Below are 55,421 nucleotides of genomic sequence, written 5' to 3' on the forward strand. Positions count from 1 at the left end.
GCTCGGGCCGCGGCCCCCCGCCGCCCCGGGGCGCCCCGGGGGGGGCGCTGCCCCCACACCCCCGAGGTATTTGGGCCAAGATGAGGGGGGCGGGTTGAGGGCGGGGGGCGCCGGGATTACGCGGGCCGCATGTTCAACACGTTCGGCCGCCTCTTCACCGTCACCACTTGGGGCGAGAGCCACGGGCCCGCCTTGGGCGCGACCGTGGACGGGGTGCCGCCGGGCGTGGCCGTGTCGGAGGCGGACCTCCAGGTCTGGCTCGACCGCCGCAAGCCCGGCCAGTCCAAGCACACCACCCAGCGCAAGGAGCCGGACGCCGTCCGCATCCTGTCGGGGGTGTTCGAGGGGCGCACGACCGGCACGCCGATCCAGCTGATGATCGAGAACACCGACCAGCGGTCCAAGGACTATGGCGACATCGCCGAGAAGTTCCGGCCCGGTCACGCCGACATCGCCTACTGGCAGAAATACGGCATCCGCGACCATCGCGGCGGGGGCCGCTCCAGCGCCCGCGAGACGGCGGCGCGGGTCGCGGCGGGCGGCATCGCGCGCGCCGTGCTGCGCGACCTCGTGCCGGGGCTGGAGGTTACGGGCTACATGACCCGGATGGGCGAGCTGGCCATCGACCGGTCGCGGTTCGACTGGGACGAGATCGCGCGCAACGACTTCTGGACGCCCGACCCGGTGGCGGCGGAGGAGTTCGCGGCGCACTTGGATTGGCTCCGCAAGGACGACCACAACTCCGTCGGCGCCGAGATCGAGGTGGTCGCGCGCGGCGTCCCCGCGGGCCTCGGCGCGCCGGTCTACGCCAAGCTCGACACCGACCTCGCAGCGGCCATGATGTCGATCAATGCCGTCAAGGGCGTCGAGATCGGCGAGGGCATGGCCGCCGCCCGCCTCACGGGCCGCGACAACGCCGACGAGATCGTCATGGGCGCGGATGGGCCCGAATACACCTCCAACCACGCGGGCGGCGTCCTCGGCGGCATCTCCACGGGGCAGGACGTCGTCGTCCGCTTCGCCGTGAAGCCCACCTCCTCGATCCTGTCGGAGCGGCGCACCATCACCAAGGCGGGCGAGGAGACGACGCTCGTCACCAAGGGCCGTCACGACCCCTGCGTCGGCATCCGCGCGGTCCCGGTGGGCGAGGCGATGATGACCTGCGTCCTCCTCGACCACCTGCTTCTGGACCGCGGCCAGACCGGCGGCATGCGCGGCCCGATCGGCGGCTGACGGCGCACGGGGCGCGCGACGGCCTGGCCCCCTTGGCTTCGGATGCGCGGTTGCCGACCCTCCCGGCGACCGCCACCACCGGACCCGGCCCCATGCTCCTCCGCACGCTCCTCGCCGCCCTCCTCCTCGCGCCGCCGCTCCACGCCGCGCCCGAGCAGATCGCCGAGGGCCGCGCCACCGCCGCCGCCTACGCCGACCTGCGCGACGCGCGGCGCGACGGCTGGCGCAAGTTCGGCGGCCCCGCCGCGCTGATGGGGCAGCACTACTACAACGGCGCCAATCCCGACTACGTCGCGGGCGAGCCGCTCGATCCCGCCCGCCTCTCCAACCTGCTCTACGCCGAGATCGGCGGACGCCAGACGCTGGTGGGCGTGGCCTATAACTACCGCATCGGCGACGGCGACCTGCTGCCCGAGGGGTTCCGTGGAGGCGCCGACGTCTGGCACGTCCACGACGTCGCCAAGTTCGCCGCCGCCGTCACCACCGACCGCCCCCTCCTGCGCTGGGCCGCCGACCGCTTCCTGACGCCCGAGTTCACCGCCGCCGACGGCACCCGGCGCGACCGGCTGGCGATGGTCCACCTCTGGACGATCCCGAACCCCGACGGCCCCTTCGCCTCCCACAACCGGGCGCTGGCCTACCTGCAGCTCGGCCTGCCCGGCGACTGGGCCGACGGCGCGTCCAAGGAGGCGGCGCTGGGCCTGTCGCTCGCGCGGCCCGAGGGCTGCGCCGAGATGATCGACACCGACGCGTGGATCGCCAACCTGCCCCGCGCCACCACCCGCCGCCTCCACTCCGCCTGTCGGCAGGTGGCCGACCACGTGCGCGCGCGGCTGGGATCGAAGGCGCAGGCCAACGCGGCGGGCGAGGGGGCGTGGGCCGCCTTCGACCGGGTCCGCGACGAGAGCCTGACGCCCGTCCAGAAGCTCCGCATCGCCTCGATCGTCGAGGACGGGCCGGGCCTGCTCTGCCGCTAGGTCAGGTCGCCCGCGCCGCCCGCATCCGGCTGACCTGCACGGCAAGGATGCCGCCCGCGATCACCACCACCCCCACCGCGTCGAGCGGGCCCAGCCGCTCGCCCAAGAGCGCCCACGCGATCACCACCCCGAAGAACGGGTTGAGGAAGTGGAACGTCGCCGCCGGCGTCGCGCCGATCCGGCGCACCAGCAGGAACCAGATCCACGTCGCCAAGAGCCCCGGCACCACCGTCGTGTAGGCGAAGGCCGCCGTGAGCGTCGGGGTCCACGTCACCTCCCACGTCTCCAAGGCCAGCCCGAGCGGCAGAAGCGCCAGCGACCCCACCAGCATCTGCAGCCCCACTACCGACAGGATGCCGCCGCCGCCGGTCGCGCCCTTGACCGTCAGCGTCGCGACCGTGAGCGCGACGACCCCCGCCACGCACATCGCCACCGCCGCCACGTCCGCCCCGCCCGACAGGCGCGTCCCCATGATCAGCAGCACGCCCGCCGTCCCCGCCGCCAGCCCCGCGACGCCCAAGGGGCGGGTCCGCTCCGAGAACGCCACCCAGTTCACCAGCGCCACCAAGAGCGGCAGCGTCGAGGCCACGATCGCCGCCAGCGACGCCTCGATCCGCTGCATCGCCACGAAGTTCAGCCCGAGGTAGAGCGCGTTCTGGCACAGCCCGAACACCACGATGGCGGCCCACGCCCGCCGGTCCAGCGTCAGCCGCTCGCCCGCCAGCCGCCCGAGAGCCAAGCCCAGCGCCCCCGACAGCGCGAAGCGCAACGACAGCGACAGCAGCGGCGGCGCCTCGGCCACGATGATCCGCGCCGAGGTGAAGGCCGACGACCACGCCAGCGCGAAGAGCAGGCCGAGGAGGAGCGCGCGCGGATCCATGCCCGGCGGGTGCCATGCCCGTCCCCGCACCGCAATCACCCCGCCGCGCGGCGCTTCTTGATCCGGCTGAAGGCCTGCGGCGTGATCCCGATCCACGCCGCGATGTCGGACTGCGGGAAGGCGCCCTCGAACGCCGCCGCCTGCTCCAGCGCGCGGGCCTGGCGCGCCTCGGCGGACAGGCACAGCAGCTCGAACTCCCGACGCTCCTTGCGCCGGGCGTAGCCGGCGAGGAACCCGATCATCGCCAAGGCCGCCGCGTGGTCCCGCTCGGCCGCCGCCGTCAGGTCCGCGAAGGGGATCGAGCGCACCCGCGCCTCGGACACCGCCACCAGCGAGAACGTGCAGCCCACGCCCTCCGTCAGCGCGGCCATCGACCCGATCAGGTCGCCCGGCGCCAGCAGGGACTTCACCCGCTCGCGGCCCTCCGGGTCGAGGTAGTAGGCCTTCAGATGCCCTTCCCGGATCAGGTGCACCTCCCCGGACGGGTCGCCTTGCCGGAACAGGTGCGCCCCCGCCGCGACGGCGCGGTCGCGGCCCAGTCCTCCCGCGAGGCGCTCGATCCCCATCCCATGAACCTCGATCAATCCGATCCCGTCCCTCTGGGCCTATCAGGTTTCCACCGGACGCGCAGCAGAAGGGGCGGGCGATGGAACTCGAAGGACGGCGGATCGCGATCACCGGGGGCACCTCCGGCATCGGGCGGAGGATCGTGGACCGCCTCGCCCCGCGCGCGGAGGTCGTCGTGGTGGCCCGGCCCGGGCCGTCCGCCGACGCCCTCCGCGCGGACCACCCGGGCGTGGAGATCCTCGTCGCCGACCTGTCCCGCCCGGCGGAGGTCGACGCGGCGGGGGCCGCGCTCGCCCGGCGGGACGACGTGGACGGTCTGATCCACTGCGCGGCCGTGCAGCGCACCGCGCACGTCGCCGACGCCGACCCGGCGACGATCCGCCCCGAGATCGAGGTGAACCTGACGGCGCTCTGCGTGCTCGCGGGGCACCTCCTGCCGGGGATGCGGCGGCGCGGCGGCTTCGTCCACGGGGTGAACTCGGGCCTCGGCCTCGTGCCCAAAACCGGGTCGGCCGTCTACTGCGCCACCAAGGGCGGGATGAACCTCTACCTGCAGGCGCTCGAGAACCAGTCGCGCGGCAGCAGCGTCCAGGTCATGCAGGCGTTCCTCCCGCTCGTGGACACGTCCATGAGCGCCGGGCGCGGGCGCGCCAAGATGGACCCGGACGCGGCGGCGGCGGCCATCGTGGACGGGATCGAGCGCGGGATCGCGGCCCACGACATCGGCCGCGTCCGCATCCTGCGCGCGCTCGCCCGGATCGCGCCCTCGGCGGCGCGGCGCATCATGAGGGCGGACGCATGAGGCCGCTCCTGCGCGTGATGCTGCTCCTCGGAGGGGGCTTCGCGGCCACCTTCGTGATCGCCCGCCTGACCGGCGTCCTGACCGAGGAGGCGGTGCGCGGCTGGCTGGCGGCCGCATCCGCCGTGTCGCCCGCGTGGATCGCCGCGATCGTGGTCGCGCTGCTCTTCGCGGACCTGTTCGTCGCGGTGCCCACGCTCACGATCACGATCCTCGCCGGTCACTTCCTCGGGGCGCCCGCCGGGACCGCCGCCGCCCTCGCGGGGACCTCGGCGGCCGCGGCGGCTGGCTACGGGCTGTCGCGGCGCTGGGGCGAGGGGGTGCTGCGCCGCGTCGTCGGCGACCCGGCGCAGCGCGTGGAGTTGCGTGACGCCTTCGCCCGGACGGGGCCCGCGATGATCGTGCTGTCGCGCGCCATGCCGATCCTGCCCGAGGTGACCGCCTGCATGGCCGGGGCCACGCGGATGCCGCCGTGGCGCTACGTCCCGCTCTTCGCCCTCGGTACGGTGCCCTACGTCGCGATCGCCGCGTGGGCCGGGTCCGTCAGCACGCTGCGGGATCCCATGCCCGCCATCTACGCCGTGCTGGGCCTCTACGCGGTCCTCTGGACGGCATGGGCCGCCCTGCGGTGGCGGGGCCGGTCGGCGCCCTGAACGACGGAGGGGCCGCCCCTGCCGGGACGGCCCCTCGATCACGTGCCATGGCCCGAAGGCCCGCGGATCACTCGTTGACGGAGTCCTTGAGCGCCTTGGCGATGGTGAACTTCACCACCTTGTCGGCGTCCTTCTTGAACTGCTCGCCCGTGGCGGGGTTGCGGACCATGCGCTCGGGGCGCTCGCGGCAGGCCATCTTGCCGATGCCCGGCAGGGTCACGGCGCCGCCGTCCTTGACCTCGTCGCTGATGATCTCGGCCAGCGCGTCGAGCGCGGCGGAGGCGGACTTCTTGTCGGAGTCCATCTTCTCGGCCAGAGCCGAGACCAGTTGCGTCTTGGTCATCGCTTTCGTCGCCATGTGTCACCCCTTTGGCAGGCAGGTTGCGAATTTGACGCGACCCTAGACAGGGAATGCGCCCGCCTACAACAGGTTTCCCATATTTTCATAGGAATGCGGTTTCCTCGAACGACCTGAGCTTGCGCGAATGGAGCCGCTCCAGCGGCATCTCGCGCAGGGTCTCCATCGCCCGGATGCCGATTAGGAGGTGGCGCGACACCTGCGTGCGGTAGAACTCCGAGGCCATGCCCGGCAGCTTCAGCTCCCCGTGGAGCGGCTTGTCGCTGACGCACAGCAGCGTGCCGTAGGGCACGCGGAAGCGGAACCCGTTGGCCGCGATCGTCGCGCTCTCCATGTCCAAGGCCACCGCGCGGGACTGTGACAGGCGCTGCACCGGCCCCGCCTGCTCGCGCAGCTCCCAGTTGCGGTTGTCGATGGTCGCCACCGTGCCCGTCCGCATGATCCGCTTGAGCTCGTAGCCCTCCAGCTGCGTGACGTCGGCGACCGCCTCCTCCAACGCGACCTGCACCTCGGCCAGCGCGGGCACCGGCACCCAGACCGGCAGGTCGTCGTCCAGCACGTGGTCCTCGCGCAGGTAGGCGTGGGCCAGCACGAAGTCGCCGAGCGACTGGCTGTTGCGCAGCCCCGCGCAGTGCCCCACCATCAGCCATACGTGCGGGCGCAGCACCGCGATGTGGTCCGTCGCCGTCTTGGCGTTGGACGGCCCCACCCCGATGTTCACCAGCGTGATGCCCGCGTTGCCCTCCCGCTCGAGGTGGTAGGTCGGCATCTGCGGCATCTTGGGCGGGTCGGCCATCGGCGCGTCCGGGTCGTCCGGCGTCACCGTCTGCCCCATCGGCCCCACCAGCGCCGTGTAGCCCGAGGCCGGGTCGCGCAGCGCCTCGCGGGCGTAGGCCACGAACTCGTCCATGTAGAACTGGTAGTTCGTGAACAGCACGTGGTTCTGGAAGCAGGCCGGGTCCGTCGCCGTGTAATGGGCCAGCCGGGCCAGCGAGTAGTCGACCCGCTGCGCCGTGAACGGCGCCAAGGGCCGCGCCCCGTCCTCGTAGGTGAACCCCACCCCGTTGACGATGTCGTCGTTCGTCGTCTCGAGGTCCGGCACGTCGAACACGTCGCGCATCAGGAAGGGCAGCACCCCGTCCTGCGGCACGGTCAGCGCCCCGTCCTCGTCCGATCCGCCCAGCACCGCGAAGTGGATCGGGATCGGGGTCCTGGACCAGCCCACGGTGACGGGGACGCCGTGCGAGCGGACCAAGAGTTCGATCTGCTGCGTCAGGTAGCCCTCGAACAGGTCGGGCTGCGTGATCGTCGCCGCGTAGTGCCCCGGCTCGGCCACGTGCCCGAAGGACAGGCGCGAATCCGCCCGCCCGTAGGACGTCGTCGTGAACCGGATCTCGGGGTAGAACGCGCGCACCCGGTGGTCCGGCTCCCCCTCGGCCACCGCCTTGGAGAAGCGCGACCGCAGGAAGCCCGTCGCCTCCGCGTAGAGGCGCTGCAGCTCCGCCACCGCGTCCGCCGCGTCCATGAACGCGCGCCGCTCCACCGCCTCCGGCGAGCGGATCGAGGACTTCTTCGCGGACTTCGCGGGCGTCGGGATCTTGGGCGGCGCGTTCATGCCAGCACCTCCGTCAGTTCGAACTTCGTCACGTCCACCAAGCCCAGGTCGCCGATCCGCAACTCCGGGATCACCACCAGCGCCAGCAAGGAATGCTGCATGAACGCCTCGTTCATCGTGCAGCCCGCGTCCCGCATCGCCGCCGCCAAGCCCTCGGCCTTCGCCGCCACGGCGGGCGCCGGGTCGTCGGACATCAGCCCCGCCACCGGCAGCTCCACCATCGCCCGCTCCACCCCGTCCGAGAACAGGCAGGCCCCGCCGCCCACGTCGGCCAGCCGGTTCGCCGCCGCCGCCATGTCCGCCCGCGAGGTGCCCACGACGATCATGTGGTGGCTGTCATGCGCCACCGTCGAGGCCAGCGCCATGTCGCCCGCATATCCGAACCCCTCCACGAAGGCGTTCACCACGCCCCCCGTCGCGCGGTGCCGCTCGACCAAGGCGATCATGCAGGTCGGCCCTTCTCCGTCGACCACCCCGTCCCGCACCGGCAGCGTCCGCGTCAGCGCGCGCGTCGGTGCTTGGTTCTCCACCACCCCAATCACCCGCGCCTCGACCGTCTCGGCCCCCGCGGGCGCGGCCAACGCGAAGTCCCCCGCGGTGAGCGCGCGGCCCAGCCTCACCGTCCCCTTCGCCGCCGCCCAGTCGGCATGGTCCATCCCGGCGGCCAGATCCCCGTCCCGCGCGACGACCGCGCCCAGCGCGACCACGACCTTCGCCTCGAACCCCTCCAGCGTCTCGGTCAGCACCACGTCCGCCCGCCGCCCCGGCGCGATGGACCCCAACTCCCGCTCCAGCCCGAAATGCGTCGCCGCGTTGACCGTGCACATCTGCAAGGCGACCAGCGGGTCGCAGCCGCAGGCGATCGCGTGGCGCAGCACCCGGTCCATGTGCCCGTCCCGCACCAGCGTCGCCGCGTAGCAGTCGTCGGTGCACAGGATCACGCCGCGCGGGTCCAAGCCCCGCTTCGTCACGGCGGTGATCTGCGCCGCCACGTCGTGCCACGCGCTGCCCAGCCGCAGCATGGCCCGCATCCCCTGCCGCATCCGCGCCACCGCGTCGGCCTCGCTCGTGCCCTCGTGGTCGTCCGCAGGCCCCCCCGCCGCGTAGGCGTGGAAGGCCGGCCCGAGGTCGGGCGAGGCATAGTGCCCCCCGATCGTCCGCCCCGCCGCCGCCGTCGCCGCCATCTCGGCCAGCATCTGCTGCGAGCCATGGACCACGCCGGGGAAGTTCATCATCTCCCCCAGCCCCACGATCCCGTCCCAGCCCATCGCCTCGGCCACCTCGTCGGGGCCCAGCTCCACGCCCGTGGTCTCCAGCCCCGGCGCCGAGGGCGCGCAGGACGGCATCTGCATGAACATCGAGCAGGGCAGCCCCATCGCCTCGTCCAGCATCATCCGCACGCCCGGCAGGCCCAAGACGTTCGCGATCTCGTGCGGGTCGGCCATCATCGCGGTCGTGCCGCGCGGCACCACGGCCTCGGCGAAGCGCGCGGGCGTCAGCATCCCCGACTCGACGTGCATGTGCGCGTCGATCAGGCCGGGCGCGGCGACCATCCCCTCGCCCTCGATCACCTCGGTCGCCTCGCCCACGCAGTGCGAGGCGTCCGGCCCGACATAGGCGAAGCGCCCCCGCCGGATGGCGATCTCCCAGTCGAGCGTCTCGCGGGTGTGGACATTGGCCAGCCGGACGTCGCGGATCACGAGGTCGGCGCGGGCGCGCCCGGCGGCCACGGCGATTAGGTCGGCGGCGGCCTCGGGCCATGTGGGGAGGGTGCGGTGGGTGAACGGCGTCATCCCCCAAGGTTTCACGCCGCGCGACCCCCCGCAAGGCCGCGCGCGCGACGGTTGCGTGACGTCGCCGGGCGCGCTCGGGCGCCCCGGCCTCCGTAGGGTGGGCACCACCATGCCCACCGCCCTCCGACCCGCCTCCTTCTCAACGAAATCAATCCCTCACCCCCGCATGACGCCTCATCGGAGCACCATCGTCTTGGTCTCGCCGGACGCACCCTCGGGCGGCGCGCCCGCGCGATACGGCCGCGCAGCGGCCCGCGCATCGCCGGGCCGTCCCCCGGCCCGGCGATTGGTCTGGCCTCGGCGCGCCGCTTGGGCGTCGTACGGGGGTGAGGGATAAACCGCCTCGCGGACAGGTCGCATCGCCGCGCCACGGCCCTGCGATGCGCTCGGGTGGCGCTTGGCTCCCACCCTGCTAGATGCCCCCTCCGACCATCGGAGGACCCCGCCCATGACCGACATCGTCCTGCTCGACGGGGGCATGGGGCAGGAGCTCATCGCCCGCTCCCAGCACCCGCCCACCCCCCGCTGGTCCTCCGAGATTCTCGAGCGCGAGCCCGACCTCGTCCGCGCCGTCCACGACGACTTCCTCGACGCGGGCGCCACCGTCACCACCGTCAACAGCTACGCCGTCACGCCCGAGCGCCTCGCCCGCCTGATGCCCGCGCCCGAGGCCGAGGCCCTGTTCGAGACCCTCCAGCGCGCCGCCCTCGACATCGCCGAGGGCGCCCGCCGCCCCGGCACCGCGCTGGCCGGCTGCCTCCCCCCGCTGGGCGGCTCCTACCACCCCGAGGGCGCGCCCGACGACGACGAGATGGCGCGCACCTACGCCCGCATCGTCGCCCATCAGGCGCCCCGCTGCGACATCCTGCTGGCCGAGACGATGTCCTCCGTCCGCGAGGCCCGCGCCGCGACCCGCGCCATCCGCGACGCGGACGCCCGCGCGTGGATCGCGCTCTCGGTGCGGGACACCGACGGCACCCGCCTCCGCTCCGGCGAGCCGCTGGCCGAGGGCGTGGCCGCCGTCGTGGACGCGGGCGCCGAGGCGATCCTGCTCAACTGCTCCCGCCCCGGCGCCATCGACGCCGGCCTGCCCGCGCTCGCCGCCACCGGCCTGCCCTTCGGCGCCTACGCCAACGGGTTCGAGGACGCCGCCGAACTGGAACTGGGCACCACCGTCGCGGGCATGGCCGTGCGCGACGACCTCGGCCCCGAGGCCTATGCCGCCCGCGCGCTCGCATGGGTGGACCGGGGCGCCACGATCGTCGGCGGCTGCTGCGAGGTGGGACCGGCCCACATCGCGGCGCTCGCCCGCGCGCTGCGCGCGGCCGGGCACCGCATCGTCGCCCCTTGACGCGCCGGACGCGCATTATTGCGTGATCCGCCGAAACGGTGGTTAACGCGGGGGGCGTATGTACGCGCGTATGTACGGGGGGTGTACGGGGGATGCACGGGGGGTGCACGGGGGCGCCCCCCACCGTATGGTGGGTGCGAATCGGGTCAACGCCCTGATCCCGCACCCCTTTCCCGTATCCGGCGAGATGCCGTTAACCTTTGCCTCCGCCCGGCCCGGCGGAACCCCCCGGCCCGACAGCCCGTTCCCGCCGCATGGCTGGCGCCCCCGACCTCGTCTACTACCCCGACTCCCGCCCCGGCATCTCCCGCCGCCGGGCCGGTCGCGGCTGGTCCTACGCCGCGCCCGACGGCACCACCATCGACGACGCCGAGGAGCGCAAGCGCCTGAACGGCTTGGCGGTCCCCCCCGCCTATGCCGACGTCTGGATCAGCCCGCGCCGCCGCGGCCACCTGCAGGCCACGGGCTACGACGACCGCAAGCGCAAGCAGTACCGCTACCACGACCTCTGGGCCGAATGGCGCGCCGCCAAGAAGTTCGACGGCCTCGCGGAGTTCGGCGAGGCCCTGCCCCGCCTCCGCGCCCGCGTCGCCAAGGGCCTCGGGGACGAACCCGGCACCGAGGCCTTCGCCTTGGCCGCGATCACCCGCCTCATCGACCGAACCTCCGCGCGCGTCGGCTCGGAGAGCAACCTGCGCGAGAACGGGACGGAGGGGGCCACCACGCTCCGCACCCGCAACCTCGCGCTCGACGGCGACCGGATCGAGCTGGGATGGCGCGCCAAGGGCGGCAAGCGTGTCAGGAAGCACCTGACCGACGCCACCCTCGCCCGCGCGCTGCACCGGCTGCAGGACCTGCCCGGCGCCCCGCTCTTCGAATGGCTCGACGGGGGCGAGGTCCGCCGGATCGAGGCGCAGCGCCTCAACGACTGGCTGCGCGAGGCGACGGGCGTGGAGGGGGCCACGGCGAAGACCTTCCGCACGTGGAACGGCTCGGTCGCGGCCCTCGACGCCGCTCTGGCCGAGGGGGCGGGCGTCACCGTCCGCCGGATGTCCGAGGCGGCGGCCGACGCGCTGCACAACACCCCAAGCATCGCGCGCACCTCCTACGTCCATCCCGACGTGATCGGCTTGGCCGAGGAATGGCGCGACGTGGCGGTGCCCGACGCGCCCAGCGGCCTGCGGCGCACGGAGCGCGCCCTGCTCGGCCGGCTCGCCTGACCCGCGGTTTTGCCAAGCCCGCCCCGCCCGTTAAGGTGGACCCCCGCCCACCAGCCGGAGACGCCAATGTCCTGTGCCCATGTCGACCAGATCGCCCTCGAACTGCCGCAGGAGGGGGCTAAGGCCGACGCGGTCTGTCCCGCCTGCGTCGCGCAGGGATCGACATGGGTCCATCTGCGCCAGTGCCGGACCTGCGGCGCGGTGGGCTGTTGCGACTCCTCGCCCAACCGCCACGCCCGCGCCCACGCCCGCGCCGAGGACCATCCGGTCATCGCCTCCTTCGAGCCGGGCGAGTCGTGGTCCTACTGCTACGTCGACGCCGAGATGATCGACCGCTGAGGCGCGCCCGCGTCCGCGCGGGGGTGCACGCGTGACCCGGGCATCCTAGGGTGCCGGCGAGACCGCCCCGAGGACCCGTCCCATGCACTGCATCTTCGTCCAGATCCGCTGCCGCCCCGGCACGACCTATGCCGTCGCCGACGCGCTCGTCCTCAAGGAGCTGCACTCGGAGCTCTACTCCACGTCGGGGGACTGGGACCTCCTGCTCAAGGCCTACGTCCCCGAGGAGCGCGACATCGGACGCTTCGTCGCCGAGATGGTGGGCGACGTGGCGGACATCGAGCGCACGCTCACCACGATGACGTTCAAGACCCTCGGCTGACGCCCAGCATCCAATCGGCGCACATCAGGTCCAGATGCGCGCCACCGCCGTTCTTCCACAGGGTGACCTCCTGCTCCGAGGTCCGCCGCACCGCGTCGCCGTCGTAGAGATCGGCCACCACGTCCTCGCGTCGGATCACCCCCTCGGCGAGCGGAATCCTCAACTCTCCGATGTGGTCCAAGGTCGTCTCGCGGCTGTCGACGAAGAGCGTCGCCCGCCGCAGCGTCGCGTCGTCCGCCTCGCGCATGTCCGGCCGGTAGGCGCCGATCAGGTCCACGTGGGTGCCCGGCGACAGCCATTCGCCGCGCAGGACGGGGTCGGTGGACATCGTGGCGCAGGACACGATGTCCGCGGCTGCGACGGCGGCCGCGAGGTCGTCGGCGACCTCACATCCCGTCTCCGCCGCGAGCCGGGCCGCGGAGCGGGAGCGCGACCAGATCGAGACGGCGATGCCGGGGAACGCGGCGCGGTAGGCCTCGGTCAGGGAGCGGGCGACGGTGCCCGCGCCGACGATGAGCAGGCGTCGCGAGTCGGGCCGCGCGAGGAGGCGCGCGCCGAGCAGCGAGTCGCCCGCCGTCTTCCACTTGGTCAGCAGGCGGAAGTCGATCAGGGCCTGCGGGCTGCCGTCCGCGTCGGAGAACAGGGTCGCCGCCCCGCCGATCGCCGGGTCGGGCGCGTTGCCGGGGAAGATGGTGGCGGTCTTCACCAAGAGGCCCAGCCCGTCGATCCACGCCGCGCGCGACAGCATCGTGTCGGGGTCGCGGTAGAGGAAGGTGTCGCCGATCTCGGCCCTCGGGCGGCGGTGCCCGGCGAGGAACGCGTCGCAGAGCGAGAGCCAGTCGAGCTTCGGCTCCACCTCCCAGCCCAGTTGGATCATGCGGCCTCCTCCTCGGTCAGCAGCCCCTCGGCCACGAGGCGGTCGGCCCAGCCCTCCGGGCCGTCGAACAGGTGCGTGCGCCAGCCCCTCTCCGCCGCCGCCGCGATGTTGTCGGCCCGGTCGTCCGCGAAGAGCAGCGCGCCGCCGGAGAGGCCGGTGGAGCGCTCGACCGCCTCGTAGATGGCGGGGTCGGGCTTGATCACACCCAGATGCCCCGAGATGTGGTCGCGGTCGAAGTCGGACAGGAAGGGCCAGACGGGGCGGGCCATCTCATAGGTCTGGATGCCGAAGTTGGTCAGCGAGACGACGGGCATCCCCTTGGCCTGCAGCGCGCGCATCAGGCGGACGGACCGGGGGATCTCCGGCCCCGCCAACGCGGTCCAGTTGTCGCGCCAGAGCGCGATCTCGCGGTCGAAGGCGGGATGGGCGGCGCGCGTCTCCTCCAGCACGTCGTGGAACGCCTCGCCCGCATCCACCCGGTCGTTCATGGCGTGCAGGTCGACGGCGTCGAAGAGGTCGCGGCGGCGGGCCTCGCCGACGCGGTGGTCGAAGAACCGCTCGGGCCGCCACTCGATCAGGACGTTGCCGATGTCGAGCACGACGGTCCGGACCGTTACCACAGGTGCTCCGCGTGGAAGGCCACGTGGTCGCCCGCGAAGGTCGAGACGAAGAAGTAGCTGTGGTCGTAGCCGGGGCGCAGGTTGACTTGGACGTCCGCGCGGGCCGCGATGGCGGCCGCCGCGAAGTCCTCCGTCCGAAGCAGGTCGCCGAACTGGTCCGCCGCGCCCGTGTCGATCAGGCAGGGCGGCAGGGTCGCGCCGCCCCCGAGCAGCCGCGTCGCGTCGTGGGCCGCCGGGTCGCCTGTGTAGGCGGCGAGCTGCGGCGTCCCCCAATCCGAGGACGCGGGCGCGCAGATCGGCGCGAAGGCGGAGACCGAGCGGAAGCGCCCCGGCGCCTTCATCGCCAGCGTCAGCGCGCCGTGCCCGCCCATTGAGTGGCCGGTGATGCCTTGGGCCTCGCGGTCCAGCGGATACGCCCCGAACACCGCCTCGGGCAGGTCGTCCAGCACGTAGGACTGCATCCTGAAGTGCCCGGTCCAAGGTTCCTCGGTCGCGTCGACGTAGAACCCCGCCCCCTGCCCCATGTCGTAGGCGTCGTCGTCGGGCACGCCCTCGCCGCGGGGGGAGGTGTCGGGGAACACCAACGCGACCCCCGCCTCGGCGGCCCAGCCCTGCAGACCCGCCTTGGTCATCGCGTTCTCGTGGGTGCAGGTCAGGCCCGACAGGTACCACAGGACCGGCGCGCCCTGAGGCTCGGACGGGAGGAACAGGCCGAAGGTCATGTCGGTGCCGGTGGCCTTCGACGCATGGCGGAGCACCAGCTGGCGCCCCCCGAAGCAGGCGTTGTCCGAGAGCGTCTCCATCTATCCCCCCGTCAGTAGGCCGATCACCACCGACACCGTGACGATGGAGATCGCGGTCGAGACGAGGATCGACGCCGACACGCGCTGCGCGGCCACCCCGTAATGCGCGGCCAGCATGTAGACGTTGCCCGCGACCGGCAAGGCGCTCGCGGCGATCATCACCGTGGCTTGGTAGGGGTCGGCGACGGGGAAGATGTAGAAGGCGGAGACCGCGACCGCGGCCGGGTGCAGGACCAGCTTGCCGAAGGAGAGCCACCCGGCGACGACGACGCGCTCGGTCGACTTGCCCGCCAGCGAGGCCCCGATCGCGAAGAGCGCGCCCGGCGTGGCGGCCGCGCCGAGGATGGCGAGGAACTCGTTCAGGGGCGCCCACAGGTCGCGGCCCGTCGCCGACCATGCGATCCCGGCGGCAATCGAGACGATCATCGGGTTCTTCGCCAACCCGAGGCCGACGGTCCTCGCGGTGGCCCATCCCACCTCGCCCCGCGATCCGGTGATGAGGATCACGATCAGCGACGAGAACACGATCAGGTCGACCGCGAGGACCATCAGCATAGGCCCCGCGCTCTCCGGCCCGAGCAGGAGGACGAACATCGGGATCCCGAGGAAGCCCACGTTGCCGATGACGGCGCACTGCGCCTCGACCGCGCCCTCGGCCACGGAGATGCCGCGCAGCAGGGCGACCGCCGTGAACACGAGGTAGATGAACAGCGTGCCCCAGAGGTAGGCGGCGATGAAGCGACCGTCGAGGATGTCGGCCAGCGTCAGGTTGGCGGCGAAGTTGAACAGCATCGCCGACAGGGCGAAGTAGAAGACGAACTTCGTCAGGTAGGCGGTCGCCTCGGCGGTGAAGAACTTGGTCCGCCCCGCGAAGTACCCCAGCGCGATCAGCGCGAAGAAGGGCAGGGTCTTGAGGAAGATCGCGAGCACCCGGACCTGCTAGCCCCCCCTCCCCCGGCTGTCCATGAAGCGACGTGCCGGACGTGAAGACGCCCGCCCCCTCGTCGGGGACGGGCGTCGCGCGATCACGCGGATGCCGCGTCGATCAGTTGGTCGCCTCTTCCTCGTCGAACTGCGCGAGGAAGGCGTAGAGGTTCACCGCGTCCTCTTCCTTGCGGACCTTGTAGGACATCTTGCCCCGCCCGCTCTCGCCCGTGATCTCCTGCAGGTGGCCCGTCGGGTCCTGCACATAGGCGACGAAGTTCTCCTCGGTGTACATGTGGCCCTGTTCGCCGGCGGTCGACATGATTTCCGAGTAGCGGAAGCCCTCGACCTGGCCGTAGACGTCGCCGGCCACGCCGTAGAGGTTCGGGCCGGTCTTGGCCGCGCGTCCGGCGAGGACCTCGCCGTCGGGGCTCTCGACGACGTGGCAGGACTGGCACTGGCGGAACGCGGCCTCGCCGGCCTCGGCGTCGCCCGAGGCGGGCAGGTGGGCGTCGGCGAAGGCGGGGCCGGCCAGCAGGGCCAGCGCGGCGGCGGTGGTGCGGATCATGTTCGTCTCCCTTTCGTATCCTTGGTCCTGGCCTTCGGTGGCCAGGCGTCGCGTGCGCAGGTAGCCCAGCGCGCGCGGGCGTCCACGGTCAACGCACGATGACATGGGGCGCCATGCGGCGGGACGCCACGCGTATCAGATAGCGGCGTCAGGCGGTGGCCCGGGCGATGGCGCACTGCTTCCACAGGACGGTCAGCGCGTCGACGAGGTGGTCGATGTCCGCGTCCGTGTGGTTCGGCCCCGGCGTGAAGCGCAGCCGCTCGGTCCCCTTGGGCACGGTCGGGTAGTTGATGGGCTGCACGTAGATGCCCCACTGCTCCATCAGGTAGTCCGATAGCATCCGCGTCTTGACCGGATCCTTGATGAGCACGGGGACGATGTGGCTGGGGTTGGGGACGTGGGGGATGCCCGCGCGGTCCAGCCCGGCGCGCAGGCGCGCCACTTGGCGGCGCTGCATCGCGCGCTCGGCGGGGCTGTGCTTTAGGTGGCGGATCGAGGTCGTCGCCGCCGCCGCGATGGCGGGGGGGAGCGCCGTCGTGAAGATGAAGCCCGAGGCGAAGCTGCGGATGAAGTCGCACAGCGCGGTTGAGGCGGCGATGTAGCCGCCCATGCAGCCGTAGGCCTTGCCCAACGTGCCCTCGATCACGGTCAGGCGGTCCATCACGCCCATCTCCTCGGCCACGCCGCCGCCGCGGGGGCCGTACATGCCGACCGCGTGGACCTCGTCGAGATAGGTCAGCGCGCCGTGCCGGTCGGCGACGTCGCAGATCTCGTCAATGGGGGCGATGTCGCCGTCCATGGAGTAGACGCTCTCGAAGGCCACGATCTTGGTCGCGTTGGCGGGGCATTCCGACAGCTTGCGGTCAAGGTCGGCGGGGTCGTTGTGCGCCCAGATCTTCTTGTCGCAGCGGGCGTGGCGGATGCCCTCGATCATGGAGGCGTGGTTGAGCGCGTCCGACAGGATCACCGCGTTGGGCAGGCGCGCGCCCAGCGTGGACAGCGTGGCCCAGTTGCTGACGTAGCCCGACGAGAAGACGAGCGCCGCCTCCTTGCCGTGCAGGTCGGCCAGTTCGGCCTCCAACTCGAGGTGCTGGTGCTGCGTACCCGAGATGTTGCGCGTGCCCCCCGCGCCGGTGCCGCACTGCATCGCGGTCGCGGCCATCGCGTTCACGACGTCCGGATGGTGGCCCATCCCGAGGTAGTCGTTGGAGCACCAGACGGTGACCTCGCGCTCCTGCCCCTCGGGGCAGGTGTTGAGCGCGCGGGGATGCTCGCCGCACTTGCGCGTCAGGTCCGCGAAGTACCGGTAGTTCCCCTCCTCCTTGAGCGCGTCGAGTTGCGTCTGGAACAGCCTATCGAACGGCATGGGCGTCCTCCCCCGTCGGTGTCGTCTTCGTGTCGTTTGCGGGCAGCATCCACCGCCACAGCTTCTCGTCCGGCAGGCGGACGACCATGAACCAGTGCTCCAGGAGCGCGAGGCCCGTGAGCGCGGTCAGCAGCGCGAAGCCCACGGCCTCGAACGCCGTCCCCGCGCCTGCCACGCGCTCGGCCCAGCAGGCGGCGGCGAAACTCAGCGCGGTCACGGAGGTCGGGAAGAGCCAGTTCATCCGCGCCTCGCGGAAATGGCTGGGCAGGTGCGTCAGCGGGCGGGGGATGAACTCCACGTTCACCTTCGCCACGCCGAGGTAGAGGTTGAGCTTGGCGCTGATCCGCGCCGCCCAGAGGACCGCGAAGGTCCAGAACCCGAACGGGTTCGCCGCGTCCGCCGTCAGCGCCCAGACCGCCCCGAGGCCCACGGTCAGCGCGATCTCGTGATAGGCGACCGTGCCCCACGCACGGACGAACCGCTCCCATTCGGGGACGCCGGCGCGGGCGGGGTGCGGGGCGGGGCCGGTGATGGTGCCCGTCAGGAAGGCCAGTTCGATCCAGCCCCAGACCGCGAGTGCCGAGAGGGTCGCGCCGTAGGCCGCCGCGACGTCGGCCTGCGCGGCGGTGGCGTGGATGCCCCACAGGCCCGCCGCCAGGAGCGGCAGCGTCCCCCACGTGACGAGGCCGTGCCGCCCGGTCGCGTCCGCGCGGCGCACGGCCACGAGGATCGCGCCGGTGGAGGCCCACCACGCGAGCAGGGCGACGAGCCCCGCGATCCATGGGGACGCCAGCGCCATCAGTAGCAGGGCTCCAGCCGGGGCGAGGCGGGCACGGCGTTCTTCTTCGCCGGGATGGCGAAGAGCCGGGCGAAGGCCGCCGCCGCCCGCGCCTTGGCCGCGGTGCGGGCGACCGGGTTCGTGGCCGCCGCGAGGTCGGCGTTCGCCTTCTGCAGCCGACGCAGGGTCGGCACCCAAGCCGGGTGGTCGATGTCGAGCGTGATCGGGAAGATCTGGCGCGTCAGCTCGTTCGTCTTCCGGAACACCTCCTGGCCGTACCACTCCTCGTCGACGCCCAAGGCGGCGTGGAAGGCGGGGCGCTGGTGGTCGCGCACCCACATCGTGCCGTAGACGGCGGTCAGGAAGAACTTGATCCACGCGACGTTGACGCCCGAGGTCAGCTTGGGGTCGGTCTTCATCAGCAGGGCGAAGGCCTCGCCGTGGGCGAACTCGTCGTTGCACCACTCCCGGAACCACTTGAAGATCGGGTGGAAGCGCTTCTCGGGATGCGCCTCGAGGTGGCGGAAGATCGTGATGTAGCGGGCGTAGCCGATCTTCTCGGACAGGTAGGTCGCGTAGTAGATGAACTTGGGTCGGAAGTAGGTGTACTTCTTCTTCTGCGTCAGGAAGCCGAGGTTCACCGCGATCCCCGCCTCGCGCAGCGCGTCGTTGATGAAGCCCGCGTGCCGCGCCTCGTCCCGCGCCATCAGCTGGAACAGCCCGGTGATGTCGCTGTTCGACCCGCGCCGCTTCATCTCCTTGTAGAGGACGCAGCCCGAGAACTCGGCGGTGCAGGACGAGATCAGGAAGTCGATGAACTCTGCCCGGAGCTTGGGCTCCATCCCGTCCCAGTCGACGTCGTCCCAGTCCTCGTTCTTCTTGAAGTGGCCCCGGTTCGGGTCGGCCTTCATCCGGGCGATCAGCGCGTCCCACTCCTCGCGGACCGGCGAGACGTCGATGGCGTCCATCTCGTCGAAGTCGGTCGTGTAGAAGCGGGGCGTCAGCAGGGTGTTCTGCATGGCCAGCGCGGTGGCCGCCTCGCTGTCGGCGACCTGCTGGTTGTCGGCGGCGAGCGCCTCCTCGACGGTGCTGGCATCGGCGGAATGCTTGAGGTGGACGTTCATCGCGCCGCCTCCCCGAGCGCGTCGCCCGAGAAGGAGAACTCGCACAGCTCCATGAACTCGGCGTCGCCGGTCATGCGGGTCCACCACCGCTCCAAGCGGCTCGCGCGGGTGATGACTGCGACGCGCTCCTCGCGGACGACCTCGCCGAAGGGGGCCATGATCTCGGGGCCGAGCACCTCCACCTCGTCGCCGGGATGGACGACGGAGCCGTCGTCGAAGCGGACATGGGCGTGGAGCGACTCGAAGCGGTGCGAGACCTCCACGGTGCAGGGCACGCGGTCGCGGGCGCGGGTGAGCAGGGGCATGGTCGTTCCCTTTCCTTAGTCGAGCAGGGCCGCGAAGGCCGCCGCGTTGGTCGCGCCGAAGCCGATCAGCTCCGCCCGCCACCCCGTCTCGGGGTCGCGCAGGCTGAGCTGGCCGGTCTCGTAGCGCACGAGGCGGACCGGCGCGGACGGGTCGACGCCCTGCCGGTTCCGCTCGAAGGCGAGGGCACGATGCACCCCCGCGACGAAGCCGCCTTGCTCTGGATCAAGGTCGGCGATCAGCGTGCCGTCCGCCCCGAGGACGCGCGCGGCCCCGGTCTGCGGGTCGGCGGTCAGGATCACGAGGCGCTCGGCGGCGACCGGCACCTCGTCGCCCAAGGCGGGCATCGCCTCCAACGGCCGGTCCGTGAGGCGCGCGTAGGCCACGATCAGCAGCGCGCAGAGGCACATGACCCCCATCGCCTGCACCAGCAGGGTGGGGACCATCTCCTTGTCGCGGCGGACGAGGCGTCGGTGCTGCGGGTCTGTCGCGTCCATGATCCTACTCCGCCGGCATGGGTTGGGCCGCGACCGGCGCGCGCGCGGGCGCCTCGGTCACGGTGAGCGCGGTCTCGCCCGCCGCCGCCTCGGCCATCAGCCGCGCGACCGCCGCCGCGTCGGGGATGCAGCGCAGCGCGGGCTGCGTCTTGCGGAAGCGCCACGGGCGGGCGTGGGGCCACGTCATCAGGTAGGAGAAGCGCGTATCGCCCAAGGTCCGCAGGGCGATCGTCCCCGTGCCGTCCCCCGCCAACTGCAGGTCGGCGGCGCCGATCCAGCGATAGGGGAACTGCAGCGTCATGGTCAGCGCCGCGCCGATCCGCATCACGACGCGGCGGGTGGTGATCGTGTAGACGGTCGCGCGCGCCTGCGCCCACGCGACCGCGAACAGGAGGGCGCAGGCCACCGCGCCGGCCGCCGCGTAGAACGACGCCCGCCCGAGGGCCGCCGCCGCCGAGTCCGTCGCCATCCCGGCGACGAACGACCACAGGAAAAGGACCGCGAAGTAGCCCGCGACCCACCGCCACCTGAGGGCGTCCCGTGCCAAGGCGCGCGCCGAGGGCGCACCCTGCCACAGGATGCGCTCCCCGTCGGGGAGCATCCGCGGCAGGCCGCGGATGGGCTCTTGGTCGAAGTCGTCGTGGTCCATGGGCCGGTCCTCCCGTGGGGTTGCGATGGACGGCGGGGCCTCAGCCCAGCCGCGGCTCTTGGCGGCCCTTGGCGTAGAGCTTCCCGCCGCCGACGAAGCCCGTGATCTTGTCCTCCTCGAGGAGGGTCACTTGGCTCGGCGACTTGTGGGCGGGGATGCCGGACCAGTACTCGGCGGTGAGCGCCTTCACCTCGACCTGGTTCGACAGCACGCGGGCCAACTGGATCGGGACGAGGCGCTTGCCGGTCCCCTCCACCTCGACCTCGAGGTAGCGGACGTGCTGCTCCGGGGCGTCGATCCAGATGTCGCTGACCACGCCGCCGATCTCGCCGTCGCCGCCCGTCACGGGCAGGCCGCGCGGATCCCGCCCGGCGGAGACGCGGAAGTCGGGCATGGCCGACATCGGCACGATCTTGGGATGCCCGTGGCCGTCGAGTTCCGGCACGTCGCGGCGCGGCGCCCACGAGGCGGCGCCGACCCCGTCGAGCATCGGGTCGCCCGTCGGCTCGAACGGGAAGCCGTTGGGGACGGCCGACTTGCGCATGGCGATGTCGCGGCTGACCGGGTTCATGTCCGGCACGGTTACCGACCCGCGCCCGTGGGGCAGCAGGAAGGTCTTCTGCCCCGGCAGCGGGAACGGCCCTTGGTTGGGCGCGAGCGTCCCGTCGTCGTTCTCGAGGGGGTAGCCCTCGCGCATGTTCTCGGTCTGCAGGTAGAACACCAGCAGCGCGAAGAACGCGTAGAACAGCCACAGCGCGAGGGACGCGAGGTCGAAGTTGCCGAAGAACGGCTCGACTTGTTGCATCGTCCTTCTCCTTTCTCAGGTGGGGAAATCGGCCAGTTCAAGCCGGGTGGACGGTCGTTGCGGGGCCGGCGCGCGCACCAAGGGGGCGAGCGCCAGCAACGTGAGGAAGAGCAGGCCGATCTCGGCGTGGTAGACGACCGAGTAGCCGGTGGTGGGCAGTTGCAGGGCCGTGCCCAGCACGCCCGCGTCGGCGAGGGCTTGGACGCCGTCGCGGGCGGCGCCGCCGAGCGCGGTGGCCGTGCCCTGCGCCGTCGCTTGGGCCGCGCCCCAGACGCCCAGCGCGAGGCCGCGCCCCGCCAAGCCGTCTGTGGGCAGCGTCATCGCCGTCGTGAGCGTGGCGACCGCGAAGAGGCCACCGCCGAAGCCGATCAGCAGGGCGCCGGCGAAGAAGAGGGGGGCGGATTCGACGGGGGCGGAGAGGATGATCGCCGCGAAGCCCGCGATCCCGGTCAGCACGCCGCGCACGGCGAGGCGCGTGGGATGGAGACCCTCGGACAGCTTGCGCGCGGCGAGCGCGAAGGCGGCCAGCGCCCCCGCCGCCCATGTCGCGGTCAGGTAGGTGGTGGAGGAGACCGACAGGCCGAGGATCGCGCCGCCATACGGCTCCAGCAGGACGTCCTGCATGGCGAAGGCCATGGTGCCGAGGAAGACCGCGAGGATGAGCCGCCCGGCGGTGCCCCCGCGGGCGAGGTCGGACCATGCGTCGCGGAACTGCGGACGAGGCGCCGCGCGCTCCTCCTTGGACTGTGGCTTGGGTGCCTCCTGCTTCCAGAGCGCGACGAGGTTGAGCAGCAGCGTGGCGACGGCGGTGCCCTGCACGACGCGGATCAGGAGGACGGGGTCGAAGTCGCGCAGGAGCCAGCCGATCAGTAGGCTCGACACCAGCATCCCCGCGAGGAACGCGACCCACAGCAGGGCGACGACCCGCGGCCGCGTCGCGTCGTCGGCGCGGTCCGCCGCGAGCGCTAGACCGGCCGTCTGGGTCATGTGCATGCCCAGCCCCGTCATCACGAACGCGATGCCCGCCGCGATCTCGCCCGCGTAGGGCAGCACCCGCAACTGGTCGTAGCCGCCGAGGATCAGCAGCGCGAAGGGCATGATCGCCAGCCCGCCGAACTGCCACAGCGCGCCGAACCAGAGGTAGGGCAGCCGCTTCCACCCGATGGCGGAGCGGTAGGTGTCGGAGCGAAACCCGAGGACCGCCCGCATCGGCGCGACCAGCACCGGCAGCGCGATCATCGCGGCGACCAGCGTGGCGGCGAGGTCCAGCTCCACGATCATCACGCGGTTGAGCGTCCCCAGCAGCATCACGGCGGCCATGCCGACCGACACCTGGAACAGCGACAGGCGCAGGAGCTGGCCCAGCGGCAGCCCCTCGGACGCGGCGTCGGAGAAGGGGACGAAGCGCGAGATCACCGGCGGACCTCCAGCGCTTGGGAGATGTAGAACCCGCTCGTCACCCGCCCGAGGTCGGACAGGCCCGCCACCTCCGCCGCGAGGTGCTTGACCGACTGCGGTACCATCGCGGGCGAGCGGTCGGCGCGGGGGAAGAGCTTGCCCATCCGCCACATCGCCATCAGCAGCGGGGTGCGCGGCGCGACGGTGAACACGATCTGCGGCGTGTCCAGCCGCACGAGACCGTCCACGAGGTCGTCGCGCCCGTAGTAGATCATGCTGTCCTGCGCGACGACGTGGTCGAACCAGCCCAGCGCCGGGTCGAACATGTCCCCCGCCCGGAACGTCACCTTCGGCGCCAGCCCCTTGGGCAGCCGCCGCGCGGCGATGGCCAAGAGGTTGGGCGACACGTCCACCCCCACCACCTCGGCCCCGCGCGCCGCCAGCAGCGCGCTCATCCCGCCCACGCCGCACCCGGCGTCCAGCACCCGCGCGCCCGACAGGTCGTCGGGCAAGCGCGACAGGATCAGGTCGCGCATCCGGTCGCGGCCCCGGCGCACCGTCTCGCGGATGCGGGACACAGGCGCGTCGGAGGTCAGCCGCGCCCACGTCTCGGTCGCGGAGCGGTCGAAGTAGTCCTCCACCCGATCGCGCACGGCGACATAGGGCGCGGCGGGCGCCGCGCCTTGGGCCCGCGCGGGGGCCGAGGGGGGGTGGAGCGCGGCCATCAGTCGAAGCCCAGCAACTCGAAGATCTCTCGATCGGGCAGCGGGGCGGGGGCCAGCGGCTCCGTCCCGTTCCACAGCGTCTCGGCGAGGCGGATGTACTCGGCCCGACAGCGGACGATGTCCTCCTCGTCGGGCATCTCGAACAGGGTCCTCTTCTTGAGCCGCGAGCGCCGGATCGCGTCCACGTCGGGCATGTGCGCGATGCGGTCGAAGCCCACGGTCCGGCAGTAGCGGTCCACCTCGTCCGTGTCCTTGGACCGGTTCGCCACGCAGCCCGCCAGCCGCACCTTGTAGTTCTTCGACTTGGCCTGCACGGCCGCGATGATCCGGTTCATCGCGTAGATCGAGTCGAAGTCGTTCGCCGTCACGATCAGCGCCCGGTCCGCGTGCTGCAGCGGCGCGGCGAAGCCCCCGCACACCACGTCGCCCAGCACGTCGAAGATCACGACGTCCGTGTCCTCCAGCATGTGGTGCTGCTTGAGCAGCTTGACCGTCTGGCCGACCACGTAGCCGCCGCAGCCCGTGCCCGCGGGCGGGCCGCCCGCCTCGACGCACTTCACGCCGCCGTAGCCTTCGGCGACGAAGTCCTCGGGGCGCAGCTCCTCGGCGTGGAAATCGACCTCCTTGAGGGTGTCGATCACCGTGGATTGCAGGCGGCCCGTCAGCGTGAAGGTGCTATCGTGCTTGGGGTCGCAGCCGATCTGGAGCACCCGCTTGCCCATCTTGGCGAAGGCCGCCGACAGGTTCGACGAGGTGGTCGACTTGCCGATCCCGCCCTTGCCGTAGACCGAGAAGACCTTGGCCCCCTCGATCCGGGCGCTCTCGTCCTGATGGACCTGGACGGAGCCCTCGCCGTCCAGCCCTCGCAGGTTCGGAAGATCCTTCGGCATCGTCGCTCCTATTCTGCCGCGAAGACGCCCTCGAGGCGGTCTTCCAGCTCGTCGGCGGCGTCCTGCAACGCGGCCAATGTATCGGGATCGGGTGCCCAGAACCGGCGCTCCGACGCTTCGAGGAGGCGGCCCGCCATGCGGGCGGACGCCTTGGGGTTCAGGTCGGCCAGACGGCGGCGCATCGCCTCGTCCAGCACGAAGGTCTCGGAGATGCGCTGGTAGACCCACGGCTCGACCGCGCCGGTCGTGGCGGACCAGCCCAGCGTGTTGGTCACCTGCGCCTCGATGGCGCGGACCCCTTCCGAGCCGTGGCGGAGCTGCCCTTCGAACCAGCGGGGGTTGAGGGCTCGGGTGCGCGTCTCCAGCGTCACCTGATCGGCGAGGGGCCGGACCTTGGCGGTGCCCATCGTGGCGTCGCCGATGAGGACGGGGGCCTCCTCGCCCTTCGCCCGCTTCACCGCGCGTGAGATTCCGCCCAGCGTGTCGAAGTAGTGGTCGATCGTGGTGACCCCGAGCTCCACCGACTCGAGGTTCTGATAGGCCACGTCCACGTCGCCCAGCGCCGCCTGCAGCAGGTCGGCCGCCTTGGTCGCCCGCCCGTTCCGCCCGTAGGCGAAGCCCTTGCGCGCCTCGAACACGTCGGCCAGCTCGCCCTCGTCCTCCCATGCGCCCGCATCGACCAGTTGGTTGACGTTGGCCCCGTAGGCCCCCTCGGCGTTGGAGAAGACGCGCAAGGCGGCCGTCTCGAGGTCGCAGCCCATCTTGGCGGCGTAGGCGCGGGCGTGGGCGGCGACGGCGTTCATGTGGTCCGGCTCGTCGGCGGAGGCGGCGAGCCACGCGGCCTCGGCGAGCAGCTTGACCTGCAGCGGCAGGAGGTCGCGGAAGATGCCCGAGAGGGTCATCACCACGTCGATCCGGGGACGGCCCAGTTCGTCCAGCGGGACGAGCTCCGCCCCCGCCAGCCGCCCATAGTGGTCGAACCGGGGCCGCGCGCCCATGAGGTGCAGCGCCTGCGCGATGGGCACTCCGTCCGACTTGATGGAGTCGCTGCCCCACAGCACCATCGCCACCGAGCGCGGCGCGTCCGCTTCCGCCAGCAGGAGGTCCGCCTGCGCAGCGCCGTCGCGCATGGCCCACTGGGTCGGCATCCGGAACGGGTCGAAGGCGTGGATGTTGCGCCCCGCCGGGAGGACGGAGGCGCCCCGCGTCAGGTCGCCGCCGGGGACGGGCGCCACGAACCGCCCGTTCAGCGCCGCCATCAGCCCGTCCATCTCGGCATCCGACCGGAGCGCCGCAGCGGCGCGTTCCCGGTCGGCGGGGTCGAGCGGGTCGAGGTATCGGGCGAGGTCGTCGTTCGACAGTGGCTTCCCGAGGACATGGAGGCCGTCGGGGATCAGCGCGTCCTCGGTCTCCAGCAGCGTCAGCCACAGCCTATCGGGGTCGGACCCGTCGAGGTCCACCGCCTCGGCTTGGTCCGCGATCAGGCGGCGCAGGTCGGTGCGGTTGGCCAGCGGGTCCGCCTCGCGCCAGCGGCGGACGCTGTCGCGCAGCTCGGCCAGCCCCTTGTAGAGACCCGCCTGCGCCAAGGGCGGCGTCACGTGGGTCACCGTCACCGCGCCCGACCGGCGCTTGGCGAGCGAGGCCTCGGAGGGGTTGTTGGAGGCGTAGAGATAGACGTTCGGCACGTCCCCGATCAGGCGGTCGGGCCAGTCGGTCCAGCCCATGCCGCTCTGGCGGCCCGGCATGAACTCCAAGGCGCCGTGCATCCCGAAGTGGAGCAGGACGTCGGCGCCGAACTCGTCGCGCATCCAGCGGTAGAACGCGCCGAACGCATGGGTCGGCGCGAAGGAGCCCTCGAACATCAGGCGCATCGGATCGCCCTCGATCCCCATCGCGGGCTGCAGGCCCACGAACACGTCGCCGAAGGCACGCCCGAGGATCGTGACCGCCGCCCCGTCCGACTGCTGCCGCCCCGGGGCGGGGCCCCATGTCGCCTCGGTCTGGGCGAGGAACCGGTCCTCCGCGACCAGCCGGTCGGCGGGGATGCGGGCGTGGACGTTGGCCTCCGCGCCATGGGCGGCGGCGTTGCCTTCCAGGAGCGCACGGCGCAGCGCATCGACGTCGGCGGGCAGGTCCACCGCATGACCCTCGGCCTTCAGCCGTGCCAGCACGTTCCACAGCGACTCCCACACGCCGAGATAGGCGGCGGTGCCGGCGGCGCCGGCGTTGGGGGGGAAGTTGAACAGCACGATGCCGATCCGCTTCGCCCCCTCGCGGCGCAGCGTCGCGCGCTTCGTCGCCCGCGCCACCAGCCGCTCGATCCGCTCGGGGCAGGGCGCCATCGCCCGCGACGTCCCGCCGTCGCATCGCCGGGGGCACCCGTCGCACCCGCTCGGGCCGTGGCGCCCGGCGAAGACGGTCGGCCCCGTCGCGCCGTCGATCTCGGGCAAGGCGATCAGCATGGTCGTCTCGACCGGCCCCAGCCCCCGCTCCGACCCGCCCCACTGGCCCAGCGTCTGGAACTCCAGCGGATGCGCGGCGAGGTAGGGGACGTCGAGGTCCGCGAGAACCTCCACCGCCGCCTCGGAGTCGTTGTAGGCCGGGCCGCCGACGAGGGAGAACCCCGACAGCCCCACGAGCGCGTCGACGCCTTGGTGGTACGCCGCGATGGCCGGGCGCGCGTCGAGGCCCCCGGCGAAGGCGGCGATGACGCGCACGCCGCGCGCCTCGAAGGCCCGGATCACCGCGTCGTAATGCGCGGCGTCCCGCGCCAGCACGTATGAGCGCAGCAGGAGGAGCCCCACCGTCGCCACCGGCGCATCCGGCGACGGCAGCGCGGCGAGGTCGGTCACGATTCCCGTGTCGGGATGGTAGAGGCCGACCTCGGGATGCTCGACCGGCGCGGGCACGTGGCCCGCATGCCCGCCGTAGCGGGACAGGAGCATCCAGAGCAGCCCCTCGACATTCTCGTCCGATCCGCCGAGCCAGTACTGCATCGACAGGAACCACGCCCGCAGGTCCTGCGCCTTGCCCGGCACGAACTTCAGCAGCTTGGGCAGGCGGCGCAGCATCGCCATCTGCTTCTCGCCCGAGGCCCGCTTGCCGCCGCCCCCGCCGCCGCGAAGCTTCTTCAGCAGCTCGACGGCGGCCGAAGGCGGCGCGGCCATGTCGAGGTCGCCCATCCGGGTCAGCTTGACGATGGACGGGTCGCTGACCATCGCCACCACCGCGTCGGCGCGCACCCGCGCGCGCTCCAAGGCGGGGCGGATCGCCTGCACGTGGTCGTCGAGGAAGATCAGCCCGCAGATCACGATGTCCGCGCTGTCCACCGCCGCGATGGCGCGGTCCAGCGCGCCCGCGTCGTGGTCCCATTCGGCGGCCGCGTGGACGGAGACCTCCAGCCCTTCCAGCCCCATGCGCGCCACGGCCCGCGCCGCCGGTCCCGCCGACAGCGCGTCCAGCGTCACGATGGCGACGCGGTATGCCACGGCGTCACCGCGCATAGTGGGCCTTCGCCTCGTAGAGCGTGTCCACCGACACCTCCGCGAGGCCCTTCTCGGCGGCGAACGCCTCCGTGTTCCGCTTGGCTTTGCCGCGCACGAAGAACGGGATCTTCCGCAGCTCGCGCTCGGCATCGGCGAGCCAGACGACCACGTCCGCCCCCTTCGATGTCCCGGAAATATTCCGGGGGACGTCCGGCTCCGCCGGGCGAGGGGCGGAGCCCCCGTGATGCGATGGACCCGCAGCGTCGTGGAACTCGGGATCCTCGCGAAACATGGCCAGCAGATGCTCCTCCAGCCCCATGACCAGCGGATGGACCAGCGTGTCGAAGAGCACGTTCGCCCCCTCCACGCCCATCACCGGCGAGTAGCGGGCGGGGAAGTCCTGCACGTGGACGGGGGCGCTGATGACGGCGCAGGGGATGCCCAGCCGCTTGCCGACATGGCGCTCCATCTGCGTGCCGAGGATCATCTCGGGGGCCAGCGCTGCGATCCGCTCCTCCACCTCCAGATGGTCGTCGGTGATCAGCGCCTCGACGCCGTACTCCTTGGCCAAGGCCCGGACGTCGCGCGCGAACTCGCGGTTGTAGCAGCCCAGCCCCACCACCTCGAACCCCATCTCGTCGCGCGCCACGCGGGCCATCGCCTTCACGTGGGTCGCGTCCCCGAAGAGGAAGACGCGCTTGCCCGTCAGGTAGGTGCTGTCGACCGAGCGCGACCACCACGGCTCCCGCAGGCGGGACTCGTCGATGCGCGGCTCCACCCCGGCCAGCATCCCGACCTCACGCGCGAAGTCGCGCACGGCGCCCGCGCCGATGGGGATCGTCTTGGTCCACGGCTGCCCGTGCTCCCGCTCCAGCCAGCGGGCGGCGGCCTCCGCATGCTCGGGGTAGAGGACGACGTTGAAGTGGGCCGCGCCGAGGCGGGCGAGGTCCGACGGTCGCGCGCCCATCGGCGCGACCACGTTCACCGCGATGCCCATCCCCTCCAAGAGGCCCACGATCTCCGTCACGTCGTCGCGGTGGCGGAAGCCGAGGCCCGTGGGGCCGAGCACGTTGCACGAGACCTCGGGCGTCCGCTCGCACGGTTTCGCCAAGGTCCGGACCAGCTGGTAGAAGGTCTCGTCCGTGCCGAAGCATTCCTTGCGGGTGTAGGAGGGCAGCTCCAGCGCCACGACCGGCACCGGCAGGCCCAGCGCCTCGGCCAGCCCGCCGGGATCGTCCTGGATCAGCTCGGCGGTGCAGGACGCGCCGACGATCAGCGCCTCCGGCTTGAACCGCTCGTAGGCCGCGAGGCAGGCATCCTTGAAAAGCGTCGCCGTGTCCGCGCCGAGGTCGCGGGCTTGGAACGTCGTGTAGGTCACGGGCGGGCGGCGGTCCCGCCGCTCGATCATCGTGAATAGCAGGTCCGCGTAGGTGTCGCCCTGCGGCGCGTGCAGGACGTAGTGCACGCCCTTCATCCCCGTGGCCACGCGCATCGCGCCGACATGGGGCGGGCCCTCGTATGTCCACATGGAGAGCTTCATTCCGCCGCCTCCATCCGGTCGGCGAAGTCGAGCTTCTCCTTCCGCCACAGCGGGCGCGCGAAGAGCGCGGCGAGGTCGCCCGCCTGCTCGTAGAAATGGACGGGCGTGAAGACGAGCTCGATCGCCCACTTGGTCGTCAGCCCCTCGCGCTCCAGCGGGTTGGCGAGGCCCAGCCCGCAGATCGTCAGGTCGGGGCGGTCGTCGCGCACCCGGTCCAACTGCCGCTCGACGTCCTGCCCCTCGGACAAGCGGCACTCGGGCAGCAGCGCGAGGTCCGGCGCCATGATCGCGCGGTGCAGGTAGGGGGTGCCGATCTCCACGGGGACCATGCCGCACTCGCGGGCGAGGAAGCGGGCGAGGGGGATCTCGAGCTGGCTGTCCGGCAGCGCGGTCAGGCGCTTGCCCGCGAGCGTGTCGCGCGCGGCGGCGACGGCCTTGCGGGCGCGGACCCGGGGGGCGGTGGTCACCGCCTCGAAGGTCGCATCGTCGACACCGTGCGCCTCGGCCACCGCACGCAGCCATGCGGTCGTGCCCTCCTCGCCGAAGGGGAACGGGGCCTCGATCCGGGCCGCGCCGCGCTTGTCCAACTCGGACGCGGTGTCGCCGAGGAAAGGCTGGAGCAGCGCGTAGCGGGTGTTCGGCCCCACCGCGAGCGGCGCGCCGGTGCGGCGGGCGGGCAGGACCTGCGCCTCGATCCCCATCGCGGCGAGGAGCGACAGCGCCTGATCCTCCACCACGTCGGGCAAGGCGCCGACGAGGACGAGGTTCGCCGCCTCCGTCGCGGGCAGGCCCGGCACCATCGCGGCGAGGCAGGCGTCCTCGCCTTGGGTGAAGGTCGTCTCGATGCCGGAGCCGGAGTAGGACAGCACCTCGACATGCGGGGCGTGGTGCGACGACAGCCGCTGCGCCGCCTTCGCCAGATCCAGCTTGATCACTTCCGACGGACAGGACCCGACGAGGAACAGGCGGCGGATGTCGGGGCGGCGGGCGAGCAGGCGCTCGACCACGGCATCGAGTTCGTCCTGCGCGTCCTTCATCCCAGCGAGGTCGCCTTCCTCGAGGATGGCGGTGGCGAATCGCGGCTCGGCGAAGATCATCACGCCCGCGGCGGACTGCAGCAGGTGCGCGCAGGTCCGCGAGCCCACCACGAGGAAGAAGGCGTCGGGCATCTTGCGGTGCAGCCAGACGATGCCGGTCAGCCCGCAGAACACCTCGTGCTGGCCGCGCTCCCGCAGGACGGGCATGTCGGTGCAGCCGCTCATGCCGGAACCATGCGTGCGAGGCGCAGCTTGCGGAGGAACTGCGCCGCGTTGACCACGTAGGCGGCGTAGGCGGCGAGCGCGACGGTCATCTGCGCCTCCGCCGACCAGCCGAGGCCGAGCGCCAGGAGATACAGCGTGTGCAACGCGATGACCCCGAACGAGACCACGTCCTCCCAGAAGAAGGCGGGGGCCAGGAGGTAGCGCCCGAACACGACCTTCTCCCAGATCGCGCCGGTCACCATGATCGCGTAGAGGATCGCCGTCTTGAGGATCACCGAGCCGGTGGCGAGCGCGTAGCCGTCGCCGGTCCAGAGGAACCGCAGCACCAGCGCGAGGGAGACGCCGAACACCGCGAACTGCACGGGAGCGAGGACTCCCTGCACCACGGTCCAGCGCGTCGCGTCTCGGCGCGCGCGCTGCTCCGGCGTGTAGATCGGAACGCGGTCTCCGGTCGTGGACAAAGGGGCTCCTCCCGTCCGTGCAATCTCCCGACTTACGCCACACGTGTCAATCTAGAGTTACACCCGGTGATCCAAGCGCGTCCGTTCCGCGTAGTGCTGTTCGATGGCGCCTTCGTCCCTCCTGTCCACATCGCGTGACAGGCGGGGGAGATGGACGGCTGACACGAGGTCCCTGCCGTGATACGCACGGCGGACCCATCCCGCGGAGGGGCAAGATGGACGTGCGTGGCGACAACGTGCTCGACCTACCCGTCCGCCCCGACGGCCCGACCGGGCTGGGGGCGGCGCTTCGCCTCTGCCTGCGGTGGATCGGGGCCGACGGCCCGCTCTCCGTTCAGGAGGCCCGCGCCTTCCGGGCCGTGTGGCTCGCGGAGGACGGCTCCCACCGGGCCACGATCTACGACGTCGCGCGCGGCGACGCCGCCCAGTGCGACCGCCTGCTGCTGACCGCGCTTCCGCGCGTCGCCGCGGGCCTCGGGGCGGACTGGTGCGACGGCGGCTCCAGCTTCGTGGACGTCACGATCGCCTGCGCCCGCATCCACGAGGCGCTCCGCCTGCTCGGGGACGTCGCGCGCCCCGCCCCGGACGGCGCCTGCGTCGTGGTGGCGAGCCCGCGCGGCGAGGATCACGTCCTTCCGCTCGCGCTGCTGGCCTACCGGCTGCGGCGCATGGGGCTGCACGCGCGCCTGCTCAGCGACGCGACCGCCGGCGGCGTCGCGCGCGCCTTCGCCGACACGGGCGCGGACGGAATCGTGCTGGGGGCATCCACGGATCGCGGGTTCGCGCGTGCGATCGACATCGTCCGCGCCCTGCGCCGGATGGGCGGGCCGCACCGCCCCGTCGCCCTCGGGGGCTGCGCGCTGTCACGGCACCGCGACGCCGCACGGGAAAGTGGCGCGGACTGCCTTTCGAACGATCTGCAGGATGCGCTAGACTCGTTCAAGGTGACGCTGCCCGGCCGGCTTGGACCGGCATGCGACATGGGGGCGACGACGTGAGCACGCGCGAGAGCGACTTCTGGAACGAACGGGCCGGGCCACGTATCGCGCCGCAGTATTTCGGCGACATCCTGACGACCGCCGCGGACATCGCGCTCGTGGTCGGCGAGGGCGGGACGATCATCTCCGCGACGACGAACCCGTTGAACGGGGCCGTGGGCAAGGTCGACCACTGGGAAGGGCGCAACCTCCGGGAGTTCGTGGCCGAGGACAGCATCGACAAGCTGGACGACCGCATCCGCGCGGCCGCCGGCGGCGAGACCGTCCACGCCCCCGTGGAGGTGAACCACCGGGACAACGCCGCGTGGACCTTCCCGATCCGCTACACCGCCCATCCGACGGGGGTGGAGGGGCGCGTCCTCCTCCTCGGCCGCGACCTCCGCCCGGTCGCGGAACTGCAGCAGCGGCTCGTCCGGGCGCAGATGGCGCTCGAGCGCGACTACGAGGCCCAGCGCGATTTCCAGACCCGCTACCGCGTGGTGATGGAGGCGGCCTCCGACCCGCTCGTGCTGGTGGAGGTGTCGTCGGGCCGCGTCCTCGATGCCAACCCCGCGGCCGCCGCGCTCCTCGGCTCCGCGCCGGACGCGCTGTCCGGCTCGGCCTTCGCGCAGGAGTTCGAGGGGCGGCGCAAGGCGGAGTTCCTCGACGCGCTCTGCGGGACCGCCGCCGCCAACGCCGAGACGCGTGACGTCGCCGTCGAGACCCGGCGCACCGGGCGCGCGCTCTCGCTTCGGGCCCGTCTCTTCCGCGCCGGTGGCGAGCGCCTGCTGCTCGTGGCCCTCGCCGGGCCGGGCGCCGTCCCCTCGGGGGACGACCCCCGCGCGGGCCTCCTCGGCGCGCTGTTCGACCGGGCCGGCGACGCGATCGTGCTGACCGACCGGGCAGGCCGGATCGAGAGCGCGAACGAGGCGTTCCTGTCGATGTGCGACGCGGGCACCGTCGGCGACGTGGCGGGGCGGACCTTGGGCGAGTTCCTCGCGCGGGGCGCCGTGGACATGCGCATCCTGCTCGACGACGCGAGCGGACCCCAGCGCGGGTACCTCACGCGCGTGACGGGGGGATACGGCACGCAGGTTCCCGTCGAGATCAGCGCGGCCCGCCTCGACGCGCCCGGCGTCGACGGGCACGGCATGATCCTGCGCGACACGGCCCGCGGGGCGGTCGCGCAGGCGGAGGCCCCCGCCGCCGAGATCGTCGGCGCGACGGTGGGCGAGCGCGCGATGCGCGAGGTGATGGACCAGGTCGGCTCCTCCTCCCTCAAGGAGATCGTGGCCGCGACCACCGACGTGATCGAGAAGGCCTGCATCGAGACGGCACTCGAACTGACGAGCGACAACCGGGTCGCCGCGGCAGAGATGCTCGGGCTGAGCCGTCAATCCCTGTACGTGAAGCTCCGGAAGTACGGCATCCTGTCGCGCGACGGCTGACGCGCCGGTTGAATCGCCTTGCCGCGGGACGGACCGTCGCACTAGTCTGACACCCATGAGTGTCAGCACGGATTTACACCCGACCCGCCGCCTGCCCGATCCGGCGGCTCTCCTCACGCTCATCAAGCCGATCACGTGGTTCCCGCCGATGTGGGCGTTCCTGTGCGGCGCGGTCTCGTCCGGCGGCTCGCTCGCGGAGGCACCGTGGCTGGTGGCGCTCGGCCTCGTCCTCGCGGGGCCCGTCGTTTGTGGCATGTCGCAAGCGGCGAACGACTGGTGCGACCGCGAGGTCGACGCGATCAACGAACCCGACCGCCCGATCCCCTCGGGTCGCGTGCCGGGCCGCTGGGGCTTGTGGGTGGCGCTCGCCATGTCGGCGCTCGGGCTCGCCGTCGGCGCGCTGCTGGGCCCGTGGGGCTTCGCGGCCACGGCCGTCGCCGTGCTGGCCGCATGGGCCTACTCGGCGGAGCCCGTCCGCCTCAAGCGGAGCGGGTGGTGGGGGCCGGGCCTCGTGGGCCTGTCCTACGAGACGCTGCCGTGGCTGACCGGCGCCGCCGTGCTGGCGGGCGCGCCGGGCTGGGACGTGGCCGCCGTCGCCCTGCTGTACGGGATCGGGGCGCACGGGATCATGACGCTTAACGACTTCAAGGCGCTGGAGGGCGACCGCCGGACCGGCGTCGCCTCCCTGCCCGTGACCCTCGGGCCGGAACGGGCGGCGAAGGTCGCGTGCCTGATGATGGCATGGCCGCAGGTCGTGGTGGTCGCGCTGCTCTGGACGTGGGGCGCGCCCGTCCACGCGGGGATCGTCGCGCTGCTTGTCCTCGCCCAAGGCGCGGCGATGGCCCGCATGCTTTCCGACCCGAAGCGGTTCGCGCCGTGGTACAACGGCACGGGCGTGCTGCTGTCGGTCGCGGGGATGATGGTCGCGGCCCTCGCGCTGCGGGGGCTGGCATGAGCTGGGGCGCGATCCTCCGCCTCTGCCTGGTCAACGCGGCGATCGGCGGGATGACGGCGCTTCCCGTGAACCTGTTCAACCGGCTGATGACGGTGGAATTGGCCCTGCCCGCGATCCTGCCCGGCCTGCTGGTCGCGCTCCACTACGCGGTGCAGCTGTCGCGTCCCGTCTGGGGGCACCGCTCCGACGCGATGGTCGCGCGGACGCCGGTGATCCTGGTCGGGCTGGGCGTGCTCGCGCTCGGCGTCTGGCTCGCCGCATGGGGCATCGCGCTGGCCGACGGGTCGATGGCCGCCGCGCTCGCCGTCTGGACCGTTGCCTACCTCGCCATCGGCCTCGGCGTCGGCGCGGCGGGGACGTCGTTCCTCGCGCTGCTCGCCACCGCCGTCCCGGACGCGCGCCGTCCCGCCGCCGCGACGCTCGCGTGGCTCACCCTCATCGCCGGGGCCATCGCCGCCTCCATCGGCACGGGCGTCCTGCTGGAGCCCTACGACCCGTCCCGCCTGCTGTGGGTCGTCGCCGCCGTGGTCTGCGCCGCATGGCTGCTGGCCCTCCTCGCCGTCGCCGGGATGGAGCGGGCCGACCCCGCGCCCCGGCCCGAGGCCCCGCGCCTGCGTGCCGCCCTCGCCGCGACGTGGGCTGATCCGGCCGCGCGCCGGTTCACGGGCTTCGTCTTCCTCTCGATCCTCGCCTTCTACCTGTCCGAATTGATCTACGAGCCCTTCGCCGGCCACGTGCACGGCCTGTCGCCATCGGACTCCACCAAGATGTCGGGCGCCAAGGACGGTGCGGCCCTGCTCGGGATGATCGGCGCGGGCGTCCTCGCCACCTTCGGCGTCGGCACCCTCCGCCTCTGGGCCGTCGTGGGCTGCCTCGTCTCCGCCGCCGCGCTGATCGCGTTGGGCGCGGCCCTGCCCCTCATGCCCTCGACCGTGGCGCTCGGCATCGGCAACGGCCTCTTCGTCGTCGGCGCCATCGGCTCGATGATGCGCCTCGCCTCCGCCCGCGCGGGCGCGGCGGGGACGCGCATGGGCGTGTTCGGCGCGGCGCAGGCCGTCGCGGCGGGCCTTGCCGGCCTGATCGCGACCGGCACCCTCGACCTCGCCCGCGCGGCCCTGCCCGACGGCACGGCCTACGCCCTTCTCTTCGGGCTGGAGGCCGCGCTCTTCGCCCTCGCCGCCCTCGTCGCGCTGCGCGTGCTGCGCGCGCCCACCCCCCACGCCGTTCCGGGAGAATGACCATGCTGGATGTCGTCGTCGTCGGAGGCGGCCCCTGTGGCGCCACCGCAGCCCATGACCTCGCCCGCGCGGGGCACGCCGTCGCGTTCATCGACAAGGCCGGGCGCATCAAGCCCTGCGGCGGCGCGATCCCGCCCCGCCTGATCCGGGACTTCGACATCCCCGACGAGCAGATCGTCGCCAAGATCAACACCGCGCGCATGGTCTCGCCCACGGGGCGGCGCGTGGACATCCCGATCGAGGACGGCTTCGTCGGCATGGTGGACCGCGAGCATTTCGACGAGTTCCTCCGCGTTCGGGCGGCCGAGGCGGGGGCGATGCGTCATACCGGTACCTTCCTGCGGGTCGAGCGGGGGGACGGCACATGGGTAGTCTACCGGGACAAGGCCTCGGGCGAGGAGGTGCGCCTTCCCTGCCGCATGGTGATCGGCGCAGACGGCGCGCGGTCCAACGTGGCAAGGCAGGAGGTGCCCGGCGGGCGCGAGATCCCCTACGTGATCGCCTATCACGAGATCATCGCCGCGCCCGGCAAGGTGGGCGAGTACGACCCCACCCGCTGCGACGTGGTCTACGACGGCGCGATCAGCCCCGACTTCTACGGCTGGGTCTTCCCCCACGGCGCGCAGGCGAGCGTCGGCATGGGCACCGGCAAGGACGGCGTGGACCTGAAGGCGGCCACCGCGCAGCTGCGCGAGGCGTCCGGCCTCGCCGGGTGCCAGACGATCCGCAAGGAGGGCGCGCCGATCCCGCTGCGCCCCCTCGATCGGTGGGACAACGGGCGCGACATCGTGCTGGCGGGCGACGCCGCCGGTGTCGTCGCGCCGTCCTCGGGCGAGGGGATCTACTACGCCATGATGGGCGGGCGCGTCGCGGGGCTCGCGGCCGCCGCCGCGCTGGAGAAGGGGCCGAAGGCGCTCAAGCTCGCGCGCAAGCTCTTCATGAAGGAGCACAGCCAAGTGTTCCGCGTCCTCGGCGCGATGCAGAACGCCTACTACCGCTCCGACGAGCGGCGGGAGCGGTTCGTCTCGCTGTGCCACGACGCGGACGTCCAGAAGCTCACCTTCGAGGCCTACATGAACAAGGCGTTGGTCAAGGCGCGGCCTTGGGCCCATATCAAGATCGGAGCCAAGAACCTCGCGCACCTCGCGGGGATCGTCGCGCCCGACCGGGTCTGAGGGAGAGCCATGTCCGAGATGCTGCCCGCGTGGGTCGAAGGGACGCTCGTCCCTGTCGAGAAGCTGGAGGTCCACCGCCGCGGCCTACGCCACAAGGCGATCAGCGTCTTTGTAATCGACGGGCCACGCACGCTGCTCCAGCGCCGCGCGCTGTCGAAGTACCACACGCCCGGCCTCTGGGCGAACACCTGCTGCACCCATCCGCGCATGGACGAGACCGGCGCCGCCTGCGCCGCCCGCCGCCTGCGCGAGGAACTGGGCATCGAAGGCTTGGACCTGACCCCGCGCGATACGATCGAGTACCGCGCGGAGGTCGGCGGCGGACTGGTCGAGCACGAGGTGGTGGAGCTGTTCACCGCCGAGGTCGACGCCGCGGCGCTCCGCATGGACCTCAACCCGGACGAGGTCTGCGAGACGCGCTGGATCGCCCTGCCCGATCTTGAGGCCGAGGTCGCGGCCCACCCCGAGCGTTTCACGCCGTGGCTCCGCATCTACCTCGCCGACCACGCCGAGCGCCTCTTCGGCACCATCGCCTAGCCCTCCGTCCCCGCGGAACGCGCGCGGGGGCCGGACCGGCGTCCCGGTCGGGCGGAGCGCCCGCCATGCGGCGACCACGACCCCTTTGGACGAAAGAGGCGCGCGGGTGGGGACCCGCGCGCCAGTCCGGACCGTCGATGGGGACGAGCGGTCCGGGGACCGTCCGCGCGGCGGTTGGAACCGCGCGGACGAGAGCGTCTAGTTGGAGGCCTGCTCGACCAGCGAGTAGTCCGGCTCGCCCGTCGTCGCGAGCTCGGGCCAGTCCGCGATGACGTTCAGACCCTGCATCGGCTTGTTGTAGCCCTTGTGGCAGGTCTTGCAGGCGGCCTTGGGCGCGTCGGCATAGACCGGCCCGAGGCGGTGCGGCGGATACACGTCGCCCAGCGGCTCGAGGTAGACGTTGTTGAGATCCTGCACCATCAGGATCGCCAGCGACGCGTTCGACCATTGCGGCGTGAACTGCTCGGGATCGTAGAACGCCCTGCTGTTGTGGCAGAACACGCAGTTCACCCCGAGCGAGTTGGCGAAATAGTTCATCAGGCTGAACGTCCGCTCGGTGTGCTGCCAGTCCTGGCTGTCCTCGTCGGCAGGCCAGACCTCCACGCGGGATTCCAGATCGTGCACCGCGATCTGCGCGTCGTTGTAGAGGTACTGGTAGAGCGCGTCCGACGGCAGCGAGGTGTATTGCGACTGGACGGTCGCCCGGTTCTGGACGCCCGACCACCCCTCGAAGGAGCGCACGGTCGGATCGACCCGGAACCAGATGTCCGACGGCACGTGCTCGCCGCGGTGGCAGGTGTAGCAGTTCACCCCGACCTCGGCGTTGTAGTTCACGTGGCCGGACCATTCCTCGTTGATGACCTGGGTCATCTGAATCATCCGGCGCGACACCACCTTGGTGTAGATGTTGTCGGGCGCGTAGATCCCCTCGTCCGCCTGCGCGTGGCAGTAGGCGCAGCCCTCGTCCGGGCTGACCCACTGGGTCATCGCGTTCATCAGGCGCAGGAAGTTGCCCTCGGTGAGGTTCCCGAGCACCTGGACGTTCTTGTAGACCTCGCCGGCCAGCGGCTCGCCCACCTCGGGGGGATAGGGCGCCTCGGTGTAGTAGTCGGCGATCGTCGGGTCGGCGGCGGCGACGCTGGACTCGAAGTCGGTCACCACCATCCCGATGCCCGGCGGGCCGGTCTGGATCGAGGTCGTGGCGAAGGGCTGCCCCCATTGCACCAGCAGCGCGGCGGCGACGACGGCGCCCCCCAGCGTGCCTACCGCGATGGCGGGCACGTAGATGTTGGTGGGGTTGCGGCTATTCCAGTCGTTGAACCAGCGGGGAAACATCAGAGGCCCTCCAGTTGGGCTTGGGGATACCCCTCGCCGTAGAACTCGTAGCCGTAGGGCTCGAGGTAGGTCGGCGCGAAGTGGTGCTCCTGGGCCCAGATGAACCAGTTGTCGACGACGGTTCCCGTCAGGAGGATGCCGATGCCGCCGGTGATCGGGGTCAAGACCGCGAACCACCACGCCCAGCGGTGGATGCCCTCCATCGTGGCGTTGAACCCCATGGTCCAGCGCCAGAACAGCGAGGCGCGCTCCGTGGCCGTGCCGCGATCGTAGATCTGCTCCAGCTCCCGGTCCGCGCCGTAGCGGGTGCAGGCGAGGATCGTCGCGCCGTGCATCGCGAAGAGCAGCACCGAGCCGTAGAGGAACACGATGCTCAGGCAGTGGAACGGGTTGTAGTAGAGGTTGCCGTAGCGGATCGAGAACGCCGTGGTCCAGTCGAGGTGCGGGAAGATCCCGTAGGGCACCATCTCGGACCAGGACCCCATCAGGATGGGCCGGAACAGGCCCAGCACGAGGAACAGCCAGATCGCGGCGAGGAAGGCGTAGGCGACGTGCTTGCCCATGCGGTGCTGGCGCGCCAGCGAGTAGGACCGCAGCCACCACGACATGACCGACACGAGCAGCAGGAAGCTGGCGATCATGTACCAGCCCCCGTCGTGCAGCGGTGGCATCGTCAGCCCGTATTCGGGCGAGGGCGGCTCCAGCGCCAGCCAGAAGAGCTGCCGCAGGAACTCCGGGATCGACCATCCCACCTGGGACAGCATGTTGAAGCCGATGATGTTCAGCCACAGCGTCCCGGTCACGAGGCTGACGACCCCGTAGATGCCGAGGTGGATCGGGCCGAGCTGCGCGTTGCCGACCCAGCCGATCAGCGTCGAGAATCCCGCGCGCGGCAGGCGCTCGTGCGCCATCGGCTCGCCCGAGTCGATGCCCATCTCGGGCGGACCCTGGACTTGGAACTGGGTGAAGATGTTCTGGTATTCAGGCCACATGCTCATGGATCACATCCCCTCCAGTCGGGCGGCCGGGTTGTCGGGCGTCGGCCAGATCGGAAGCTCCAGCCACCACGCCCACCACTCGGGCCAGCCTTGGGTCCAGAGCGGGCCGCTGATGATGATGCAGACCGCGCTCCAGAAGCCCGCGTTGATCGCCAGCAGGAAGCCGACGCGGTGGATGCCCAGCGTGCCGACCGAGTAGCCGATGAAGTCGCGGAAGAACGTGTCCTCGTGATCCGGCAGCTTGGCCAGCTCCCCCTTCTCGGGGTTGGCCGCCGACAGGATCAGCGCCCCGTGCAGCGCGAGCGCGAGCGTGGTCGTGAAGAACAGCGTCACGGCCAGCATGTGCGCCGGGTTGTAGTGGAAGTGGAGGTAGGCGTAGCCCGTGTTCGACACCCAATCGAGATGGCTGAAGATGCCATAGGGGAAGGCGTGGCCCCACGCGCCGAGCAGCACGGGGCGGAACACGTTCAGCGTCACGAAGGCGAAGATCGCGACGCCGAAGGCGAAGGGGACGTGGTAGCCCATGCCCAGCTTGCGGCAGATCTCCACCTCGCGCAGCGCCCACGAGACGAAGGCGCCCACGGCGCAGATCGTGATGACCTGCCACAGCCCCCCGTCCTTGAGCGGCGCGAGTCCAAGGCCATAGGCGATGTCGGGCGCTTGGATGTGGATCAGCCACGGGTTGAAGGTGCCCTGCCACGAGGCGCCGATCAGGATCAGGATCGTGCCGAGGGCGGCGAAGAACATCGTCGTTACGCCGAAGAAACCGACGTAGAAGGGCCCGACCCAGAAATCGAACAGGTCCCCCCCCACCAGCGTCCCGCCTCGGACGCGGTATTTTCTCTCGAAGCTCAGCAAGGCCATGGCTGCTCTCCTCCGCGGTTGGCGCGACGGATCACGGGGACTCCGGTTCCGGTCGGCGTGTGTCTGGGATGGGGCGGGCCACCGGGGCGGCCCGCCCGGTGGTTCACTCGACGTCGAGGGCCGTGAGGCGCTCGAGCTGGCTCAGTTCGAACCAGTTGAAGCCGTCGTAGGACAGCAGCACGAGGTGGATCATCACGGCGAGGAGGAACAGGAACACGCCCTGCGCCACGAACACCCGCCGGGGGTCGAAGACCAACCAGATCTTGTAGAATCTGCTCATGTCACACCCCGAAGTTGAACCAAGGGAAGACGAAGTAGGTCAGGATGTGCGCGACCACGGCGACGGCCGTGAAAAGCATGGCCCCGCTGATGTAGACCGCGTGCAGTTCCTGCGCCTGCTCGTCTGTCAGACCCGTGAAGGACAGGTCGGTTCTGTCAGTCATTGGAAGTCTCCTCCAACTGACGCCGCACACCCTGCGGCCGGGCCCCGACGCGGGCTCATCCCGCGCCGGCATTCCACCTCCCTCGGGCCGGGTCTGAATCCGGCCCTCCGTCGGCGAAGCCCGGCCCCCCTCCCCCGCCGGTCTCGCGGGAGAGGGGCCGCTATGTCTCGTCCCGGGCCTGGCCCGGGACCTCGATCATCCGCTCAGATCGAGCAGATCATCGTGGTCACGTCCCGCGCGCGGCGCCGGGCATCGTCGAGGATGCCGGGCCGGGGCGAGGGGTCGCTGGTGATCGTCGCCACGGTCGCGCGCAGCAGGGCGCCGGGCAGGGCCAGCGCGAAGATCGGGACGAAGTAGGCCCGGTACTCCAGCGAGCGGTGGCTCACGTCGCGCCGCATCCGCGGGGCGTTCGAGGTGAAATCGGCCATCAGGCGTCCTCCTCTTGGTGGCGGGGATCGTCGCCCAAGGCGGCGACGGTGTCGGCGTCCACACGGTCAAAGCCCGCCGCCTCGGCGGCACGCTCGGCGGCGTCGCGCAGGTTCTTCGCTGCGCTGATCCGGGTGAGGACGGGATGGGTCGCCACGATCCGCTCCAAGAGGGCGGAGGCTTCGGCGTCCCAAGCGAGGGGCGCGCGCGCGGGCGTGGCGGGGCCGGCGTCCAGCTTGGACGCCAGCGGGATCACGTGGAACAGCGCGTCGAACAGGCCGTTGCACACCTCCTGCAATAGGTAGGTCGCGCCCGCGTAGCCCATGAAGGGCGTCCCCGTGGCGCGCCGGATGGCCGCGCCGGGGAAGCTCGCCGGGATGAAGGTCGGCGCGGGGCCGTGCCCGCCTGCCAGCTCGGCGAGGTACATCTTCTCGTTGATCGACCCCAGCAGCACCGTGGGCCGGTGCGCCGCGACCATCTCGCGGACGCGGTCGTTGTCGGTCTTGGTGCCCGCGCTGCGCGACACGGCGAAGGCGCAGGGCAGCCCGAGGTCGACCTCGAGGAACTTGCGGATTCCGCGGGCATAGGTCTCGGTCGCCACCACGCCGAACGACGCCGTCGCGAAGAAGTCCTGCGTCACCGACCGCCACAGGTCCCAGACGGGCTTGAGCGTCGAATGCTTTTCGCGGGCGATGAACGGCTCGGGGTCCAGCCCCAGCATCGACCCCAGCTCCCGCAGGAACAGCGTCGTCGACTTCACGCCCACCGGCGCCTGCAGGTAGGGCTTGCCCAGCACCTCGCACAGGCCGCGCCCGAACTCGCGATACATCACCACGTTGGCGTCCGCGTTCACGAGGTTCCGCATCTCGGCCAGATGGGCGCCCATGGGATAGACCATGTTCACCTCGGCCCCGATGCCTTCGACGAGGCGGCGGATCTCGGCGAGGTCCGAGGGCATGTTGAAGGTGCCGTACATCGGCCCGAGGATGTTCACGCGGGGCGCAGCGCCCTCGGGCCGCGCGACCTCCTTGGGCATCCGGCCCTTGGTCATCCCGAACTCGGTGAACGCCCACGTCATGGCGCGGTCGGCGGCCTGCCACTGGTCCTCGTCGATGGTGCGGGGCAGGAACCGTTGGATGTTGGTCCCCTCGGGCGTCACGCCCCCGCCGATCATCTCGGCGATAGAGCCGGTCACGACGACCGCCGGCAGCGCGGGGTCCAGCGTCCCCCACGCGCGCTTCATCGCGCCCTCGGTCCCGTCGCGGCCCAACTCCTCCTCGCCCAAGCCGGTCGTGACGATCGGCAACTCGTGCGGCGGCAGCCCGTCGGTGTAGTGCAGCACGGAGGTCACGGGCAGGTTCTCGCAGCCCACCGGCCCGTCGATGACCACCTGCAGCCCCTTGAGCGCGCAGAACGCATAGACGGCGCCCCAGTAGCCCCCGGCCCGATCATGATCCTGGATCAGCATCAGATCATGGCCTCCGCGGCCTTGGTCTTCGCCCGCTTCTCCATCTTCTTCGCGTTCGCGGCGCGGAACTCGGGGCGCAGGTTGGGATCGCCCTCCCACACGCCCGCCGTGTCGCCGTGGCCCACCCCCTCGAAGAACGCCTTCATCGAGGCCATCCGCTCGCGGTTTGCCATCGCGGCGTTCACCACCGGCGCCAGCGACCCCGCCCCCGCCGGACCCATCAGGGGCCGAGCCGAGATCAGGTTCGTGAAGTAGAGGGACGGGATGCCCATCTCCTTGGCGCGCTGCACCACCGGCGTCGTGCCGATGGCGAGGTCGGGACGCTCGCCCTCCACCACCGCCAGGTCGTCTTCCAAGGACGCCCGGAACTTCACCTCGCAGCCATGCGCGGCGAGCCAGTCGACGTCCGGCGCCGACCATTCGGTCTTCGGGCAGGCCGTGCCGACATAGGGCACCCGCGCCCCGCTCTCGATCAGCAGGCGCGCGACCAGCAGCTCCGACCCCTCGTAGCCCGACACGGTGACCGTGCCCTCGATCGGCGCGGCCTCCAGCCCGGCACGGATCGCGGCGGTGATGCCCTGCGCCTCGGCGACCTTGGCGGCGGACTCGCCGAACGCGTCCCCCACGGCGGCCAGCCACGCATGCGTCCCGTCGACCCCCACGGGGGCGGAGGGGATCACGCTGCGGCCTGCGGCCCTGAACTCGCGGATCGCGCCCGTGTAGAACGGGTGGATCGCGGCGACGGCGTCGCAGTCCAAGGCAGAATAGAGCTCACGCCACTCGCGGCAGGGAACGACCGGACCTGCCGCCAGACCGAGCGGCGTGAGCATCCCACCGACCCCGATGGGATCGGCGGGAAACATCTCGCCCAGCAACGCGATGCTGGGACGAGCGTCCACGGCGTCGGGGCGGGCGACCGGACCGGCCTCCACCTCCTTGCGCGCGTGGGACAACATGGCGGCGGCGAGGACGTCCTTCGCCTCCGCGTGGGTGGGGATGCCGAAGCCCGGCACGTCGATGCCGACGATCCGCACCCCGTTGATCTGGTCCGGCAGCAGCCGCAGCGGGACGCCGCTCGCGGTGGGGACGCAGAGGTTGGTGACGATGATGGCGTCGTACTTGTCGGGGTCCGCCATCTCGTGAACCGAGTCGCGGATGTCCTCGAACAGCTTGCCCGTCACGAGCGTCTCGCTGCTGAACGGCACGTAGCCGACCGAGCGGCGCGCGCCGTAGAAGTGCGACACGAAGGTCAGCCCGTAGACGCAGCAGGCCGAGCCCGAGAGGATCGTGCCCACGCGCCGCATCCGCAGCCCGGTGCGCAGCGACCCGAAGGCCGGGCACATGCTCTGCGGCTTGTCGTGCGGCCCGACGGGGTAGTCCGCCTTGTAGCGGTCGAGGATGCCCCCGGCCCCCGCCTCGCGCGCGGCCTGCTCCATCGTCTCGGACGACGAGCATCCCCCGACCGGGGGCGTATGCGCGAGGTCGTCAGGCATCGTCGTACACGACCTCCAGCGAGGGCTTCGGCTCGTAGTGCACGCCGCGCATGTCCGCGTCGGTCGCGGGCTCCAGCGTCACGCCCGCGCCCGTCTCGGACCCGTCGAACAGCGCCAGCAGGCCGTCCTGGTCCACCGGGGTCGGGCGCACCGGCGGCGCGGCCGCGACCTCCTCGCCCAGAGCGGCGAACAGGTCGCCCCACTGCGAGGCGGCGGTGCCGACGATCTGGTAGTTGGCCGACTTCTTGCGCAGGTCGTCGTCCTGCGGGATCGAGGCCAGCACCGGGATGCCCGCCACCTCTGCGAAGGCCTGCGCCTCGCCGGAGTTGTCGTCCTTGTTCACCACGAGGCCCGCGACGCCGACGTTGCCGCCCAGCTTGCGGAAGTACTCCACCGCCGAGCAGACGTTGTTGGCCACGTAGAGCGACTGGAGGTCGTTGGAGGCGACGAGGATGACCTTCTGCGCCATGTCCCGCGCGATCGGCAGGCCGAAGCCGCCGCAGACCACGTCGCCGAGGAAGTCCAGCAGGACGTAGTCGAAGTCCCAGTCGTGGAAGCCCAGCTTCTCCAGCAGCTCGAAGCCGTGGATGATGCCGCGCCCGCCGCAGCCGCGCCCGACCTCCGGCCCGCCGAGCTCCATCGCGAAGACGCCGCCGCGCTTGAAGCAGACGTCGCCGATGGCGACCTCCTCGCCCGCGAGCTTCTTGCGGGTCGAGGTCTCGATGATCGTGGGGCAGGCCTTGCCGCCGAAGAGCAGCGAGGTCGTGTCCGACTTCGGGTCGCAGCCGATCAGCAGCACGCGCTTGCCCTGCTCGGCCATCATGTGGCTGAGGTTGGCCAGCGTGAACGACTTGCCGATGCCGCCCTTGCCGTAGATCGCGATGATCTGCGTCTTCTTCGTGGCCTCCGACGGAAGCACGTCGGCGAGATCCTGGTCGGCCTCGTCGCGCAGCCGGTCGGAATAGTCCTTCAGATCGGGGATGTCCTTCATTGGATCGTCTCCCAGTCCAAGATCATCTTCAGGCAGGCCGGGTCGGTGAACGCCGCCTCGTAGGCCGCGCCCCCGTCCGACGCGGGCCGGGTGTGGGTGATCAGGCCGTCGAGCGAGACGATCCCCGCCTCGACCAGGTCGCGGACCGCGACGAGGTCGTCGCGCGTCCACTCCGCGCTGATCCGCAGCCGGGCCTCGCGCATGAAGGCGGGCGGATAGGGGAAGCGCACCTCGCCGGGATAGAACCCGGCCAGCACCACCTCGCCGCCCTTGCGCAGGCGCTCGATGAGATCGGGCAGCACCGCGGTGTTCCCGGAGGCGTCGTAGATCGCGTGGTAGTCGCGCCGCTCGTCCGTCTCGGGATCGATCACGTCGTAGCCGGCGGTGCCGGCCCGCCGCGCGGGGTCGGTCTCCCACACCACGGGCGCGCCGCCTGCGGCGACCGTGAGCCGGGCGAGGAGACGCCCGAAGATGCCGTGCCCCACGATCAGGTCCGGCAGGGCGACGTCCAGCCCCGCGATGGTGTGCCGGGCGGTCGCGGCTAGCGCCAGCAGAGCGCCTTGCGCCCCGTGCGCGGCATCCACCGTCACGACGCGATCGGCGCCGGTCACCACCGTCGCGGCGGCGGCCCCGAACAGGCCGCGCGCGTCCTCGTAGCAATCGGCGCCGGGCACGAAGACCGTCGAGCCCTTCCCAGCACCCTCGACCACCTCGCCCACGGCCTCGTAGCCGGGGACCAGAGGATACCCCATGCCGGGGAACGGCGGCATCTCGCCGGACCAGAGCAGGCGCTCGGTCCCCGTCGAGATGCCGGAATGGCGGATGCGGACGACCACGTCGGACGGGCCGGGATCGCGCAGACGCAGTCGCGCCGCGTCGACCGCGCCGGGTCCGCTCATGGTGATCGCCGTGGTGTCCAAGCGGACCTCCTCCCAAGATCACGGGGCCAAACGAGCCCTGCGACCAGGTGTCACCCTATCGTGACGCATCTGACTGTCAACTATATTGGACACTCACCGTCAGGTTGACGGGCGCCGGGCCTCGACGACACGGGTGACGAACGGCCGCGTCGTCCCCCGGTCCCGGATGCCGTCGAACCCGGCCTCGGCCAAGAGTCCCATGATCGTCCGAGGGTTGCGGGTCCGCCCCGTCCGCATGGCGAGCGTGTAGAGCGCGAAGTAGGCGTCCGTCGCCCGTGCCCCGCCCATCGGCTCGGACACGACCACCCGCCCGCCCGGTGGCAAGGCTTCGTAGGCCGCGCGCAGCAGCGCGGCCACGGTGGAATCACCGTGGTCGTAGAGCACGCGGACCAAGGTCACGACGTCCGCCCCCACCGGCAGAGGCGCGTCGCGGAACGATCCGGGCGTGATCGAGACCCTGTCCTCCAAGCCGCCCGCCGCGAACCGGGCGGCCGCGCCCGGCACCACGGCGGGGAGGTCGAACAGGTGGAGGCGCGGGCCTGCATGGGCCGCCCCCACGGCGGCTAGGAACGCGCCCGTCCCGCCGCCGACGTCCAGCACCTCCTCGGCGTCCGACAGATCGACGCGCGCGAGCGTCTCCTCCGCCACGATCACTTGGCTGTCCGCCATCAGGTCGCTGTAGCGCCGCGCCGTCTCGGGATCCTCGGCCCGCGCAGCCCCGAACACGTAGGGCCAGAAGCGCGACAGTTCCGTCTCCCCGTCGCCGCGCAGCAGCGCGACCGGATCGGCGAGGTCGGCATAGAGCGCGCGGTGGTGCAGCACCATCGCCTCCAGCCCCGGCACGCCGAGCAGCGCCGCCCCCCGGCGCGCGATCCGCCAGCCGCCCCGCATCTCGCGCACCAGCTTCAAGGCGGCCGCCCCGCGCAGCAGCACCTCGGCCCGATCGCGCGGCAGCCCCGCCGCGACCGCGAGCGACCCGGTGTCCGCCTCCCCCTCCATCAGCCGGTGCAGCAGCCGCGTCTCGATCATCGCGTGGAGGATCTGGCTGTGGACGAAGCCCGCCACCACGTCCATCAGCGCCTCGCCGTCGGCGCGGGCGAACCGGCGCACGATGGGCGTCGCTGCCGCCCAGCGCTGGAAGGACCGCGATGCGACCAGCCGCGCGACCCAGCCCGTGCGCCGCAGCGCGGGCATCGGGTCGGCCAAGGTCACTCCGCCGCCGTGACGGTCGAATGCGCGGGCGTCAGCTTCTCGGCGGTGGCGCGGACCATCGCGGCCAACATCGCCTCGCCCGGGCAGGCGGGGATGGACGCGATGGCCCCCGACAGGATGTCCTCCAGCCGCCGGATCGCGCCCGGCACGCCCAGCTCGGTGACGGCGGACGGGCGGCCCAGCGCGGCGTCCTGCCCCTGCGGCTTGCCGGTCTCCGCCTCGGGCGACAGGGCATCCAGCAGGTCGTCCGCGACTTGGAACGCCTCGCCGATCCGCGCGCCGAGCTCGGTCCAAGGCTCCGGGTCCTGCCGCGCGGCGATGGCGCCCATGCGCGTGGCCGCGACGAACAGCGCGCCGGTCTTGGCGCGGTGATAGGTCGAGAGGTCGATCTGGTCCTCGCTCTCCCACGCCTGCCCCGCACAGATGCCATGCGGGCTGCCGGTGCGGGTGGCCATCTCCACGATCAGGGCGGGCGATGTGTGGGCCAGTTCCGCGAAGCCCTGCACGATCAGCGTGTCCCCAGCAAGCACGGCCAGCGCTTCCGAGAAGGCGCGGTGGACCGAGGGCTTGCCCCGCCGCATGTCCGCGTCGTCGAAGGCGGGGAGGTCGTCGTGGACGAGCGAGGCGCAGTGGATCAGCTCCACCGCCGCCGCCGCCGCGTCCGCGGCCACGGGGTCGGGATCGCCGCAAGCCGTCGCCACCGAAAGGCAGATCGTCGGACGGATGCGCGCGCCGCCCGGCAGCACCGCGTGGCGCAGCGCGGCGTCGAGCCGCGGGGGCGCACCGGACCCGGCACGGACCAAGGCGCGTTCGACGGCGGTGTCGATGCGGGGACGCAGGGACATGGCAGTGCTCCGAACTGTCCCGCCCCTTTGACAGGCGGTGTAACAAAAACTGGACAACCGGGGGGTTTCTGTCAACTCTCCCGAGGTGGAGGTCTGAATGCCCGACAAGGTTGTGGTCATCGGCGCCGGCGTCGGCGGGCTCGCCGCCGCGATGCGGCTCGCCCATCGGGGCGCGGACGTCACCGTGCTGGAGCGGCACGCCGCGCCGGGCGGCAAGATGCGCGTCGTCGACAGCCTCGCCGGCCCCGTGGACGCAGGCCCGACCGTCCTGACCATGCGCCCCGTGTTCGAGGAACTGTTCGCCGACTGCGGCACCGCCCTCGACGCGCATGTCTCCCTGCACCAACTCGACGTCCTCGCCACGCACCACTGGCAGGACGGCTCGACCCTCGACCTCTACAGCGACTACGACCGCTCCCGCGACGCGATCGCGGCCTTCGCCGGCCCCCGCGCCGCGAAGCAGTTCGCCAAGTTCCACCGCGACGCCGAGCGCCTGTTCACCGCCTTCGAGAAACCGATGATGCAGTCCGCCGCCCCCACGGCGCGGCAGATGGCGGGCGTGGTGGCCAAGCAGCCTTGGCTCGTCCCCGCGCTCGCACCCGGGCGCACCGTGGCGCAGGATCTGAAGTCCCGCTTCAACGACAGGCGGCTGCGCCAGCTCTTCGGCCGCTACTCGACCTATGTGGGCGGCTTCCCCAACGCCTCCCCCGCCCTGCTGTCCCTGATCTGGCATGCCGAGAGCCGCGGCGTCTGGGCCGTGGAGGGGGGCATGCACGCGCTCGCCCGCGCGATGGAGGGCGTCGCCGAGGCGGCGGGCGCCACGTTCCAGTACGGCGTCGAGGCGCGGCGCATCATCGTCGAAGGGGGGCGCGTCGCCGGCGTTCAGATCGGCGAGGCGCGCATCGACGCCGACGCCGTCGTGTTCAACGGCGACCCCCGCGCCTTGGCCGAGGGGATGCTGGGCGAGGCCGTGCGCGACACCGTCCCCGCCCGCGCCGTCGACAAGCGCAGCCTGTCGGCCTTCGTCTGGTCCTTCGCGGGCCGCGTGGCCGAGGGCGACCGGCTGGGCCATCACAACGTCTACTTCGGGCGGGACGCGGACGCGGAGTTCGACGACATCGCCGAGGGCCGGATGCCGCGCGACCCCACCCTCTACGTCTGCGCGCAGGACCGCGGCCACGGCGCCACCGCGGGCGAGGAGCGCTTCGAGATCATCATGAACGCCCCGCCGCGACCGGGGCTGGAGCCGGACCGGGAGGAGATGGAGAGATGCCGAGAGACGACGTTCGACACGTTGGAGCGGATGGGCCTGCGCTGGACGGAGCGGCCACCGTTGGACGCGCTGACCACCCCCGAGACGTTCCACCGGATGTTCCCGGGCTCGGACGGATCCCTATACGGGCTGAGCCCGCATGGCATGATGGCGGCGTTCCGCAGGCCGCGCGCGCAGACGGACCTGCCCGGCCTGACGCTGGCGGGGGGCGGGGCGCATCCCGGCGCGGGCATCCCGATGGCGGTCACCTCCGGACGGCTCGCGGCCGAGGCGACCGTTCGGGCCCTCGCTTCGACGTCGCGGTCCCGCCCGACGGCTACGGGTGGTGGTACGTCGACGGGGTCTCGGCGGACGGTCAACGCGCCGTCTCGGTGATCACCTTCATCGGCTCGGTCTTCAGCCCATGGTACGGCTGGACCGGCCGCAAGGACCCCGACGACCACGTCTGCGTCAACATCCTGATGTCCGGCCCCGGCGGGCGCTGGTCCATGATGGACCGCGGCCGCGCCGCGCTGCGGCAGGAGGAGACGACCATCCGCGTCGGCCCCTCGGGCCTGCGCTGGGAGGACGGGGTGCTGCACATCGACCTCGACGAGGCGGCCACACCGCACGGCACCCGCCTGCGCGGGACGATCCAAGTGCGCCCGCGCGGCATCACCGACGTGGAGGTGCCGCTCAAGGCCGACGGTTCCCACGTCTGGCGTCCCATCGCCCCCGCCTCGGACATCGTGGTCGACATCGACCGCCCCGGCTGGTCGTGGGAGGGGCACGGCTACCTCGACTCGAACTTCGGCACCTCGGCCATCGAGCGCGACTTCCGCTACTGGCATTGGGGCCGCTTCCCCGTGCCGGGGGGCCGCGTGATCTTCTACGAATGCGAGCTGGAGGACCTGTCCGAGACGCGCGTGGCGCTGTTCTTCGGGGACGACGGCTCGGTGCGCCCGCTGGAGGACCACGAGATCCCGCCCATCGCCAAGATGAAGCGCTCCGGCTGGGCTCTGCGGCGCGAGACGCGGGGCGACGCGGGCACCACGCCCGAGATCGTCCGCTCCATGATCTCCGCGCCCTTCTACCAGCGGGCCGTGGTGCGGACGACGATCAACGGCCACCGCTCCGAGGGCGTGTGGGAGGCGATCGACGGACGGCGCTTCGCGGCATGGTGGATGAAGCCCCTGCTCGCCCTGAAGGTGCCGCGCAAGCCGGGGTGGCGGTTCGCGGACTGACCGGCACGTCATGCCCGCCATGCGTATGCTGCGCTTGCACAATATTTTTCTGCGGTGCAGCGTAACCCTGACATAAGGCCGACACGGCCATTGGCAGGGAGCCGAGGCAATGAAACATGACATGAAGGACGTGCTCGAACTCGTCCGCAGCGGGCGATTGCAGGAGGCGACCGACGCGATCCGGCGCGGGCTCGGCTCCGGGCGCGCGGACGGCGCGGCTCCGCCGATGCGCGACGTGACGCCCAAGCCCAAGGCGCTGACGGCTCCGCCCGGTGCGGCCACGGCGGAGGCGCGCCCGCGCGCGGCACCTCATGTGCGGGCCAAGCCCATAGGCAAGGCGCGCTGGGAGCGACGGGCCGGCGCGCTGCCCTACCGCCTCTACCGTCCGGCGGAGCCCCGCGCGGGGGCGCCGCTCGTGGTCATGCTGCACGGCTGCACGCAGACGCCCGAGGACTTTGCGGAAGGCACACGCATGAACCTCGCGGCCGAGCGGATCGGGGCGCACGTGATCTGGCCCGAGCAGACCCGCGCGGCCAACCCCAACGGCTGCTGGACGTGGTTCGAGGCCGCGCACCAAGGCGGCGGCGAGGCGGGGGCCATCGCCTCCATCGCCGCGGCGGTCGGGGCGGAGGTCGCGCCGGGGCGGTCGGGGATCCACGTCGCCGGCCTGTCCGCCGGCGGCGCGATGGCCGCGATCCTCGGCGCGCGCCACGGCGACGTCTTCGCCTCCGTGGGGGTGCATTCGGGCCTCGCGGCGGGCGCGGCGCGGGACGTGGGATCGGCCTTCGCGGCGATGCGGTCCGGCGCGCCGGGACGCATGCCCCTGTCGGTGCCGGCCATCGTGTTCCACGGCACGGCGGACCGGACGGTGGCCCCCGCGAACGGGGGCTTGGTCGCCGGCCTGACCGGCGCGGCCCCCGGCCGCACGGTCGAGGCGGGGCGCCGCACGGCCACGGTCCGGCGCGGCGCGGGCGCGGGGGGGCATGCGGTCGAGCTCTGGGAGGTGGCGGGCCTCGGCCACGCGTGGTCCGGCGGCAGCGCCGCGGGCAGCCATGCCGATCCGGAGGGGCCGGACGCCACGTCGGAGATGCTGCGCTTCTTCCGCGAGGTCGACGGCGCCGCGTGAGCGCGCGGGCGCGCGGGCTTCCTTCCCGGGACGCCCGCGCCCATATGGGGCGCGACCCCAGGACGGAGCGCGCCGCATGACCACCGATTGGCACGGAACCACCATCGTCGCCGTCCGCCGGGGCGGACGGGTCTGCGTCGCGGGCGACGGCCAAGTCACCCAAGGGCAGGCCACCGTGATGAAGGGCAACGCGCGCAAGGTGCGTCGCCTCTCGCCGGGCGGGCACGAGGTGGTCGCGGGCTTCGCGGGGTCGACGGCGGACGCCTTCACCCTGCTCGAGAAGCTCGAGGCCAAGCTCGACGCCGCGCCTGGCCAGCTCGCCCGCGCCTGCGTGGCCTTGGCCAAGGACTGGCGGACGGACAAGATGCTCCGCAACCTCGAGGCCATGCTCATCGTCACGGACGGCACCGACCTCTTCGTGGTCACCGGCAACGGCGACGTGCTCGAGCCGCAGCACGACGTCACCGCGATCGGATCGGGCGGCAACTACGCGCTGGCCGCCGCGCGCGGCCTGATGGACGGCGACGGGGACGCCGAGCACGTAGCGCGCCGCGCGATGGAGATCGCCGCCGAGATCTGCGTCTACACCAACGGCAACCTCACCGTGGAGACGATCGGGGGCTGACGATGCGCCTGCCTCCCGACCTCGAGGCCGCCTACGCCGACAGCTTCGTCCCGCCGCGCCCGCTGCGCGACGACGCGCACCCCTCGACCGCCGGCCTGCTGCGCCAGTTGCGGCGCGGGCTGCTCCACGTGTTCGACGCCCGCTCCTTCCGGTCCTTCGAGGGCGGGTCCCTCCTCCGCGCGCTGCGCCGCCGCATCGTCACCGCGAACGAGCCGCGCACCCTCAAGGAGGCGCTCCACGACAAGCACGCCCTGTTCGAGCGCAAGTCGCCCCAGATGCGCCATGCGCTGGAGCCGCTGCTCGGCGACGGCCTGTTCGTCTCCGACGGGGCCACCTGGGCCGAGCGCCGCGCCGCCGTGGCCCCCATCGTGCACGCCGCCCACGTCCCCACCTTCGCGCCGGTCATGGCGGAGGTGGCCCGCGCCTTCCGCGACGGCCTGACCCCCGGCGCGCCGCACGACATGCTGTTCGAGATGGGCGAGATGTCCGCCGAGATCATCGCCCGCACGGTGTTCGGCACCGCCTTGGGCCGGTCGAGGACGCGCGAGATCATCGCCGGCTTCGCGGACTTCCAGCGTCACGTGGACCAAGTGGACCTCCCCTCCATGCTGGGCCTGCCGGGCTGGTGGCCCCGCCGCCAGACCCGCGCCGCCCGCGCCGCCGCCCGGCGGGTGCAGGCGGTGATCGACGGCCTGCTCGCCGACATCGAGGCGCGGCGCGGCGGGTCGGAGGCCGAGACGGACGCGCTCGCCGCCAAGCTGTTCGACGCCGCCGACCGGCACGGGAAGCCCCTCGCCCGCCGCGCCATCCGCAACGAGGCGATCGTGCTGTTCATGGCGGGGCACGAGACGACGGCGAACACGCTGGCATGGGCGCTCTACCTCGTGGACCGCTCGCCCCGCGTCCGGGCCGCCCTCTCCGCCGAGCTCGACGCCGTCTTGGGCGGGCGCGACCCGGAATACGCCGACGTGCCGAACCTCCCCGTCACCCGCGCCATCGTGCTGGAGACGCTGCGCCTCTACCCGCCGGTGCCGATCCTCGGGCGGACGGCGACCGGGGACGGCACCGTGGGGGACCACGCCGTCCGGGCGGGCGACCTGTTCCTCGCGGTGCCGTGGCTGTCGCAGCGCAACGAGGACCTGTGGTCCCTGCCCCACCACTTCGTCCCCGAGCGCTTCGCCCCGGGCCGCCCGCGCCCGGACAAGCACGTCTACATGCCCTTCGCCTCCGGCCCCCGCACCTGCCCCGGCCAGACCTTCGCGACGGTCGAGGCGGTGCTCTGCCTCGCCACCCTGCTGCGCAGCTACGAGATCCGCCTCGCGCCCGGCACGGAGGTGGCGACCGACTGCCGCCTGACGCTGCGCCCCACCTCGCCCCTCACGATGATCCCGCGGCCGCGCCCGTGCTGACCCGCGACGTCCCGTGGGACTGGTGCGAGGCGGAGGAGCCGCCGCCCCCGCCGCTGCGCGACCTGGTCCGCCGCGACGCGGCGGGCGCGGCGGCGCGGCTGTGGCACGTCACGCACCGGGCGCAGGGCGCGGCCCAGCGCGCGATGCTCGCGGCGTTCCGCGCGGCGCCCGCCCCGTGGGGCGCCGCGGCGGCGGGACGCGTGGTGGCCCCCCTCGCCCGCTGGCACGCGCGGGACACGCTGATGGCGGCGCGCATGGACGGCACCCTCGCCCGCCTCCGCCCCGACCTCGACGCCGCCGGCCGCGCCGCGATGATCGACCGCTGGTTCGCGAACACCGTGCGGGCGATGTGCGGCTACCCGAAGCTCGCCACCCTCGCCGCCCCGCCCCACACGACGACCGAGGGCGCGGGGCACCTGCGCGCCGTCCGGGCGACCGGGCGCCCGCTGGTCGTGGCCTCGGTCCACACCGGCATGTGGGAGATCCTCGCCTTCCGCGCCTCGCGCGACTTCGAGGACCACGGCGTCGGCACGTGGCAGCCGCAGCCCAACCGCCACGACAACCGCATCGTCGCCGCCGAGCGGCGCAGGCTCGGGATCAAGGTGCTGCCCGCCTCGCCCCGCCTCGCGCGGCGGCTGGCGGCCATCCTGTCCGAGCCGGGCGCGGGGCTCGCGCTCATGGTCGACGAGGTCAGCGAGGGGCGGATCAAGTTCCCCCTCCTCGGACGGCGGCCCGAGGGGCGGTCGAACCTCTCCTTCGCGCTGCGGATGATGCAGCGGCTGGACGGGCTCGTGATCCCGGCGACGATCACGCGGACCGGCCCGGACCGGCACGTGTTCCGCTATCACGACCCCTTCGGGATCGGCTCCGGGGCGGAGGGGATCGCCGAGGCGCAGGCGCGCCTCGACGGCGTCCTCGGGGCGCACGTGCGCGCGCATCTGGACCAGTGGTACATGCTCCAGAACGTCGAGCCGCGCGAGCTCGGGGCGGTCAGCCGCCCAAGCGCGCGACGCCCAGCGGCACGTTGAACCGCTCGCACCAGATCCAGACCTCGTTGTAGGCGTCGGCGTTGACGCCGTTGGGGATCGCGTAGCTGCTCGCGCCCCGGTCGGAGGCCAGCCGCCCCATCAGGGTCCGCGCGTCGTACCGCCCGTTCGAGCCCAGCGCGACCTTGGGGTCCGGCGCCCCGTCGAAGGTGAAGTCGCCGAGGAGGTTCACCCGGCCGTCCGCGATCTCGGCGGTGCCGGTGGTGACGTGG

General features: G+C 72.2%; 57 protein-coding genes (1 of these 57 running past the window's edge). 20 read left to right on the forward strand and 37 right to left on the reverse strand.

The window, feature by feature from the left end; translation table 11 throughout:
- Positions 1–129 precede the first annotated feature (129 nt).
- Complete coding sequence (gene aroC, locus JQC91_RS04115; protein WP_203285529.1) at positions 130–1,233, forward strand: chorismate synthase; 1,104 nt, start codon at positions 130–132, stop codon at positions 1,231–1,233.
- A 92-nt stretch (positions 1,234–1,325) separates the two neighbouring features.
- On the forward strand, positions 1,326–2,210 hold the full coding sequence (locus JQC91_RS04120) for a hypothetical protein (protein WP_203285530.1): 885 nt from the start codon (positions 1,326–1,328) through the stop codon (positions 2,208–2,210).
- Between the two features lies 1 nt (position 2,211).
- On the opposite strand, the gene JQC91_RS04125 is transcribed toward JQC91_RS04120, so the two are convergent.
- Positions 2,212–3,090 (reverse strand): DMT family transporter, encoded by an 879-nt coding sequence (locus tag JQC91_RS04125; protein WP_203285531.1) that lies wholly within the window; start codon positions 3,088–3,090, stop codon positions 2,212–2,214.
- Positions 3,091–3,125: 35 nt separating this feature from the next.
- A complete protein-coding gene (locus JQC91_RS04130; protein WP_203285532.1) occupies positions 3,126–3,674 on the reverse strand; it encodes a Crp/Fnr family transcriptional regulator in 549 nt (182 codons plus the stop codon).
- 62 nt (positions 3,675–3,736) lie between these two features.
- Here JQC91_RS04130 and JQC91_RS04135 point away from each other — a divergent pair, with 62 nt between their 5' ends.
- Together JQC91_RS04135 and JQC91_RS04140 are read left to right on the forward strand one after the other, a co-directional pair.
- A complete protein-coding gene (locus JQC91_RS04135; protein ID WP_203285533.1) occupies positions 3,737–4,459 on the forward strand; it encodes an SDR family NAD(P)-dependent oxidoreductase in 723 nt (240 codons plus the stop codon).
- Positions 4,456–5,109 carry a VTT domain-containing protein gene (locus JQC91_RS04140; RefSeq protein ID WP_203285534.1) on the forward strand — a complete coding sequence of 218 codons (654 nt, stop codon included), beginning with the start codon at positions 4,456–4,458 and terminating at the stop codon, positions 5,107–5,109. The genes JQC91_RS04135 and JQC91_RS04140 overlap by 4 nt, the downstream gene beginning before the upstream one ends.
- A 67-nt stretch (positions 5,110–5,176) precedes the next feature.
- Here the strand turns inward: JQC91_RS04140 and JQC91_RS04145 are convergent, their stop codons facing one another.
- The 3 genes from JQC91_RS04145 to JQC91_RS04155 all read right to left on the reverse strand — a co-directional run bounded on the left by JQC91_RS04145 (position 5,177) and on the right by JQC91_RS04155 (position 8,875).
- Positions 5,177–5,467 (reverse strand): HU family DNA-binding protein, encoded by a 291-nt coding sequence (locus JQC91_RS04145; protein ID WP_203285535.1) that lies wholly within the window; start codon positions 5,465–5,467, stop codon positions 5,177–5,179.
- Positions 5,468–5,552: 85 nt separating this feature from the next.
- The gene (locus JQC91_RS04150) at positions 5,553–7,082 is read right to left on the reverse strand and encodes an AMP nucleosidase (RefSeq protein ID WP_203285536.1); all 1,530 of its coding nucleotides are present in this window, start codon (positions 7,080–7,082) and stop codon (positions 5,553–5,555) included.
- Positions 7,079–8,875, reverse strand: a complete 1,797-nt coding sequence (locus JQC91_RS04155; protein ID WP_203285537.1) for an adenine deaminase C-terminal domain-containing protein — start codon at positions 8,873–8,875, stop codon at positions 7,079–7,081. The genes JQC91_RS04150 and JQC91_RS04155 overlap by 4 nt, the downstream gene beginning before the upstream one ends.
- A gap of 448 nt (positions 8,876–9,323) precedes the next feature.
- Here JQC91_RS04155 and JQC91_RS04160 point away from each other — a divergent pair, with 448 nt between their 5' ends.
- From JQC91_RS04160 to JQC91_RS04175, 4 genes are all read left to right on the forward strand, one after another.
- A complete protein-coding gene (locus JQC91_RS04160) occupies positions 9,324–10,226 on the forward strand; it encodes a homocysteine S-methyltransferase family protein (protein ID WP_203285538.1) in 903 nt (300 codons plus the stop codon).
- Between the two features lie 254 nt (positions 10,227–10,480).
- Positions 10,481–11,446 carry a DNA topoisomerase IB gene (locus tag JQC91_RS04165; protein WP_203285539.1) on the forward strand — a complete coding sequence of 322 codons (966 nt, stop codon included), beginning with the start codon at positions 10,481–10,483 and terminating at the stop codon, positions 11,444–11,446.
- Positions 11,447–11,512: 66 nt separating this feature from the next.
- Positions 11,513–11,785 carry a UBP-type zinc finger domain-containing protein gene (locus JQC91_RS04170; protein ID WP_203285540.1) on the forward strand — a complete coding sequence of 91 codons (273 nt, stop codon included), beginning with the start codon at positions 11,513–11,515 and terminating at the stop codon, positions 11,783–11,785.
- A gap of 82 nt (positions 11,786–11,867) precedes the next feature.
- Positions 11,868–12,107, forward strand: a complete 240-nt coding sequence (locus tag JQC91_RS04175) for an Lrp/AsnC ligand binding domain-containing protein (RefSeq protein WP_203285541.1) — start codon at positions 11,868–11,870, stop codon at positions 12,105–12,107.
- Here the strand turns inward: JQC91_RS04175 and JQC91_RS04180 are convergent.
- From JQC91_RS04180 to bchF, 19 genes are all read right to left on the reverse strand, one after another.
- A complete protein-coding gene (locus JQC91_RS04180) occupies positions 12,091–12,984 on the reverse strand; it encodes an ornithine cyclodeaminase (RefSeq protein ID WP_203285542.1) in 894 nt (297 codons plus the stop codon). The genes JQC91_RS04175 and JQC91_RS04180 overlap by 17 nt on opposite strands.
- Positions 12,981–13,604: an HAD-IA family hydrolase gene (locus tag JQC91_RS04185; protein ID WP_203285543.1), complete on the reverse strand. Its 624-nt coding sequence runs from the start codon at positions 13,602–13,604 to the stop codon at positions 12,981–12,983. Before JQC91_RS04185 ends, JQC91_RS04180 begins: the two co-directional genes overlap by 4 nt.
- Complete coding sequence (fghA, locus tag JQC91_RS04190) at positions 13,598–14,407, reverse strand: S-formylglutathione hydrolase (RefSeq protein WP_203285544.1); 810 nt, start codon at positions 14,405–14,407, stop codon at positions 13,598–13,600. Before fghA ends, JQC91_RS04185 begins: the two co-directional genes overlap by 7 nt.
- Positions 14,408–15,337 carry an AEC family transporter gene (locus tag JQC91_RS04195; RefSeq protein ID WP_203285545.1) on the reverse strand — a complete coding sequence of 310 codons (930 nt, stop codon included), beginning with the start codon at positions 15,335–15,337 and terminating at the stop codon, positions 14,408–14,410.
- A 115-nt stretch (positions 15,338–15,452) separates the two neighbouring features.
- Positions 15,453–15,899 carry a cytochrome C gene (locus JQC91_RS04200; RefSeq protein WP_203285546.1) on the reverse strand — a complete coding sequence of 149 codons (447 nt, stop codon included), beginning with the start codon at positions 15,897–15,899 and terminating at the stop codon, positions 15,453–15,455.
- A gap of 148 nt (positions 15,900–16,047) precedes the next feature.
- On the reverse strand, positions 16,048–17,265 hold the full coding sequence (hemA, locus tag JQC91_RS04205) for a 5-aminolevulinate synthase (protein ID WP_203285547.1): 1,218 nt from the start codon (positions 17,263–17,265) through the stop codon (positions 16,048–16,050).
- Positions 17,252–18,064 carry a putative photosynthetic complex assembly protein PuhE gene (gene puhE, locus JQC91_RS04210; protein ID WP_203285548.1) on the reverse strand — a complete coding sequence of 271 codons (813 nt, stop codon included), beginning with the start codon at positions 18,062–18,064 and terminating at the stop codon, positions 17,252–17,254. Before puhE ends, hemA begins: the two co-directional genes overlap by 14 nt.
- Complete coding sequence (gene acsF / locus JQC91_RS04215; RefSeq protein ID WP_203285549.1) at positions 18,064–19,167, reverse strand: magnesium-protoporphyrin IX monomethyl ester (oxidative) cyclase; 1,104 nt, start codon at positions 19,165–19,167, stop codon at positions 18,064–18,066. Before acsF ends, puhE begins: the two co-directional genes overlap by 1 nt.
- Positions 19,164–19,472: a hypothetical protein gene (locus JQC91_RS04220; protein WP_203285550.1), complete on the reverse strand. Its 309-nt coding sequence runs from the start codon at positions 19,470–19,472 to the stop codon at positions 19,164–19,166. The genes acsF and JQC91_RS04220 overlap by 4 nt, the downstream gene beginning before the upstream one ends.
- A gap of 15 nt (positions 19,473–19,487) precedes the next feature.
- Positions 19,488–19,967, reverse strand: coding sequence for a photosynthetic complex assembly protein PuhC (gene puhC, locus JQC91_RS04225; protein WP_203285551.1), 480 nt, complete (start codon positions 19,965–19,967; stop codon positions 19,488–19,490).
- Positions 19,968–19,971: 4 nt separating this feature from the next.
- On the reverse strand, positions 19,972–20,616 hold the full coding sequence (gene puhB, locus JQC91_RS04230; RefSeq protein WP_203285552.1) for a photosynthetic complex putative assembly protein PuhB: 645 nt from the start codon (positions 20,614–20,616) through the stop codon (positions 19,972–19,974).
- 40 nt (positions 20,617–20,656) lie between these two features.
- On the reverse strand, positions 20,657–21,421 hold the full coding sequence (puhA, locus tag JQC91_RS04235) for a photosynthetic reaction center subunit H (protein ID WP_203285553.1): 765 nt from the start codon (positions 21,419–21,421) through the stop codon (positions 20,657–20,659).
- Positions 21,422–21,436: 15 nt separating this feature from the next.
- On the reverse strand, positions 21,437–22,837 hold the full coding sequence (locus JQC91_RS04240; protein ID WP_343069899.1) for an MFS transporter: 1,401 nt from the start codon (positions 22,835–22,837) through the stop codon (positions 21,437–21,439).
- Positions 22,834–23,544, reverse strand: a complete 711-nt coding sequence (bchM, locus tag JQC91_RS04245; RefSeq protein WP_203285554.1) for a magnesium protoporphyrin IX methyltransferase — start codon at positions 23,542–23,544, stop codon at positions 22,834–22,836. The genes JQC91_RS04240 and bchM overlap by 4 nt, the downstream gene beginning before the upstream one ends.
- Entirely contained in the window at positions 23,544–24,434 is an 891-nt protein-coding gene (gene bchL, locus JQC91_RS04250; protein ID WP_203285555.1) for a ferredoxin:protochlorophyllide reductase (ATP-dependent) iron-sulfur ATP-binding protein, read from the reverse strand. The genes bchM and bchL overlap by 1 nt, the downstream gene beginning before the upstream one ends.
- Positions 24,435–24,442: 8 nt before the next feature.
- On the reverse strand, positions 24,443–27,937 hold the full coding sequence (locus JQC91_RS04255) for a cobaltochelatase subunit CobN (RefSeq protein ID WP_203285556.1): 3,495 nt from the start codon (positions 27,935–27,937) through the stop codon (positions 24,443–24,445).
- Entirely contained in the window at positions 27,927–29,459 is a 1,533-nt protein-coding gene (gene bchB, locus JQC91_RS04260; protein ID WP_203285557.1) for a ferredoxin:protochlorophyllide reductase (ATP-dependent) subunit B, read from the reverse strand. Before bchB ends, JQC91_RS04255 begins: the two co-directional genes overlap by 11 nt.
- Entirely contained in the window at positions 29,456–30,721 is a 1,266-nt protein-coding gene (locus tag JQC91_RS04265; RefSeq protein ID WP_203285558.1) for a ferredoxin:protochlorophyllide reductase (ATP-dependent) subunit N, read from the reverse strand. Before JQC91_RS04265 ends, bchB begins: the two co-directional genes overlap by 4 nt.
- Positions 30,718–31,182: a 2-vinyl bacteriochlorophyllide hydratase gene (gene bchF, locus JQC91_RS04270; RefSeq protein ID WP_203285559.1), complete on the reverse strand. Its 465-nt coding sequence runs from the start codon at positions 31,180–31,182 to the stop codon at positions 30,718–30,720. The genes JQC91_RS04265 and bchF overlap by 4 nt, the downstream gene beginning before the upstream one ends.
- A gap of 215 nt (positions 31,183–31,397) precedes the next feature.
- On the opposite strand from bchF, the gene JQC91_RS04275 reads away from it, so the two are divergent.
- Genes JQC91_RS04275 through idi form a run of 6 tightly spaced genes read left to right on the forward strand, consistent with a single transcriptional unit; the run spans position 31,398 to position 37,512 of the window.
- The gene (locus tag JQC91_RS04275; protein WP_203285560.1) at positions 31,398–32,180 is read left to right on the forward strand and encodes a hypothetical protein; all 783 of its coding nucleotides are present in this window, start codon (positions 31,398–31,400) and stop codon (positions 32,178–32,180) included.
- On the forward strand, positions 32,156–33,607 hold the full coding sequence (gene ppsR / locus JQC91_RS04280) for a transcriptional regulator PpsR (protein ID WP_238941321.1): 1,452 nt from the start codon (positions 32,156–32,158) through the stop codon (positions 33,605–33,607). Before JQC91_RS04275 ends, ppsR begins: the two co-directional genes overlap by 25 nt.
- A 55-nt stretch (positions 33,608–33,662) precedes the next feature.
- Positions 33,663–34,562: a chlorophyll synthase ChlG gene (gene chlG / locus JQC91_RS04285; protein ID WP_203285561.1), complete on the forward strand. Its 900-nt coding sequence runs from the start codon at positions 33,663–33,665 to the stop codon at positions 34,560–34,562.
- A complete protein-coding gene (locus JQC91_RS04290) occupies positions 34,559–35,800 on the forward strand; it encodes an MFS transporter (protein WP_203285562.1) in 1,242 nt (413 codons plus the stop codon). The genes chlG and JQC91_RS04290 overlap by 4 nt, the downstream gene beginning before the upstream one ends.
- A complete protein-coding gene (locus tag JQC91_RS04295; protein ID WP_203285563.1) occupies positions 35,797–36,975 on the forward strand; it encodes a geranylgeranyl diphosphate reductase in 1,179 nt (392 codons plus the stop codon). The genes JQC91_RS04290 and JQC91_RS04295 overlap by 4 nt, the downstream gene beginning before the upstream one ends.
- A 9-nt stretch (positions 36,976–36,984) precedes the next feature.
- Positions 36,985–37,512 carry an isopentenyl-diphosphate Delta-isomerase gene (gene idi / locus JQC91_RS04300; protein ID WP_203285564.1) on the forward strand — a complete coding sequence of 176 codons (528 nt, stop codon included), beginning with the start codon at positions 36,985–36,987 and terminating at the stop codon, positions 37,510–37,512.
- 198 nt (positions 37,513–37,710) lie between these two features.
- Here idi and pufC read toward each other — a convergent pair whose 3' ends face one another.
- The 12 genes from pufC to JQC91_RS04360 form a co-directional block, all read right to left on the reverse strand.
- Entirely contained in the window at positions 37,711–38,847 is a 1,137-nt protein-coding gene (gene pufC / locus JQC91_RS04305; protein ID WP_203285565.1) for a photosynthetic reaction center cytochrome PufC, read from the reverse strand.
- Positions 38,847–39,845: a photosynthetic reaction center subunit M gene (pufM, locus tag JQC91_RS04310; RefSeq protein ID WP_238941322.1), complete on the reverse strand. Its 999-nt coding sequence runs from the start codon at positions 39,843–39,845 to the stop codon at positions 38,847–38,849. The genes pufC and pufM overlap by 1 nt, the downstream gene beginning before the upstream one ends.
- A 3-nt stretch (positions 39,846–39,848) precedes the next feature.
- A complete protein-coding gene (pufL, locus tag JQC91_RS04315; protein WP_203285566.1) occupies positions 39,849–40,709 on the reverse strand; it encodes a photosynthetic reaction center subunit L in 861 nt (286 codons plus the stop codon).
- Positions 40,710–40,812: 103 nt separating this feature from the next.
- On the reverse strand, positions 40,813–40,989 hold the full coding sequence (gene pufA, locus JQC91_RS04320; RefSeq protein WP_203285567.1) for a light-harvesting antenna LH1, alpha subunit: 177 nt from the start codon (positions 40,987–40,989) through the stop codon (positions 40,813–40,815).
- Between the two features lies 1 nt (position 40,990).
- Positions 40,991–41,152 carry a light-harvesting antenna LH1, beta subunit gene (gene pufB / locus JQC91_RS04325; RefSeq protein ID WP_203285568.1) on the reverse strand — a complete coding sequence of 54 codons (162 nt, stop codon included), beginning with the start codon at positions 41,150–41,152 and terminating at the stop codon, positions 40,991–40,993.
- A 203-nt stretch (positions 41,153–41,355) separates the two neighbouring features.
- Positions 41,356–41,580 carry a cytochrome PufQ gene (gene pufQ / locus JQC91_RS04330; protein ID WP_203285569.1) on the reverse strand — a complete coding sequence of 75 codons (225 nt, stop codon included), beginning with the start codon at positions 41,578–41,580 and terminating at the stop codon, positions 41,356–41,358.
- Positions 41,580–43,046, reverse strand: coding sequence for a chlorophyllide a reductase subunit Z (bchZ, locus tag JQC91_RS04335; RefSeq protein ID WP_203285570.1), 1,467 nt, complete (start codon positions 43,044–43,046; stop codon positions 41,580–41,582). Before bchZ ends, pufQ begins: the two co-directional genes overlap by 1 nt.
- Positions 43,046–44,482, reverse strand: a complete 1,437-nt coding sequence (bchY, locus tag JQC91_RS04340) for a chlorophyllide a reductase subunit Y (RefSeq protein ID WP_238941331.1) — start codon at positions 44,480–44,482, stop codon at positions 43,046–43,048. The genes bchZ and bchY overlap by 1 nt, the downstream gene beginning before the upstream one ends.
- A 49-nt stretch (positions 44,483–44,531) precedes the next feature.
- A complete protein-coding gene (locus JQC91_RS04345) occupies positions 44,532–45,530 on the reverse strand; it encodes a chlorophyllide a reductase iron protein subunit X (RefSeq protein WP_203285572.1) in 999 nt (332 codons plus the stop codon).
- Complete coding sequence (gene bchC, locus JQC91_RS04350; RefSeq protein ID WP_203285573.1) at positions 45,527–46,450, reverse strand: chlorophyll synthesis pathway protein BchC; 924 nt, start codon at positions 46,448–46,450, stop codon at positions 45,527–45,529. Before bchC ends, JQC91_RS04345 begins: the two co-directional genes overlap by 4 nt.
- 99 nt (positions 46,451–46,549) lie before the next feature.
- On the reverse strand, positions 46,550–47,662 hold the full coding sequence (locus JQC91_RS04355) for a methyltransferase (protein ID WP_343069900.1): 1,113 nt from the start codon (positions 47,660–47,662) through the stop codon (positions 46,550–46,552).
- Positions 47,659–48,507 carry a polyprenyl synthetase family protein gene (locus tag JQC91_RS04360; protein ID WP_203285574.1) on the reverse strand — a complete coding sequence of 283 codons (849 nt, stop codon included), beginning with the start codon at positions 48,505–48,507 and terminating at the stop codon, positions 47,659–47,661. The genes JQC91_RS04355 and JQC91_RS04360 overlap by 4 nt, the downstream gene beginning before the upstream one ends.
- A gap of 97 nt (positions 48,508–48,604) precedes the next feature.
- On the opposite strand from JQC91_RS04360, the gene crtD reads away from it, so the two are divergent.
- The 6 genes from crtD (at position 48,605) to JQC91_RS04390 (ending at position 55,191) form a co-directional block, all read left to right on the forward strand.
- A complete protein-coding gene (gene crtD, locus JQC91_RS04365) occupies positions 48,605–50,155 on the forward strand; it encodes a 1-hydroxycarotenoid 3,4-desaturase CrtD (protein WP_203285575.1) in 1,551 nt (516 codons plus the stop codon).
- Positions 50,152–51,003: a carotenoid 1,2-hydratase gene (locus tag JQC91_RS04370; RefSeq protein WP_203285576.1), complete on the forward strand. Its 852-nt coding sequence runs from the start codon at positions 50,152–50,154 to the stop codon at positions 51,001–51,003. Before crtD ends, JQC91_RS04370 begins: the two co-directional genes overlap by 4 nt.
- 109 nt (positions 51,004–51,112) lie before the next feature.
- Positions 51,113–52,129 carry a PHB depolymerase family esterase gene (locus tag JQC91_RS04375; RefSeq protein ID WP_238941323.1) on the forward strand — a complete coding sequence of 339 codons (1,017 nt, stop codon included), beginning with the start codon at positions 51,113–51,115 and terminating at the stop codon, positions 52,127–52,129.
- Between the two features lie 76 nt (positions 52,130–52,205).
- Positions 52,206–52,754, forward strand: a complete 549-nt coding sequence (gene hslV, locus JQC91_RS04380; protein WP_203285577.1) for an ATP-dependent protease subunit HslV — start codon at positions 52,206–52,208, stop codon at positions 52,752–52,754.
- 2 nt (positions 52,755–52,756) lie between these two features.
- Complete coding sequence (locus tag JQC91_RS04385; RefSeq protein WP_203285578.1) at positions 52,757–54,163, forward strand: cytochrome P450; 1,407 nt, start codon at positions 52,757–52,759, stop codon at positions 54,161–54,163.
- A complete protein-coding gene (locus tag JQC91_RS04390; protein WP_203285579.1) occupies positions 54,157–55,191 on the forward strand; it encodes a hypothetical protein in 1,035 nt (344 codons plus the stop codon). The genes JQC91_RS04385 and JQC91_RS04390 overlap by 7 nt, the downstream gene beginning before the upstream one ends.
- On the opposite strand, the gene JQC91_RS04395 is transcribed toward JQC91_RS04390, so the two are convergent.
- Positions 55,154–55,421: the 3' portion of a DM13 domain-containing protein gene (locus JQC91_RS04395; protein ID WP_203285580.1), read on the reverse strand. 119 nt of this gene lie beyond the right edge of the window; the window shows 268 of its 387 coding nt (coding positions 120–387); its start codon lies beyond the right edge, outside the window; its stop codon occupies positions 55,154–55,156. The genes JQC91_RS04390 and JQC91_RS04395 overlap by 38 nt on opposite strands.

It is taken from the genome of Jannaschia sp. Os4 (genome assembly GCF_016820245.1).
GTDB lineage: Bacteria > Pseudomonadota > Alphaproteobacteria > Rhodobacterales > Rhodobacteraceae > Jannaschia.

Coding starts and splice junctions, on each gene's coding strand:
- aroC (WP_203285529.1), top strand. CDS start 130: ATGTTCAACACGTTCGGCCGCCTCTTCACCGTCACCACTTGGGGCGAG.
- JQC91_RS04120 (WP_203285530.1), top strand. CDS start 1,326: ATGCTCCTCCGCACGCTCCTCGCCGCCCTCCTCCTCGCGCCGCCGCTC.
- JQC91_RS04125 (WP_203285531.1), bottom strand. CDS start 3,090: ATGGATCCGCGCGCGCTCCTCCTCGGCCTGCTCTTCGCGCTGGCGTGG.
- JQC91_RS04135 (WP_203285533.1), top strand. CDS start 3,737: ATGGAACTCGAAGGACGGCGGATCGCGATCACCGGGGGCACCTCCGGC.
- JQC91_RS04140 (WP_203285534.1), top strand. CDS start 4,456: ATGAGGCCGCTCCTGCGCGTGATGCTGCTCCTCGGAGGGGGCTTCGCG.
- JQC91_RS04145 (WP_203285535.1), bottom strand. CDS start 5,467: ATGGCGACGAAAGCGATGACCAAGACGCAACTGGTCTCGGCTCTGGCC.
- JQC91_RS04150 (WP_203285536.1), bottom strand. CDS start 7,082: ATGAACGCGCCGCCCAAGATCCCGACGCCCGCGAAGTCCGCGAAGAAG.
- JQC91_RS04155 (WP_203285537.1), bottom strand. CDS start 8,875: ATGACGCCGTTCACCCACCGCACCCTCCCCACATGGCCCGAGGCCGCC.
- JQC91_RS04160 (WP_203285538.1), top strand. CDS start 9,324: ATGACCGACATCGTCCTGCTCGACGGGGGCATGGGGCAGGAGCTCATC.
- JQC91_RS04165 (WP_203285539.1), top strand. CDS start 10,481: ATGGCTGGCGCCCCCGACCTCGTCTACTACCCCGACTCCCGCCCCGGC.
- JQC91_RS04170 (WP_203285540.1), top strand. CDS start 11,513: ATGTCCTGTGCCCATGTCGACCAGATCGCCCTCGAACTGCCGCAGGAG.
- JQC91_RS04175 (WP_203285541.1), top strand. CDS start 11,868: ATGCACTGCATCTTCGTCCAGATCCGCTGCCGCCCCGGCACGACCTAT.
- JQC91_RS04180 (WP_203285542.1), bottom strand. CDS start 12,984: ATGATCCAACTGGGCTGGGAGGTGGAGCCGAAGCTCGACTGGCTCTCG.
- fghA (WP_203285544.1), bottom strand. CDS start 14,407: ATGGAGACGCTCTCGGACAACGCCTGCTTCGGGGGGCGCCAGCTGGTG.
- JQC91_RS04200 (WP_203285546.1), bottom strand. CDS start 15,899: ATGATCCGCACCACCGCCGCCGCGCTGGCCCTGCTGGCCGGCCCCGCC.
- hemA (WP_203285547.1), bottom strand. CDS start 17,265: ATGCCGTTCGATAGGCTGTTCCAGACGCAACTCGACGCGCTCAAGGAG.
- puhE (WP_203285548.1), bottom strand. CDS start 18,064: ATGGCGCTGGCGTCCCCATGGATCGCGGGGCTCGTCGCCCTGCTCGCG.
- acsF (WP_203285549.1), bottom strand. CDS start 19,167: ATGAACGTCCACCTCAAGCATTCCGCCGATGCCAGCACCGTCGAGGAG.
- JQC91_RS04220 (WP_203285550.1), bottom strand. CDS start 19,472: ATGCCCCTGCTCACCCGCGCCCGCGACCGCGTGCCCTGCACCGTGGAG.
- puhC (WP_203285551.1), bottom strand. CDS start 19,967: ATGGACGCGACAGACCCGCAGCACCGACGCCTCGTCCGCCGCGACAAG.
- puhB (WP_203285552.1), bottom strand. CDS start 20,616: ATGGACCACGACGACTTCGACCAAGAGCCCATCCGCGGCCTGCCGCGG.
- puhA (WP_203285553.1), bottom strand. CDS start 21,421: ATGCAACAAGTCGAGCCGTTCTTCGGCAACTTCGACCTCGCGTCCCTC.
- bchM (WP_203285554.1), bottom strand. CDS start 23,544: ATGGCCGCGCTCCACCCCCCCTCGGCCCCCGCGCGGGCCCAAGGCGCG.
- bchL (WP_203285555.1), bottom strand. CDS start 24,434: ATGCCGAAGGATCTTCCGAACCTGCGAGGGCTGGACGGCGAGGGCTCC.
- JQC91_RS04255 (WP_203285556.1), bottom strand. CDS start 27,937: ATGCGCGGTGACGCCGTGGCATACCGCGTCGCCATCGTGACGCTGGAC.
- bchB (WP_203285557.1), bottom strand. CDS start 29,459: ATGAAGCTCTCCATGTGGACATACGAGGGCCCGCCCCATGTCGGCGCG.
- JQC91_RS04265 (WP_203285558.1), bottom strand. CDS start 30,721: ATGAGCGGCTGCACCGACATGCCCGTCCTGCGGGAGCGCGGCCAGCAC.
- JQC91_RS04275 (WP_203285560.1), top strand. CDS start 31,398: ATGGACGTGCGTGGCGACAACGTGCTCGACCTACCCGTCCGCCCCGAC.
- ppsR (WP_238941321.1), top strand. CDS start 32,156: ATGCGACATGGGGGCGACGACGTGAGCACGCGCGAGAGCGACTTCTGG.
- chlG (WP_203285561.1), top strand. CDS start 33,663: ATGAGTGTCAGCACGGATTTACACCCGACCCGCCGCCTGCCCGATCCG.
- JQC91_RS04290 (WP_203285562.1), top strand. CDS start 34,559: ATGAGCTGGGGCGCGATCCTCCGCCTCTGCCTGGTCAACGCGGCGATC.
- JQC91_RS04295 (WP_203285563.1), top strand. CDS start 35,797: ATGACCATGCTGGATGTCGTCGTCGTCGGAGGCGGCCCCTGTGGCGCC.
- idi (WP_203285564.1), top strand. CDS start 36,985: ATGTCCGAGATGCTGCCCGCGTGGGTCGAAGGGACGCTCGTCCCTGTC.
- pufC (WP_203285565.1), bottom strand. CDS start 38,847: ATGTTTCCCCGCTGGTTCAACGACTGGAATAGCCGCAACCCCACCAAC.
- pufM (WP_238941322.1), bottom strand. CDS start 39,845: ATGAGCATGTGGCCTGAATACCAGAACATCTTCACCCAGTTCCAAGTC.
- pufL (WP_203285566.1), bottom strand. CDS start 40,709: ATGGCCTTGCTGAGCTTCGAGAGAAAATACCGCGTCCGAGGCGGGACG.
- pufA (WP_203285567.1), bottom strand. CDS start 40,989: ATGAGCAGATTCTACAAGATCTGGTTGGTCTTCGACCCCCGGCGGGTG.
- pufB (WP_203285568.1), bottom strand. CDS start 41,152: ATGACTGACAGAACCGACCTGTCCTTCACGGGTCTGACAGACGAGCAG.
- pufQ (WP_203285569.1), bottom strand. CDS start 41,580: ATGGCCGATTTCACCTCGAACGCCCCGCGGATGCGGCGCGACGTGAGC.
- bchZ (WP_203285570.1), bottom strand. CDS start 43,046: ATGCTGATCCAGGATCATGATCGGGCCGGGGGCTACTGGGGCGCCGTC.
- bchY (WP_238941331.1), bottom strand. CDS start 44,482: ATGGAGCAGGCCGCGCGCGAGGCGGGGGCCGGGGGCATCCTCGACCGC.
- JQC91_RS04345 (WP_203285572.1), bottom strand. CDS start 45,530: ATGAAGGACATCCCCGATCTGAAGGACTATTCCGACCGGCTGCGCGAC.
- JQC91_RS04360 (WP_203285574.1), bottom strand. CDS start 48,507: ATGTCCCTGCGTCCCCGCATCGACACCGCCGTCGAACGCGCCTTGGTC.
- crtD (WP_203285575.1), top strand. CDS start 48,605: ATGCCCGACAAGGTTGTGGTCATCGGCGCCGGCGTCGGCGGGCTCGCC.
- JQC91_RS04375 (WP_238941323.1), top strand. CDS start 51,113: ATGAAACATGACATGAAGGACGTGCTCGAACTCGTCCGCAGCGGGCGA.
- hslV (WP_203285577.1), top strand. CDS start 52,206: ATGACCACCGATTGGCACGGAACCACCATCGTCGCCGTCCGCCGGGGC.
- JQC91_RS04385 (WP_203285578.1), top strand. CDS start 52,757: ATGCGCCTGCCTCCCGACCTCGAGGCCGCCTACGCCGACAGCTTCGTC.